Genomic DNA, 42,383 nt, shown 5'->3' on the forward strand with positions numbered 1-42,383 from the left:
AAGCTCCCATCTGTCCGCTCGACTTGCATGTATTAGGCACGCCGCCAGCGTTCGTCCTGAGCCAGGATCAAACTCTCCGATAAAGTAGTTTGACTGACTACGCACATCGCTGTGCGATTTTATAATAAAACTTGAATTAACAGGTACGTTTTGTCTTGTTTAGTTTTCAAAGATCATTCAAGAAATAATGGAGCGGGTGATGAGAATCGAACTCACGACATCAGCTTGGAAGGCTGAGGTTTTACCACTAAACTACACCCGCATGTATATTATATTGGCGCGCCCGAGAGGAGTCGAACCCCTAACCTTTTGATCCGTAGTCAAACGCTCTATCCAATTGAGCTACGGGCGCTTATCGAGCGACTTAACTATCATACTATCAATTGATGTTAAAGTCAAGATGTTTTTTGAATGTTTTTTTCAAATCTTTTTGATTCGACTTTATCTATTATACACATTTTGAAGTGTTTGTAAACACCTTCGAAAAACTTTTTTATTTTTCATTTTGTTCTGTGCTGTTCATCAGCGACGTTTAATAATATACCATGTGTTTTTTTATCGGTCAACACTTTTCTATATTTTTGTTTCATTTTTCTCATTTTCTTTTCAGCTGTTGGTTAGTCCGTATAGTTTATCTGATTGTACAGATGATATAAAAAACAAAATAAATAAGAAAAGAGGCGTGTTATGTTTTACTACAAAGAAGAACTAATCAATATCATTAAACCCGATAAGCCAGATCCGGCCGCAGCTAAAGTACTGCAGGAAATATTAGGCGGACATTACGGAGAAATGCGTACAATGATGCAATATTTCTTTCAAAGCTCCAATTTCAGAGGAAAGCAGAAACAATATCGTGATTTGCTGCGCGGCATCTTTTTAGAAGAAATTGCCCATGTAGAGCTTGTGCAAAATACAATCAATGCCTTGTTGGATGAATCAGGCGGTGCTGGAGTCGGCAGCCAGGGTATAGACCACGCCCCCCTTGATGAAGCAGTTAAACATGCTAACCCTCATCATTACATTATTGGCGCACAGAGTTCACTCCCGGTTGATGCGGGCGGCAATCCTTGGAACGCATCCTGGGTTTATAATCACGGAAACTTAATCACTGACCTGTTGGATAACTTGTTGCTTGAGTCTACTGGCGTTCTCCAAAAAACAAGAATTTATGAAATGAGCTCTAATCAGACGTTCCGGGAAACACTCGCTTTTCTTATTGTTCGTGACAATGCTCATCAAAATGCTTTTGCTAAAGCGCTTGAGACATTGGGTGTTGACTGGGCTAAGCTTTTTCCAGTTCCGAATTACGACATTAATAAATATCCAGAGTGCAGAAAGTATGTTGAATTAGGATACCATAATGTACAGTTTAATTTCAGATTAGATGAAACAAGAATTGCAGAGATCTTTCAAGGGAAATCTCCAAGCAGGAATGGCGGCGAGCTGCAAGTAACTGAACCTCCGGCTGGATTTCCTGTTCCAGTTCTTCCGGAAATGCCGAATGAACATAGTCCCGGCTTAGGGGATATGAACGCCTGATGAGCAAAAGGTTCTCAAGGATATCCTTGAGAACCTTTTCTTAATGTAAAACGTTTTTTATTCAACTATAGGTGTTAATATATTACCGTTCCATACTTCTCCCTTATTTAATGTCCAGCTATCATTGTAGAGAGATGAAGCGCCTTTGTTCACAGCCGGGCTCCATTCATCATTCCAGGCCAGAAAATAAGTGGTTTTAGGATATTTTTGTTTTATCGCACTCATAAACAGGCTGTAATCAAAGCTGCCGTTTGCTGTTTGCGGACCAACTTCTGTGAAGGCAAATGGTTTATTAAGTGCTGTGAGCTGGTCATATCCGCTTATCGAATATGGATCTTGAAAGTATGCATCTAGCCCAACTATATCTACGTATGAAGCTCCAGGGTAAAAATCTGTTTTAAAATCTCGATTAGCGTCGGGAGAGTAAACCCACAATAAATGATCCAATCCTCGTTCGTCAGTCATATAATGATAGATTTTGATGTAGAGCTGTTTATATAAGTAGATTCTTTCATCATCCTTTTGATTATATGACGTAAGCCCCCACCAAAACCACTCGCCGTTCATCTCATGCAGCGGTCTGAACAGAACGGGCACGCCTTGGTTTTCCAGCTCTTGAAGTCCGTCAGCGATTTTGCTGAGCATGGCGTTCAGCCGCTCCCCCTCTGTTGTAGAGGAGTCTAACAGTTTTTTATACTGATCGTTGGTAATCGGTGTTTTATAGTGTCCTGACTGATAAGCAGGATTCGCTAGATGCAGACTGATCTGCGGAATCCCTCCGCTTTTCCAATACGAAATTAAATCACTGTTGCAGCTTACGTCTATAGAATCTTCAATGCTTGAGGTTTCAAGCCACCCCCTCGCGTAATCACAGCCGTAAATGGCAGGTGATTGTCCGGCTGAACTTCGGATTCTTTCTGCTTCGGCCATGGAGAATGTGTCATGACTGTAACCGCCAAACGCACCGGAAAGCACTCTGTTTTCAGAACGATTCGGCAGGTGGGCAAGCCAATTCATCACATCTTTTGTTGTCTGCTGTGCCTTAGGATTAACAGGTGACACAGTATGTGCTTGAATCGGCTCAGCCAAAACGGCAGACGCAAATAAAAATAAGATGAACAAACAGATGCTAGGTTTCTTTAACACAGAAATTCCTCCGTTCTTATTAAGGATGAGATATGATCAGCTCGCAAGTTCCTTCTATTGAAAACTCGCCAAAATGGGCAGGCAAAATAAAGTGTGAGCCTTTATTGCATTCATACTGCGCACCGTTGTTTTCTATTATCCCTGAGCCTTCGACAACACTGCATAGCAAATAGGTTTGAGGAGAAGGAAAAACCGGCTTGCCGCTGACATTCCATTTGTAAACTGAGAAATACTCTGACTGAACATAAGACGTAATCACGGCATCCTTCATTTCTTTCACCGCCGGTATTGGTTCAGAATCCGCATGCGGTATGTTTACGACTTCCATCGCTTTTTCTATATGGAGATCCCTTTTTTGGCCATGGTCATTACAGCGCTCATAATCGTATACTCGATATGTGGTATCAGAATTTTGCTGAATTTCAAGGACGAGGGTGCCCTCACACAATGCATGCAGCGTGCCGCTTGGAACATAAAAGAAATCTCCTGGCTTTATGTTGATGCGCCTAAGCAGCCCGTTCCAGTCACCGCTTTCTATAAGCTGTTTGAATTCTTCCTTCGTGCTTGCGTGATGTCCCAAAATCAGTTCTGCGCCTTCTTTGCAATCAATAATATACCAGCACTCTGTTTTTCCGAGGTCTCCGCTTTCGTGCACCATGGCATAATGATCATCAGGATGCACTTGTACGGAGAGGTCCATGTTGGCATCAAGTACTTTCACCAGTAACGGAAACACGCTTCTTTGCGGAAAGCCGAAAAACTCCTGGCATTCTTGCCACACTTGATCCAGTGTTTTTCCTGCCAACCGGCCATTTTGAACAGTCGATGATCCATTGGCATGGGCCGAGACAGCCCAGCATTCGCCAGTTTTTTCTGAAGGGATGCTGTAGCCGAATCTATCACGAAGCGCTGTGCCGCCCCATATCCTTTCTTTAAAAATCGGCTCTAAAAATAAAGGATGCTTCATGATGGAACCTCCCCGGATGCTTCTTCTGCTTTTAATGCCTGATCGGCTAAAACAAATGTTCCGATGATTCCGGCATTTCTGCCTAAATGGGGAGCTACAATATACTCGTTTATACTTTCTGATAATTCAGAAAAATCAAAGTAGCTGTTCATTATTTTAGGTACATATTGATAGATATAAGGGAACAGCTGACTCTGATTCATGACGCCGCCGCCAAGAATAATTTTTTTTGGTGCCAGGATGAGGATATATTGTGCCAGCGCCTGCGCAATGTAATATCCTTCAAGTTCCCAGACCTCATTAACATGTGATAAATCTGCGGCCTTTTTTCCCCATCGTGCCTCTATAGCAGGACCGGAAGCCAGACCCTCGAAGCAATCCTTATGATAAGGGCACTTTCCTTGATACGTGTCATCCGGATGGCGGCGAATATAGATATGGCCCATTTCAGGATGTGACAATCCTTGCAGAAGCCGCCCTTCTATAATCGCGCCTGCACCAATGCCAGTGCCGACCGTGATATATAAGCAGCTGTCGAAGTCTTTAGCTGCGCCGAAAAGAGATTCACCGAGGGCCGCAGCGTTCACATCCGTACTGAATCCAGCAGGAATATTCATTTCTTCTTTTATCGTTTTCAAAAATGGATAGTGTCTCCAGCCTGGTTTAGGCGTGGCAGTAATGGTTCCGTATGTTTTACTGTTTACATCTGTATCAACGGGACCAAAGGAGCCGATGCCGATTGCCTGTAGCGAGAATTGGCGAAAATATTGAATGACTTTCTCTATCGTTTCATCCGGCATCGCTGTTGGTATCTCTATTCTGTCAATGATCGTTCCATCTTCTGTTCCGACGGCACATACAAATTTTGTGCCGCCTGCTTCAATACCGCCAAGCATGCAGATGGCCTCCTTGTTATCTCCGCGATCAGCGCCTTACATTTACCGAAGTGACGACAAATTTGTCATGCCGATGACGTGAAAAGGAATATTCAAATGGAATTCCGTTATCTAAGAAGCCCACGTGCTCAACTTCAAGAATGGGATCATCCTGTTTGCAGCCCAGATGCTGCTGATCCATCTCATCAGATTTACAGGCTCTGATTTTCCGGTGCGTTCCGGCAATTTTTAGCTGAAGCCCGTTTGTGATGTGATCATAAATAGAATGGTGCAGCACCTCATCATTAATGCCGGGTATTAAGTGTGTCGGCATATATGTTTTTTCCAATACATATGGCTCGCCTTCCACAATCCGCAGCCGTACAACATAATAAACCGGCGTTTTCTGATCGATTGATAAATGGGCAGCCACTTCCTCAGTGGGAAATTGCACCTCGAACTGAATGACCTTGCTTTTGATTTTTTTGTCTTTTAACAAATTGGTCAGACCGAGGATTTCATTGCTGACGACATGGACATGATCATCCTGTATCGCAGACTGGATGATAAAGGTTCCGTGACCGCGTTTTCTGAATAACAGTCCTTCAGCAACTAAATTATCAAGAGCTCTTTTCATCGTCATGCGGCTTGAATTGAACTCTTTTGCAAGAGATACTTCATCGGGAATCGGCTGATCGATGGGATATACGTTATTTTTGATTCGTTTTCTCATTTCATTTGCAATGATTTCGTATTTATTCATTGGTATCCTCCGGCAGCTGTGAAAATTTTGATATCGAATAAGCTTCTTTACGGATATCATAAGTCCTTTTTCCTGTTTCATCAATGTTATGGCTATTTGTTGTCTCTGTTAGGAATCTTGACCGCCGGAAGACCTTTTTGCTATAGCAACCTAAAAACCATTTTTCTCAGCAACCTCTTTGAACCACTTTCCGCTCTTTTTGACAGTTCTTTCTCCGTCTTTCTCCAGATTGACTGAAACAAATCCGTATCGGTTTTTATAAGCATTTGTCCATGACCAATTGTCCATAAACGTCCATAAGTGATAGCCTTTTGCGTTTGAGCCTTCCTGTATAGCGCGGTGAATCCATTTTAAGTGCTCTTTGATAAATTCAATTCGGTAGTCATCTTGAATGATGCCCTGTTCGTCTCTGAAACGCTCTTCCCCTTCAACCCCCATGCCGTTTTCAGAAATAAAGCACTCGATATTGCCGTAATTTTCTTTTAGATTGATCAGGATATCATAAACGCCTTTTTCGTAAATCTCCCAGCCTCGGTGAGGATTCATTTTGCGGCCCGGCATGACGTAAGGATCGAAATACCTGTCAGGCAAAAACGGCGCCTCCGGATTTGGCAGGTGCTCTTTTGCTTTTACACGTCTCGGCTGATAATAGTTCACACCTAATAAGTCAACCGTATGCTGTTTAATGATCTCGAGATCCTCTTTCTCGTATTCAGGCATAAAGCCTTCAGTTTTTAAAATGTGTATGAGTTCCTTTGGAAACTCGCCTTTTACAGAAGGGTCTAAAAAAGATCGGTTAAAGAACGTATCTGCTATTTCTCCCGCTTTTACATCCGCCGGGTGGCTGCTTCTCGGATAGGATGGTGTCAAATTTAAGATGATGCCGATTTTTCCATCCTGCTTCATCTCTCTGTAAGCCTGAATGGCGCGGGCGCTTGATAACAACGTGTGAAACCCGACTTGAACGGCTTCTTTAAAATCTACCTTGTTCGGATAATGAAAATCATATAAGTATCCGCCTTCTACCGGCACGATCGGCTCGTTATGCGTGAACCATTTTTTCACCCGATCGCCAAACAAACGAAAACAAGTTCTTGCATAGTTTTCATAAGCGTCCACCGTTTCTCTGTTTGCCCAGCCGCCGATGTTCTGAAGTTCCATCGGCATATCGAAATGAAACAAATTGACAAAAGGTTCTATTCCGTTAGCCGTGAACTCATCAATGACGCTGTTATAAAAGTCCGCGGCTTTAGGGTTGATCTCGCCTGTTCCGCCCGGTATTAACCGCGACCACGAAATCGACATGCGGAACGAGTTGTGACCAAGCTCCTTCATCAGCCTGATATCGTCTTTATAGTTGTCGTAAAATTGCGATGTGGATGCAGGTCCTACATGATCAAAAAAGCGATGAGGCTCTTTTTCAAACCAGTAATCCCAAATATTCTTCCCTTTTCCGTCTCGATCGGAGGCCCCCTCCGTTTGTGTCGCTGAAGCGGATGATCCCCACCAAAAATCTTTCGGAAAACGATACTGTTCTGTTTGAGTCAAGTTCTCTCTCTCCTTCTGTCACATTTTGATGCTGTTATCATTTTGCTGTGCTGTTTCCTGAACAGCCTGTTCCTTTTCTTTTGCCAAATGTAATTTATCCATTGCTTTCAGGAACGGGAACCATATCACAAAGACAATCATCAGATTGACAAGCTGCATTACGCCGCCCATGATTGAGTTTGTCGCCATGATGCCATTAATAAATAGCGGGACCGTCCATGGGACCGTGACACCTGTTGGAGGCGGAACAAGTCCGGCGGACATAGCCAGATAGGTGACGAGTGTAACAACCATCGGCGCCAAAACCCAAGGCACAAGGATGATCGGATTCATCACAATCGGCAGTCCGAAGATAATCGGTTCGTTTACGTTAAAAATCCCTGGAGCAAGGCCGAGTTTTGATACTTGCTTCATCTGCCTGCTTTTCATGAATATAAGAATCGTAAATACAATCGCCAGCGTCATCCCGGTTCCGCCCATTCCCACTGTATAAATCTCCATAAACGGTTTTGAGATGATGTGCGGCACTTCTTTTCCCGCTGTGTAGGCTGCCAGGTTTTCCACCTGCAGTGTATTCCAAATCGGGTCCATCACAGAGTTGATAATGATTTGCCCATGCAATCCGAAAAACCAAAGAATTTGAATAAAAAATACAGCAATCAGCGTCGGAATGATACCGCTTCCAAGTCCGACAAGTGGAGCCTGAATCGCATGATAAATGACATCATGCATGTTGGTTTTGAAAAGCTGGGTGACCAGAACGTTAATCAGCAAAAACACAGTCAATGTGATAAAAGCCGGAATAAGTGCGGCAAATGATTTTGCTACAGCCGGCGGAACCCCGGCAGGCATTTTGATCGTCAGGTTTTTTTGAACGATTCTTCTGTAGATTTCACCAGAAAGAAATGCCGTGATCATACCCAGAAACATTCCTTTGGCACCGAGGCGGTCTACCGGAATGACTCCGGTTATGGCATCTCCTGTTTCCGGCTGAACGATAAAAGGCGTCAGCAGCAAAAAGGAAACCAAAGCGATCGCACCGCCAAACACAGCTTCGACCTGATAGCTTTTTGAGAGATAATAGCCTATACCAAACACGACGAAGACAGACATAATCCCCATGGTCGCCGTAGACGCAATGCCAAAATTGGACTGAAACGATGTGAGCATTGAAGCATTCATGATTTTATTTAAAAACGGCAGGTTCGTTAACACCACAAAAATGGATCCGAATATCGTAAGCGGGAAGGCCAGCATAAACGCATCGCGCAACACCTGCAAATAACGGTTATTATTTAACCTCCCTGCAATTGGAACAAGGAACTGGCTGATTTTCTCGAACACCCTATCCACCCCGATTTTTATATATTCTTTGTTTTAAAGATGCCAAGCAGCTCTTTTACCAATTCTTTCATGGTCAATGTTGACATCAGATGATCTTCCGCGTGCATAAGCAGCAATGAGAAATTGGCTGCCTCGCCGCCTGATTCTTTCTGTATCATTTGAAAGTGAATGTCATGGGCTGCAGATAGGGCATCCTCAGCCTGGGCAATAAGGGCATCTGCCTCCCCCCTGTTTCCTTCCTTGTAGGCGCGCAGTGATTGAATGATGCAGCTGCGGGCATTGCCGCTGTGGAGAATAAGCTGAAAGCTGATTTGTTCGTCTGTTAAATCGGTGATTTTTATCTGCTCCATCATTGTTGCCCCATTAATGACAAAGCCTGTTCATAAGCTTTTTTGCCATCAGCCATTCCGTAAGCCATCATGTCAATGACCTCAACCCGAATGTTGTATTGGTCGGCTTCTTTTTGCAGTTCGCTTTTCAGAAAGCTCATTTGCGGGCCGATTAAAACCGCATCTGCCTTTTGCATATCTTCTTTCGCTTTATCCTGGCCGACTGCCCAGATCTCCGCTTCCTCACCGATGGATTGCGCGTATTCATTCATTTTTGTCACCAACAAACTGGTGGACATTCCCGAACTGCACGCCAGTAAAATTTTCTTCAATGGATGACCCCCCTCTTTTATTTAAAACGCTTACAAAATTTATTATAGTCATTTAATTTTAATTGTCTATACTTTTATAAAAATAAATATATTCATATTTTTCGGTTCAACTATTTATCAAATTTTTCTATGGAAGATTCGCTCACAATATGTTAAACTCATCCTCGGAAACTACATCAATTAAATAGCTATTTTTACTTGTATAACCTCAATAATATGGATTGAGGGTGTCTACCAGGAACCGTAAAATCCTGATTACAAAAATTGTGTATCACTTTTTTTGTAATCAGGATTTTTTTATTTGTCAAAAAATTTATGTAAAGGAGTTTGTTATGAATTTTAAAGTTTTTCTGCTTGCAGCTTCTACGATTGCAGTCGGATTGGTTGAGTTAATTGTGGGTGGGATTCTTCCTCAAATCGCAAATGATTTACACATTTCCATTGTTTCGGCCGGACAGCTGATCAGTGTGTTTGCGCTGGGATATGCTGTTTCAGGGCCGCTGCTTTTGGCAATGACCGCGAAGGTTGAACGGAAGCGTTTATATTTAATTGCGTTATTTGTTTTCTTTTTAAGTAACCTTGTCGCCTATTTCAGCCCTAACTTTGCGATGCTGATGGTATCAAGGGTATTGGCGGCGATGAGCACAGGGCTGATTGTGGTCCTTTCCTTGACAATTGCGCCGAAAATTGTGGCGCCTGAATACAGAGCCCGCGCAATCGGCATTATTTTTATGGGATTCAGTTCTGCCATCGCATTAGGTGTGCCGCTTGGAATATTGATCAGCAATTCCTTCGGATGGCGCATTTTGTTCCTTGGCATCGGGCTTCTGGCGCTTGTCTCTATGCTGATTATTTCAATCTTTTTTGAGAAGATACCGACGGAGAAAATGATTCCATTCCGGGATCAAATCAAGACAATTGCCAATGCGAAAATCGCCAGCTCGCATCTTGTGACGATGTTTACATTAGCGGGGCACTACACTTTATATGCTTATTTTGCCCCGTTTTTAGAGACGACTCTCCATCTAAGCTCTTTCTGGGTCAGCATTTGCTATTTCCTTTTCGGAATATCTGCCGTGTGCGGAGGTCCTTTTGGAGGAGCGCTTTCTGACCGGCTCGGTTCCTTTAAGAGCATCTTGCTGGTGACCGGTTCCTTTGCCATCATTATGTTCTTATTGCCGCTGTCAACGTCGTCTATGATTTTCTTTTTGCCTGTTATGGTCATTTGGGGATTGCTGAGCTGGAGTCTGGCTCCCGCACAGCAAAGCTATTTAATTGAGATTGCACCGGACACGTCTGACATTCAGCAAAGCTTTAATACGTCTGCGCTGCAAATCGGGATTGCCCTTGGTTCGGCCATTGGCGGTGTTGTATTGGATCAGACGGGGACTGTTGTGTCAACAGCTTGGTGCGGAGGATCGATTGTTGTGATCGCCGTTCTGTTTGCTTTATTTTCTTTAACAAGACCTGTTCATACCGTAAAAAAATCCTCCTTGTAAAGGGAGGATTTTTTCTTTATTTAGCTGAAAGCTCGTCTTCAGTTACCCACTTATGATTTTTTACTTTTTCTCCGCTTGTTGTCGATGTATAGTCCACCATGTATACCGTTGTTTTTTCTGCAGAGTCGATTTCAGCAGTTGCTCCCTTCATGCCTTTCATGTGAGAGGCCTCTAAAATCGCCTGATCTCCGGGATTGAGAGGTTTATCTCCTGCATCTTTTATCTCTTCTTGGATCACCCATTTGTGATGATCAACTCGCTGTCCTCCGGTTGTCGGTGTATAAGAAACAACATATGCCGTTGTGTCGTATGCGCCTGTAACTGTTGCTTCAGCGCCCTTCATACCTTTCATATGAGAAGCATTGATGATGACCTGGCTGCCTATTTTATATTTAGGATGTTTCGATTCCGTTAATCCCTCTGGAACTTCAGCAGATCCGGAATGATCCATTTCTTCGTGTGAGCCGGAGTCCGAATGACTTTCATGAGTGCTTTCTTTTTTGCTGTCGCTATTTCCGCATGCTGATAAAACAAAAATAAGTGACATCAATAAAATTCCAAGTGCCTTTTTCGAAATCTTCATGTTCATTCTCCTTTGCTTCATTTTTTGGTGTGAATTTAATCCGCAGAAACAGAATGGCCTTCACATCTGCCTGTCAAACATGATCTTTTCAATAATACTATACCCCCGGACGGTATGTAAATGCGCTGATATTCTCATAAAATATGCTGCTGTTTGTCCTATTCCCCGTGTTCCGCAGAATAAAACGCGGTTGATAAAAGCCGCGGTTGCGCGGCTTCGGTTAGTTTTCGATTACTTTGACATACACGCCTTTTTTTGCTTTCTGATAAGCGGTCTCTCCCATTTTTCTGATGTTTTGAGATACTGATGAGGATGTGATCCATTCATTATGATGGAAAACAGAAGGGTCGATGAGACGCATTTTCTTTTTTCGATGAAAATCGTAATGAATGTCATCCTCTTTTACTTGTATGTGAGGATGTATTTTTTCAAGCAGTCTCAGTACTTCTTCATTTTCTGATGAATGCAGGATATCTAACACCTCTTGGTCTGTTTTCAGCAAATCTTCGGCGGCGATGACATTGTGCTGCAGCGCAGCCTTCAGCGTTCGCGCTAAGTATTCATACCCATATACATTCACTGGGTTCATAAAGAAATCGATTACTTCCTTGTAATACACTCGCACGAACCATTCGGCTGTTCCGATACCATCTGGAAACACCCTTCCGTTTCTCACAATGAGGCGATCTAAAAAGATTTCTGCTTCGCGGAGCGTGATCTGTCCATATTGATACATGTCACGCAGCGTGTAGTCTATGCGATCAGCACACAGCTCCGGTGCGGGCTGTTCGAGCAGTGTCCATCTTGTATCATTTAATAAAAGATCGTCGGCATCATAACCGTGTTTTTTTAGAATTCCAGGGATCTCGGATTGGCCAATGACTTGTTGAAAAATGTTTTCATGATAATCTTCCGCTTCATTTTCAAATACAAAATCGATTACATGAGAAAATGCTGTGTGCGACACATCGTGGAGAAGACCTGCGATCTGCTCTTCTATGGTTCCCCCCAGTCTTTTGATTAGAAGCATAACGCCAATGGAGTGCTCATACCGGGTCACATTCCACTTTGGATTGACTAAAAAGCTGGCGCCGCCTTGATAAACCCCTTTTAATCTTTGCACGGGTGCGCTTTTTATGAGTTCTTCCAGTACTCCGTCTATTTGATGCCTGCCGTAAAGCACATCGTTTATTTCCATACTGTCACCTCAAAATCTATTTTCTTCTTCGGATGCATTGCAGTGAGAGATTTTATCCCTAGCAAATTGGAAGAATGAAAAAGCTTGTCTGCTTTCTTCTTTATCAAGGGATTGGAGTAATTCTTTCAATTCACATACATCATCACTAGCCGGTCAGATTCGCACATCATATTCACTTTCGCCACTGTCTCTTCACTCCTTATCATCTTGTAAACTCAATCTTTAAAATCGATTAATACTAGCTTAACACTTTAAAAATATAATGGGTTTGTCATTGAGGATCATATTTTTAGGAGGTTATTCAGTTGAAAAAATTCCCGAAGAAGCTGCTGCCTATTGCGGTGTTATCATCTATTGCGCTCAGCAGCCTAGTCAGCGGCAGCGTACCTGAAGCCAGCGCCCAGGAAAAGAAAAAGGGGAATCAAAACGAAATTAAGAATGTCATCGTCCTGATCGGTGATGGGATGGGTGTGTCTTATACGTCCGCTCATCGTTACTTAAAGGATAATAAAAAAACAAAGGTTGTTGAGCCTACAGCTTTTGACCAGTACCTTGTCGGCCAGCAGACGACTTACCCTGAAGACCCTGAACAAAATGTAACGGATTCTGCTTCTGCCGCAACCGCTATGTCAGCTGGGGTTAAAACATATAATAATGCAATTGCAGTGGATAATGACGGTTCAGAGGTCAAAACAGTTCTTGAAGCGGCAAAAGAAAAAGGAAAATCGACCGGCCTTGTCGCCACTTCAGAGATTACTCACGCCACTCCGGCTTCTTTCGGCTCACATGATCACAGCCGGAAAAACATGAATTCTATTGCAGACGACTATTTTGATGAAATGGTGAACGGCAAGCACAAAATTGATGTCCTTCTAGGCGGTGGAAAAAGCAATTTTGACCGCAAGGACCGTAATTTGGTAAAGGAATTCAAAAAAGCGGGATACAGCTATGTGGATAACCGCAAGGACATGCTGAAAAACAAGGACAGCCAAGTTCTCGGCCTATTCGCTGACGGCGGCCTGCCTAAAAAGATCGACCGCACGAAGGATATTCCTTCATTAAAAGACATGACAAACACAGCTCTCAAAAAATTAAGCAAGGACAAAGACGGTTTCTTCCTCATGGTTGAAGGAAGCCAGATTGACTGGGCGGGGCATGACAATGATATTGTCGGCGCCATGAGTGAGATGGAGGACTTTGAACAAGCCTACAAGGCAGCGATCGATTTCGCTAAAAAAGACAAGCATACATTGGTTGTCGCAACGGCTGACCACTCAACCGGCGGGTACTCCATCGGTGCGGACGGCATTTACAACTGGTTCAGTGAGCCAATTAAAGCGGCAAAACGCACGCCTGACTTCATGGCAGAAAAAATCGCCGGCGGCGCAGATGTTGAAAAAACATTAAAAACGTATATTGATCAAAAGAAATTAGCTTTAACTGCATCTGAAATTCAATCTGTTGAAAAAGCGGCAAAATCGAAGGAAGTCCTTGATATCGATAATGCGATTGAGGAGATTTTCAATAAACGCTCTCACACAGGATGGACAACAGGCGGACATACCGGCGAGGATGTTCCTGTCTATGCGTACGGACCGTCCAGTGAGAAGTTTTCCGGCCAAATCGATAATACTGAAATCGCCAAAAATGTTTTCGACGCTTTACAATACAACATTAAGATCAAGGATAAGTAAGAGAATACAAGGTGTCCCGTTGCTTGTTTAAGGAACGGGCTCTTTTCTTAATGGAGGACTCATGATGAAAAAGTTTCTATCGATTTTATTTTTTATCGTCATGCTTGCGGGCTGTTCATCAAACGCCGATTCTGAAAAACAAAATACAGCCGGAGAGCAAACAGCAAAAGCCACACCGCAAAGCACTTCGTCTCAAAAGGACAGTATAGATGAGTATCAGCCTAATGCACAGGTAACAGATGACCGGTCATTGCTGAAGGTAAATCAAACGTTTTCTGATGACAAAGGTGAAGCCGTCTTAAAAGATATCAAACAAGTCAATCAAACTTATAAGATTGGAAACGTAGAGTTAACAGTAAAAGAAATGAAGCTGATCCACTTACGTCCGGATTACAGCATGATTGATTATTTTCATGTATTAACACACGATGAAGAGTTTGATTTCGTCAAAGTTTTCGTTGATATCAAAAACACATCTTCCGAGAAAGTGAATTTTGCCCCGATTGCATTGATGAAAACAAATACAGGTGAAAGCTTTGATTGGAATAAAGATATGTACCTTGAAGAGTTGAATGGTGAATTAGAAGGCGGCGCCGAAAAATCCGGCAATCTCGGCTTTATTGTAAACGCAGCAAGCGGACATGCCCATGATGAACCATCAGCTGAGAAGAAGAAAAAAGAGATCAAGTGGATTGAAATCACAACAAGTGACGTTTTTGACCAAAACCATAAGAAGATCAGTGATTCTCAAAAGATCAAAATTGCATTTTAATATTTGCCTCCTGCACAGCGTACTGGAGGTTTCGTCTACGGATAGATATGAAAAAAACCGCTATTCAACACAGCGGTTTTCTTTATACACTTTTTTCTATTTGGTTTTCTGATGAATCAGCTGATCAATTCGCTCCATCACTTCGTCCATGTCCATACACTCTTGAAAGCTTTGATTGATTTTTTTAATGCCCTCCAAATATTGATCGTTTTGTAAAACTTCCTCTATCCCCTGTTTCAATAACTGCGCATTTACTTCATCCTTAGAGATCGTATAGCCCGCTTGGAGTTCAGAGAGACGCTGCGCTACCATTGGCTGATCCTTGTCATGAGGCATTACAACCAAAGGCACGTTAAAATGAATGCCTTCATTGACGCTATTCATGCCGCCGTGTGTAATGAAAACGTCTGAGTGTTCCAGCACTTCCAGCTGAGGCACATACGGGGCAATGATGAAGTTTTCCGGTGCCTGTTTTAATTTTGTGAGATCTGCTTTTTCTCCCGCTGCAATAACGACTAATCCATCAAAATTAGAAAAAGCATCAATACAAAGGTTGAAGAATTCTTCTGTTTTGTCCAGTACCGTACCCATTGAAATATAGATGACCTTTTCATCTTTTAACTGTTCAACAGGAAAATCCGTTTTGGCTGCTCTTTTTGGAAAACTTGGTCCGATAAACAGGCATTCATCCCCAAAACGATCGCTTTCGGGCTGAAAATATCGGCTTGTGTATACGACATTCAGTTCGCCTTTATTGTTCATGAATTGAACCAAGTTTTTCGGGGATACGCCGTATGTTTCTTTCATCTCTGCCAGCAGATTTTCACACTCTTTATCCAATTGTAAAGGCACTTCTGAATCCGGATGCAGCGGCAATATCTTTAAATGCTCTTCATCGAATAAGAAGGAAGCAGACGAAGAGATGCCCGGGATGTTGAGATAATCTCTGACCAGCTCTCCCGCACCGAATTTATCATAATAAACAAAGTCAAACTGAATGCTTTTTGACAACTCTTTTACGACATGTAAAATGTCCAGTGAGGTTTTGATATGTATTTTCAAGAAATCAAGAATGCCATTTGGCGAAGCGACTTGAATAGGTGTTGTTCTCAGCAAATCCTGATGAAGGTGGACAGTCGCCCCCACCGCTTCTAATCTTTCTTTATATTTTTCAGTGGATATATAGTGGACATCATATCCCCGATCGGCAAAGGCTTTCGTAATGCCTAATGTAGGATTTACATGGCCTTCTGCTGGGAAATTCAGGATCAATACTTTTTTCATTCTGACAACTTCCTCTCACTCATATTCCGTAAGCGTTCATAAGATGATATGCAATTTGTGCCTGATTAGACTGATGATAGTTCTCACTATCGATCATAATGGGGGAGACTGACGCCATGCAAGTGACAAATGATCGAATTATTCTGCCGCTTTAGGCTGATGCGGTTTTACGGCTATCAATCCGTTACGATAAAGGATATCACCAGCGCTTCCAGCCAGTGAACTGACAATTTTCTAGGAACTCAGGGCTGCTCGAAGCACCGCATTCAAAAAAGATGCCTATATCCTCCTTTGTGTGAGAATGGCATTTATCTGCTTCTTATTTATAACACCGTGAACAATTTCATCTGGTTTTAACGAAGCAGCTTAGAGATAATGCACGATGCGAGAAACAACGCAAGGCAGGCTGAGACGGTAAAATCATTCAGCAGCCGCTTAAAACATCACTAAAAAGACACCGTGCCCGGTGCCCTTAAACCTTTCTGATCGTAAAAAATTTCCGCAGAAGCCACGGAGCTGGTGTGAATCCGAGTGTTAACTGCCAGGCGCCTATTGCTTGTAATCCATATTCGCGGACGATCAGCATCTTTTGGCTCATGCTCCTGACATCTTCAAACCATACCTCATGCGTCCGTCCCTGCTCATCTCTGTAGCGAAAAAACGGCGATTGATATTCGTTTGAATATTGAATAGGGGCTTGGTACCTCATCGCTGTTTCAATTGATTTTTGATTTGAGATAGCTGAAGCCACTGTTCCCGGCTGGTAAGGGATAATCCAATTGTAGCCGTAGAGCGGGACTCCGATGATGATTTTTCTCCGCGGCACCTGGGCAATCGCAAATTCAATTGTTCTTCTTATTTCAGTAATCGGCGCAACAGGCCCCGGCTCGCTTCCCGCATGATGCCAGTCATACGCCATGATAAACATATAATTGACAACCGCTCCGATCCCTCCATAATCATAGCCCCTAAGCCACGAAATATCATCGCTTGTTTTTGCCGGAACCGCTATGGTCAGCACATACCCTCCCGGCTGCAGACGATCTCTCAGCTGACGCAAAAATCCTGTGAACAGATCCCGATCTGCGGCGCTCACTTGTTCAAAATCGATCGTCACGCCGCCATATCCCCTTGTGGATACCAAGTTATAAATATTGTTAACCAGATTGGTTCTGGCAGTTGGATTGTTTAACACTTGGTGTACGAGTTCCGTGCTGAAGCCTGCTGAGGTTAGATTTGTTATTGTAGCAAGCGGCGTCACCCGTCTTCTCCATGTGGTTTCAATAGCGGCTGCGTCATTCAATTGGTTTGCAATGTCGCCATTAGGCGCAATATGGTATTCGAAAATGGAAATCGAAGACGAATATGGGGCGTAATCATTGATTAAATCGCGATCTAGATCCGGATTGCGGAGCACGTAAAAGCTTAGCGTTCCCGCAATATAGTTTGAGATATTAGGAATCGTCAGTCTCATTCCTGCTTGCAAGGCATTTGGATTTATAGCGGGATTTGCGGCTCTTAGCCGTTCTGCCGGAACAAACGCTTTTGCTGCAATAGCTCCGAGCGTGTCTCCCGGCTGTACTGTATATACATAAAGAGGGATGAGCAGAGCCTGCCCCGGCACAATATTCGTTTCTTCTAAACCATTCACACCCCGTATTTGATCAACAGAAGCACCGTATCTTCTGCCTATGGAAAACAAAGAATCACCCGGCCGGACGATATGGATAAACATGTCTAACCCCCATTATTCGTTAGTCAATCATCATAGAATCTTATTAATGGGCTTCCTTATATATGATTTACGATTTATTAAAGGGATGAGAGCAATAAAAAATACCAAGGACTCATCCTCGGTATCTGTACATGTCATTTAATTTTCTTTTCCTTCTTCAAGCACACGCTTCAAATGTTCTGAATCATGATTGAAATGAGCCATCATATATTCTTTGGCTGCTTCTTTGTTTCTCTTTTTTACTTCTTCAAATATGCTGCGGTGTTCACGCAGGATCGTTTCAGGGCGGTTGTCCCCTTTATAATTAAGGATTCTGCAAAAGTGAATCAGATCGTTTACATGCTCAAGCAAGTTTTTTAAATGTCTGTTATGGCTAAAATCGACAAGCAGCTGGTGAAACTTTTGGTTTAAGCTGATCATTTCAGTTTCTTCCGCTCCGTTACGAATAGCGTTTTCTGTTTCTTCAAGCTGTTTTTCAAGCGTTTGAAGCTCTTCGTCATTCGCTTCGTCTATGACCAATTCGACAGCAAGCAGTTCGAGAGGAATTCTGATTTTATAAATTTCATCTACATCTTTAGCCGTTAAAGAAGCGATTGAAAATCCATTCCGGTCATCTGCTCTTAACAAGCCGTCTTTCTCAAGCAGCCGCATAGCTTCCCGTATCGGAGAGCGGCTGACACCGAAACTTTTAGCCAGCTGTGTTTCATTGATCCGTTCCCCCGGCTTAAAAGTCCCGTTAAAAATCATTTTTTTCAGCTGGAAATAAAATTGCAGGTAATAAGGAGTCGGCTTGTCTAATTTAAAATCATCCATATAAATAATACCTCTTTTGAATAGATTCAGGGGCTGTTCTTCATCAAAATCATATAACAGATGATAAAGGGAAGCAACAAACTGCCTTGTCAAATTCCAAAATTTGCGGTACGATATTTTTGCTAAACGACGGTCGACGGACTACTGTAAACCAGTGAGATGATCCTCTCATCGGCTGCCGGACACTTCGCCTCAGCTACAATCACTCAGATTCATTACATTTACAGCTCAGAATACAATGGAGGAAAAAATATGCTCATTATTCTTGTTATGTTTCTTCTCGGAATCATTTTAGGCTTTATTGGTGCCGGGGGAGCCGGCTTTGTTATTGCTCTTTTAACCCTTGTTTTTCATATTCCGATTCATACAGCTTTAGGCACTTCCCTCGCCGGTATGGCTTTCACCAGCTTATCAGGGGCCTACAGCCATTACCGGGAAGGCAACATCCAATTAAAAATCGGTTTAACGGTCGGATGCTTTGCTGCCGTCGGGTCATTTTTCGGGGCAAAGCTGACATCATTTATTCCCGCCGATTTGCTTCATTATTTGACAGCAGGAATGTTATTTTTATCAGCGATTCTCATTTTAATCAGATTATTTATTTTAAAAGAAAAACCTCAAGGGAATCAGAGCAATGTATCTATGTATACAAAAGCCGTGATTTTAGGAATCGTATCAGGCATACTTTCCGGCACATTTGGCATCGGTTCTGCTCCCTTTATCCAAATCGGTTTAATGATTATGCTGAACCTTTCCATCCGTCATTCTGTCGGAACGACGATGCTTGTCATTATCCCTCTTGCTGTAGGCGGAGGCATAGGGTATATCACGGAAGGATTTGTTGATTATGTGTTGCTGATCAAAGTCTTGATCGGAACCATGTGCGGTGCGTATGTTGGCGCGAAATTCACCAATCTCATGCCAAAGGCCGTCTTGAAATCAGCAATCTTTTTGACTCCGGCCATCGCCGGCCTGCTTTTGCTATTTTAATAAGATCAAAAAAACCTGACATGCCGTCAGGTTTTTTTTGATTAATTCTGCTTCACGCTCTCTTTAGTTAATCTAAAAAAGGCGAGCGAACCGATAACTGCTGTAACAAACATGATCGCTCCCATCGGAACAGCTGTCGTCTCATCAATGCCCACAAGCGGCGAAACGATGGAGCCAAGGAGCAGCGGGAGCATTCCCAGCAGCGCACTTGCACTTCCGGCGCGGTGCCCCTGTTTTTCCATGGCCAGCGTAAATGTGCTCGTCAGAACCATGCCGATCGTAATCATATAGACAAAAATAGAGATGACCAATGCAGCGAGAGGACCGTGAATCATCGTCATCGTTAAAAGCACGGCAGTCGCAATCATAGCTGTAATGACCGCCATGCGGAGCAGGCTTTTTTCATGAATGATTCCGCCAAAGCGCCCGATAATAAAGCTTCCCGTAATAATCGCCAGGCCGTTAATGCCGAATAAAATACTAAACACCTGCGGCGACACCCCGTAAATATCCTGGTACACAAAAGGCGTACCGGATACATAAGCAAAGCTTCCTCCGTGAACAAATCCGACAGTTAACGCGTAGCCCATAAAAGAACGATCCTTCAGCAGGCTCCCCATTGTTCTGACAGATGTTCCAATTGAGCTTGGAATCCGCTTTTCTGGCGGCAATGTTTCTTTTAACCTCAGCGCAATAATCAGTACAAGTACAAATCCGATGATCGTTAAAAAGTGAAAAATCGTATGCCACGTTGCAAACGGCAGCAATAAAAGAGCACCGCCTGTCATTGGCGCAATCATTGGCGCGACTGCGGTAATCACCATTAACAGTGAGAAAAATTTAGAAAGCTCTCTCCCTGTGAACACATCCCGCACGATTGCCCGAGACAGCACAAGTCCTGCAGAGGCCGTAATCCCCTGTAAAAAACGGGCTGCCACTAGTGTTGTAATGTTTGGTGAAAGCGCACAGAACAGAGAAGATAACGCAAATAAGAAAATACAGATTAATAGCGGTTTCCGTCTTCCCTGCGCATCACTGACCGGCCCGACAATCACCTGGCCGATGGTAAGCCCGATCAGACAGGCTGTTAAACTTAACTGTACAAGCGAGGCACTGGCCGATAAATCATCGGCAATGTCAGGAAAACTAGGCAAATACATATCTATATTAAGCGGGCCCAATATAGCAAGCATGCCGAGCAGAAATGCCAATGCCAAACGCTCTTTTCCAGTTGGATTTTGCAGCATTCTATCAAAACCTTCCCTTCAATCTATTATTTATCTGAAACAGATGTCACTCCAACAATTGATTGAAGCTGTAAAACATTTGTATATTGTACCATAACTTTCAGTCAGTGAAAGCCGCTTAATGATTGAATCAGAGACACAAAAAATACCAGGGTCTGCTTCCCCCTGATATCGTGAGTTTTGATGTAAGCAGCTGTTTTATACCCATAAGCGCAAGCCGGCCATAAGAACAACACCGCTGATGACTGTCATAGACAAACTTTTTGTTTTCAGTGCAATCAATAGAGTAGGAATCAATACAACAGCTGCCTGCCAATTCAATTTCAGAGAATCATTGGATTGAATCATGCAATCCTTCACAACAAGTGCCGTCAATATACAAACCGGCACATAGGAGAGCCATTTCAGCACAGGCTCCGGCAAGGAAATATTCCGTACAACTAAAAATGGAATCACGCGGGGAATCATTGTGACCAGCGCGCAGCCGATAATCACCATCAGGATGTATGTATTTATGCTCATTTATCTGTCACCACCCCGATTGTCGCTACGATGATCGTTGACATGATCACAGCGAGATGTGACGGCATAAAGAAAGAGAAAACAATCATCGCAATCACCATATAAATAATGAGAGATACATAGTGTTTAATCTTTGCAGGCACAACATGTTCCATCTGCAAAATCAGCAGTGCTAAAAACATAGCCGTCACCGCAAAGTCGAGTCCGAACGTTTCCGGATTGGTAATCCATTTACCAAAGACCGCCCCTGCCACACAAGAGAGCACCCAGCACGCATATGCAGTGAGATTTAATCCGAACATCCATCGATCACTAATTGGTTCTTTTTTTACAATCTTATTTGAAGCAACACCGAATGATTCATCTGTCACCATCATGCCGATCCCCACATTTTTCACTAGCGAATACTTTGAAAAATGAGGAGCAAGCGCGGCACTTAATAGAAAATTGCGTAAATTCACGATAAACGTTGTCAGGATAATAGCGGACATCGGACTGTTCGCTGCTAACAAAGCACAGATAACGAACTGGGAGCCGCCGGCAAAAACCAAACCTGACAACAGCGTAATCTCAAGGACGCTTAAATGCGAGGCAATCCCCACGATTCCGGCAGCCAAACCTATACTGATGTAGCCGATCAGCGTCGGGACACAATCTTTAAACCCTTGTAAGAACGATGGCTCGCAAGTTGGGGCATGAGTGATTTCCTTCTCTGATATCATTCTGATTCTCCTCCTCGTCTAACATATTATACACATATATGTTATAGCTTACAACTGTATGTAATAGCTGATTTTAATATGTTATAATAAAGTGAATATGACGTAAGGAGATACATGTATGGATGATATCCAAGCCATTATCGCAAAGAATCTTGTCAAACTCAGAAAAAGCAGAAACCTGACTCTTGATCAAGTTTCTGAGTTAACGGGCGTCAGCAAAGCGATGCTCGGACAAATTGAGAAAGAAAAATCGACCCCGACTGTCACCACTCTCTGGAAGATCGCAAATGGGCTGCAAGTATCTTTTTCTGTTTTTCTGAAAGAAGACAAGCCGAAAGTAAGAAAAATTAATCTTAAAGATATTGAACCTGTTACAGATAATGAAGAAAACTACATTGTTTACCCCTTTTTTCCCTACAATCCTGAAACAAAGTTTGAAATTTATGTTGTCGATCTGAAACCGGGATGCATACATGAAGCAAAAACACATTTAGGAGAAGAATACATTTTAATCAAAGAAGGCGAGTTAACCGTCAATCTGCAGGATCAGGAGCATTCGCTGGTATCAGGAGACGCCATGCAGTTTACGGGATCCACGCCGCACAGCTACATCAATTCATCACAGAAAACGGCCAGCTTTTTTCTGCTGATGTTTTATCCTGAGCCGCAAGGATAACAAGAACCTCCCAACTTATATGTTGGGAGGTTTTTCAAATGTGCAAATGGCTTGCAAATTGAAATCAATCGTTGTATATTAATTGACGAGTCAATCATTGATATATCAATTATTTTTTGACAAGAAAGAAGGGATGGGTTTTGGCATCATTTTGTTCTGAGGAAGCCGAGATTTTATATCAGCTGCAAGGCGTGAACAAAGTGATTGGCGTGAAGTTCGAGGCATGCACGGGCATCAGCCAATCTCGTTTGGAATTGCTGACATTGCTTTATCATGCGGATGAGATCAGTCAAAGCGACCTTCAAAAGAAAGTCAATATCGACAGCGCGGCCGTGACAAGACACCTAAAACAGCTTGAAGCCAAAGGCATGGTATCAAGACGGCGCAAGCCCGAAGACAACCGGATTACCCTTGTGCGGTTAACAGATCAAGGAAGAAAACGAATCGAGTCTTCTAAGAAAGAAAAGGAGCGTTTCATGAAGGAAATGCTCGCAAATGTAAGTGCTGAAGAGCGCCGCGTGCTTATTAATGTGCTTGGGCGCATGCGAAACAATATAGATAATATCGAAGCTTAAAAGGAGTGTATCAACATGATCAAAACAAACGATTTTATGGAAATTATGAAAGGACGCCGTTCCATTCGCAATTATGATCCGACAGTGAAAATCAGCAAAGAAGAGATGACAGAAATCCTAGAGGAAGCTACAACTGCGCCATCCTCTGTCAACGCGCAGCCATGGCGTTTTCTCGTCATCGACAGCCCGGAAGGAAAAGAGAAGCTCGCGCCGCTAGCAAGCTTTAACCAAACACAGGTCACAACTTCCTCTGCCGTCATCGCTGTTTTTGCAGACATGAACAATGCAGACTACTTAGAAGACATTTATTCAAAAGCCGTGGAGCTCGGTTACATGCCGCAGGAGGTAAAAGACAGACAAATCGCTGCCCTGACTGCTCATTTTGAAAAGCTTCCGGCACAGGTAAACCGTGAAACGATCCTGATTGACGGCGGCCTTGTTTCTATGCAGCTTATGCTGACTGCACGCGCGCACGGCTATGACACAAACCCGATCGGCGGCTACGATAAAGAAAACATCGCGGAAGCCTTCGGATTAGACAAAGAGCGTTATGTGCCTGTTATGCTTCTTTCCATCGGAAAAGCTGCAGACGAAGGATACGCTTCCTACCGTCTGCCGATTGATACTATTGCAGAATGGAAATAAAACAAAGCTCCCAAGAATGACTCTTGGGAGCTTTTTCATTTTAAATAAATCCGCCGTTCACCCGGATCGTCTGGCCTGTGATCCATTGGGATTGTTCGCTAGTTAAAAATTCAATCACATTTGCGATATCTTCCGGTACCGCATTAATGGTGATTTGTTTCACGGCTAATTATTTGGCGAGCTGACGGGTAAATTGCTCAACCGCGCCTTTTGTTCCCGCATATACGCTGTATGTCGGAAACATTTGACCGACAACAGATGTAGAAAAGTTGATGATTCTCCCCTTTTCCTCCATTGCTTGCTGACAGGTGAAAAACGTGCCTTTTACATTTACAAAAAAGAGTGATGAACAAATGAATTGTCATCACTCTTTTTTTCTATTCTTTATTTTTCTTTCTGCCAAACGGCCACCAGTTTCCTTCTCCAAAGGTCGCAATGATTGCCGGCATGAAGAGCGGAAGAATGACTAGGCCGTAAAGCAAGAGACCGATAATGATGACACTTGCCACCTGCATCAGCGTATTGACGCCTGAAGGCATCATCGCCGCGAACGTGCCGGTCAAAATAATGGCCGCTGTAATTATAACGGATCCCATTTTGCTCATTGATCTGACGACACCCTGCTCAATGCCAAGGTGCACCTCTTCCTTAAATCGGTCCAGCAAGAAGATCGAATAATCTACGCCTAACGCGATCAAGATGACAAAGCTGAAGAACGGTACTGCCCAGCTGACGCCGGCGTTTCCTAAGCCGTTTACAAAAATTAATTCTGTTATGGATATTGACGTATAGTACGTCAGCAGCAGTGACGCGATCATATAAATCGGCATGATCATTGAGCGGAACAAAATGGTTAACACGATAAACAGGCCTATAATCATGATCACCATTGTTCTGGAGAAGTCCGTTGTGGACAGCTCTTTTAAGTCCGCATTCATACTCGTAACCCCGCCGTACACGATCTGAGTATCCTCCAGAGAAGTGCCGTCAACTTCGTTTGCGACAGCTTTTTTGATCTGGTTTATTGTCGTAATGGCTTGTTCTGAGTAAGGATTGGAATCCAGGACGACGTTTAATTGCACGCCTTTGCCGTCTGCAAAGGAATATTGGTCAATTGACTTCTTGAAGTCTTTATCCTTCATGACTTGGTCAGGAAGGAATATGCCTGTATCTCTTACAGTCGGACTTTTGCTCATGTCTTCTAACATATCACTGGAAGCTGTAATACCGTCAGAAACTTTCGTCAGGCCATCATTTGCACTCTGCACGCCTTCGGACAGCTTCTTCAGGCTTTCGGTCAGCGTTCCCGCTTGAGCCTGCTGGCTTGAAAGCTGCTGATTCGCTTGTTCAAGGCCGGTTTGTATCTGACCTAGCTGTCCGCTGATTGCTGTAAGCTGCTGCACGGTCTGAGCAGTATTGCCGGTTTGGGACATCTGTTTGCTGACTAGCTGCAGCTGCTGATTGATTTTGCCCAAGCCGTCAGCCGCATCGCCAAGTGAACCGCCGGAGCCGCTATTTGAGGCTGAACCGGTTTGCCCTGCCATTTGATTCAGTCCGTTTTCTATATCCGTTAAACCGCTTTGGACATCAGCAATTCCTTTTACCGTCTTATCCAGCCCGTCTGACACCGAGCCTAGCTGTTTATCAATATATAAATCTTTGATTTTTTCACCTGTCGGCTGCGTGATGGTCATAACAGAGTCAACATGATCGACTTTCTCGATCGCTTTGCTGATATTTCCGAGATATGGGATTGTATCAGCTGTTGTGAGGTCTTTGTCACCTTTCACGACAACATTGATCGGGAATGCTTTCCCTTCACCGAATCCATCCTTAATGGCCTCGAGCGCTTTGATTGATTGATAATCGCTGCTGATTTCCGCAGTCGAATCGAATGAAATCTGGTCATCATAGGTCAAAATGAACGGAAGCGTGATCATGACCGTGATAACAATAAACAGAAACGGACGCGCGACGGAATGTCTGCCGAGAAACGCCCATAATTTATTGTCACTGTGTGACAGCACTTTCTTAGAAGGCCAGAATAATTTTTCACCCAGCGTCACCATAAATAATGGCAGCAATGTGTAGAGGATGATCATTAGAATTCCGACTCCCACTGCAACTCCCACTGCGGATTGGAAAATCGCAAACTTCGCAAATCCTAAGGCGGAAAATCCGATCAATACCGCAAATCCGCTGATAAATAAGGTTTTCCCCCCTGTACGGTAGGCGATAAGCGCCGCTTCTTTTTTGTCATGACCGTTTGCCAATTCTTCACGGAATCGGGTCAGAAGCAGAATGCAGTAATCTGTTCCGATACCAAACAGGATCGCGACTAAGAAGGTTTGGGTAAACGTCGAGATTGGAAAATCAACATTGTACACAAGGATGCCAAGTATGGATTGACTGATCAGATACGAGAAACCGACAACCACAATCGGGATAAAAGGTGTCACAACAGATCGGAACATGATCAGCAGTAAACCGATGATCAGGCAGACTGTGATCACTTCCGTTTTCTTAAGCCCTTCCTCTGAGCTGTGGATGAAATCCTGATTGATGAGAGAAGCTCCCGTAATATATGCCGTCAAATCTTCCGGAACCATTTTATAAATCTCATCCGCGATTTTTTCCGCCTTTTGATCAGAACCTGTAATTTTGACAGGAATGAGGATGGTTTTTTTATCTTTTGACATCAATTGGTCTTTGACTTCTTTTTCCGCTGTCAGAGGAGACGTTACCTCTTCTACACCGTCGATCTGTTTGATTTGGTCGATCATTGTGCGGAGCTGATCCTCTGTTACTTTCTTCAAAGCATGGTCTAATGGAAAGACTATACTGATTGAGTTATTGTCTTCTCCCGCTTGTTTTAAAATGGCATCTGCCCTTTCTGAAACAGCATCAGCAGGAAGCTGGACCTGCCCCTTTTGATTTGCCAGTTCCGTCAAGTTCGGAGAAAACAAACTCAATACGACGGTAAGTGCCAATATAATGGCTGCAATTGCCCACTTGAATTTGATGATGGCTCTCATTCTGCAGAATCTCCTCCTTTAAATTTGCTTTTTATAATGGTGAATATCTCTATGGTAGAATTCAAATGTTCCTCATCTATATCACCGATCAGTCCTTTGACAGCGTTAAAGATGGCTGCCTCTAATTCTTCCAGTATGTGTTCACCGCTGGTTGTGATGTTAATAAGCTTAGAGCGTTTATCACTTTTTGCCGGACAGTCATTCCATTCAACCAATCCCTTATCGAGAAGCTTTTTCAGTCTGTTTGATATCGCGCTCTTATGTACATTTTGATACATGGCCAGACTGCCGGGAGAGGTTGGGCCTTTGACTTTTAAAATTTTTAACAGGTCTGCCTGTTCCTTTGAGATATTGAAGATATCCTGATTGATTTCACGATGCAGAAACTCTGTCCCTTCAAGCAACACTTCCACAAACAGGTTTATCGCCTGACATAGCTTTTGTTCATTCAACATCTTTCCCTCCTCATTGTAGTTTACCCCTCTAAACTTTATGAACACTGTTAATTAGTTTATCCACCTAAACTATATCTGTCAACATATTTTATGAACGAACATCTCCTCAAGAATGTTTGTTCGCGTATAATAAAAGTTATAAACGCGAAAGGGGAAAATTCACATGTCTGATCTAGCATTACAATTGTATGAATATAACGTATGGGCTCATCAGCAAATGTTTAATCGATTAAAAGAGCTTCCACAGGAGGTTTATCGTCAGGAGATCCAAAGTGTGTTCCCGTCAATATCCCATGTATTGTCCCATGTTTATCTTTCGGATCTCGGCTGGGTGGAAGTGTTTTCCGGAAAAAGTATGAACCATGCTTTGGCATTAGCTGAACAGCTTAAAGACCAGACAGTGGCGAAGGAACTAGCGGAAATGGAAGCCCTGTTTCTAAAATTGTCCGAGCGATATACAGCTTTTTTCAAGCAAAAGGAACAGATCCATAAACCCCTTCAGATTGAAAATCCCGCCGGCGGAATCATGAAAACGACTGCTTCTGAACTGGTGCCGCATGTTGTAAATCACGGGACATATCACCGCGGCAACATAACAGCGATGCTGCGTCAGATAGGGTACGCATCTGCTCCGACTGATTATGGGCTTTATCTGTATATGAAAAAATCATAAAATGGCGTAAACAAAAGCGGCTCCCACGATTGAGCCGCTTTTTTCGTATCTTGTGATGAATCGATAAACCTTAAAATTTCCTTCCATATTTCCTGTATAGTAAAAAAGATAGAAATTTTAGTGTTATAATAGTATCTAAAAACATGTTTAAACAATTTTCAATGGAGGAACACACAAAGTGACAGACGACAAGACGCAAGATCCTAATATAAATCAGCAGAAACTGTCGAGAGGCCTGAAAAACAGGCACATCCAGCTTATTGCGATCGGCGGAGCCATTGGGACAGGGCTGTTTCTCGGCTCAGGAAAATCGATACACTTTGCAGGACCGTCAATTTTATTTGCTTACATGATCACGGGGATCATTTGCTTTTTAATTATGAGATCGCTTGGAGAACTGCTGTTGTCTAATCTGAACTATCACTCTTTTGTTGATTTTGTTCAGGATTATTTAGGCGATATGGCCGCATTTATCACAGGCTGGACCTACTGGTTCTGCTGGATTTCAATCGCGATGGCCGATTTAACTGCGGTCGGGCTATATACACAGTATTGGCTTCCCGGTGTGCCGCAATGGGTTCCGGGCTTAATCGCTCTTATTATTTTACTGATTATGAACCTGGCTACCGTCAAGCTGTTTGGAGAATTGGAATTCTGGTTTGCATTAATTAAAGTTATTGCCATCTTGGCGCTGATTGTGATCGGTCTTTTTATGATTTTCAAAGGCTTTTCCACAAGTTCAGGTGTTTCCAGTTTCTCAAATCTCTGGAGCCACGGAGGCATGTTCCCGAATGGAATACACGGATTTATCCTCTCGTTCCAGATGGTTGTGTTTGCCTTTGTCGGCATTGAACTCGTCGGGCTTACAGCGGGTGAAACAGAAAACCCTGAAAAAGTCATCCCTAAGGCGATCAACAATATCCCTGTAAGGGTGCTGCTTTTCTATATTGGGGCGCTTCTTGTGATTATGAGCATCTATCCATGGGATGTCATCAATCCTAGCGAAAGCCCATTCGTACAGGTCTTTGTTGCAGTCGGCATCGTCGGGGCGGCAAGCATTATCAACTTTGTTGTATTAACGTCAGCTGCCTCAGCCTGCAACAGCGCTGTATTCAGTACAAGCCGCATGGTCTATTCACTGGCGAAAGACAAAAATGCGCCAGAATCAATGGCGAAACTGACACCGCGCAAGGTACCAAGAAATGCATTGTTCTTTTCAGCTATCGTGATTTTAATCGGTGTCACATTGAACTACATCATGCCGGAAGGCGTATTCACCTTGATCACAAGTATTTCCACCGTATGTTTTATCTATATTTGGGGAATTACTGTTATCTGCCATATGAAATACCGTAAAACAAGACCTGAATTGGCGAAAGCAAACAAATTTAAGCTGCCGCTTTATCCATTTACGAATTACTTAATTTTGGCGTTCCTGGCGTTTGTCCTTGTTGTACTGGCATTAGCACAGGATACTCGGGTTTCCTTATTTGTTACACCGGTTTGGTTTATTTTGCTGATTGTGATTTATAAAGTAAGAAAATTAAAGCAGCAATAACCCTTTTAAGCTCCTGCCTCAGAAATGAGAGCAGGAGCTTTTTTGATGAAAATGACCTTTGCTTTCGAATTGAAAAATATGCTATATTGTTTGTAATAAATTGAGAAGGGATGATGGGTGGACAATGATTAACTAATCTTATTTTTAACGTTTGAAATCGCATATTTCAAATCATAAAAAATAGGATTAGTCTGCCCATTTTCTAAATACGTACGCGCTATTTCTAAAGAATAGCTTATTTAATCATGGCAAAGGCACGGCTAATCCTTCCAAAACATTTGGGAGGATTTTTTTGTTCTCCCTTAAAGCGAGGGATATAGATGAAAGAACAATTAAAACTAATAAACGTCAGCTATGAAGTGAAGGATCTTACCGTTTTTAAAAACATAAATGCCAGCGTTCAGCAAGGCGATATCATTGGGATTATCGGCAAAAACGGGGCTGGAAAATCGACGCTGCTTCACCTGATCAACAAGGACTTAATTCCGTCACAGGGACAAATCCAATGGATGCAGCACGGCTTAAAAACGGTGCTGGTTGAACAGGAGACTGAATCGTATTCCTTTGAGAATCAGACACCTGCCGAAGTGAAACTGCTGGAGAAATGGAACGTGCCAGCCCGTGATTTCAGCCAGTTAAGCGGCGGAGAAAAACTGAAAGCACGGCTGGCAAAAGGGCTATCAGAGGATGCAGACCTTTTCATGCTGGATGAACCGACAAACCATCTTGATGACATAAGCTTGCAATTTCTCATTCAGCAGCTGAAAAATATTAGCGGCACTGTCATTCTCGTTTCGCACGATCGGTATTTCTTAGATGAAGCTGCCACGAAAATATGGTCAATCGAGGACCATACGCTTACTGAATACAAAGGGAATTACTCTGGTTACATGAAGTTCCGGAAAGAAAAAAGACTGACACAGCAGCGCGAATATGAAAAACAGCAGAAAATGATTGAACGGATTGAAGCACAAATGACAGAACTCACTTCATGGTCAAAAAAAGCCCACGCACAATCGACGAAAAAGGAAGGGTTTAAAGAATACCATCGTGTAAAAGCAAAGCGCACAGATGCCCAGATCAAATCGAAACAAAAGCGGCTTGAAAAAGAACTCGAAAAGACAAAGGCTGAGCCTGTCGATCCGGAATATACTGTTCGTTTTTCAATTGATACAACTCATAAAACAGGAAAACGGTTTTTGGAGGTTCAACACCTGACGAAGTCATTTGGCGAAAAGACACTGTTTCAAAACGCCCGCTTTACGATTCAGCACGGAGAAAAGGTTGCCATTACAGGCCCAAACGGCAGCGGAAAAACAACCTTATTGAAAGTCATTCTTGGACAGGAAACGGCTGAGGGAAAAGTGTGGATATCACCATCAGCAAAAATCGGTTATTTAACACAGGAAGTATTTGATTTGCCTTTAGAACAAACACCGGAGGAGTTATTTTATCAAGACACGTTCGAGGCGAGAGGAAATGTCCAGAATATCATGACGCGATTGGGATTTACCGCTTCTCAATGGACAGAACCAATTCAACATATGAGTATGGGCGAGCGTGTAAAGTGCAAGCTGATGGCTTATATCTTAGAGGAAAAAGACGTGCTGATATTAGATGAACCGACCAATCACCTCGACCTGCCGTCACGCGAACAGCTGGAAGAAACACTGTCACAATACAGCGGCACACTGATTGTGGTATCACACGACCGTTATTTTCTCGAGAAAACAACGAACAGCAAACTCGTTATTTCAAACAATGGTATCGAAAAGCAATTGAATGACGTTCCTTCAGAAAGAAATGACCGGGAGGAGCTTCGTTTAAAGCTTGAGACAGAAAGACAAGAAGTGCTGGGAAAGCTCAGTTTTATGACGCCAAATGATAAAGGGTACAAGGAGCTTGATCAGGCATTCAATGAGCTTACGAAACGGATGAAAGAGCTTGATCATCAAGATAAAAAAAACTGAGCGGGAATGTTCAAGCGGCATTAAAAAGGACAACAGCCGTTGTCCTTTTTTCTTTATATTTTCAAGCCTTCCCATGACCTTAATGTCTCTAATGATGACTTATAATACCCTGCCACTACTTCCAAATAGGCATTTCCTTTCATCGAAGTAAACGGATCCGGTCCAGCCGCCACCATCTCCATAATTATCGGGCCTTTATAACCGATAAAATTAAGCGCTTCGATTTGCTCTTTGAGATTCGCATGGCCGTTTCCGATCGCCTGGCGATTTGAATCAGCCACGTGATAGACTCCGAGTTTCTGCCCTGCCAATTTAATGGCCTTTACAGGATCAGCTTCTTCTATATTCATATGATACGCATCGAGAAGTACTTCTAGATTGGGGCTGCTGACATCACGTATTAATTGTAACGCTTCTTTGCCAGTCACCACTTGATGATTTTCGTACCGGTTTAATACTTCGAATACGACCTGAATCTGTAATTCCTCCGCTTTGGCCATGATTTTTTTAGCGCCTTCGACCAATAAACTCCAATCCCGCGCATCATCACCGCTCCCTCTCACTTTACCGACATCGCCGTGAAGACAGATACGGGGGGCGCCTGCATCCGCAGCCCAATCCAGTAAATCCAAAAAATACTGTACAGCCTTTGACCGAACTTCTTCATTCACACTTGAAATATCCACATTCCTTGGCGTTACTGATAAAACCTTTACTTGATGAGCAGCCAATGTGTCGGCAATGTCTTTCGGATTCAGCGAAATATCTCCTTCGACCTCAACTCCATCTACTCCGATTTCTGCAGCCAGGCGGCATTTTTGTTCGAATGGAATGCTGCCGAAAGTCCATAAGCATAACCCATATACTCTTCCCATATTGAAATCCCCCTTTTAGAAAGATGAAACTGTATTCTTTGACATAATTTCTCCTTCAATCTGTTCCAATGATTTGCCTTTTGTCTCCGGCACATATTGATAAACAAAGAGAAAGGCAAGTACACCAATGGCGCCGTACATGAGAAATAAAGCACCTGTACCTATCAGATCTAAAAGCAGCGGGAAGGACAGCGACACTGCAATATTTGCCAGCCACAGACAGGTACTGGTAATTCCCAGCGCCGTTCCCCTGACCTGCAACGGGAAAATTTCAGCCAGCACAACCCAAACGACCATTCCCCAGCTCGCTGAATACGCTACCATAAACAAGCATAAGCAGGATAACAGCAGCCAATCGGGTGCATGAAAGAACAGCGTACTGATGCCCAAAATACCAAGTGCCAAAGACATTCCGACATTGCCGATCAGCATGAGCTTTCTTCGCCCTATCATATCAATCAGCAGCAAGCCGATAATCGTAAATAAGACATTGATAATGCCGATGCCTATGGTTCCTGCAATGGCACTGGAAGCGCCGAACCCCGCATTTTCTAAGATGGTCGGTGTATAATAAATAATCGTATTCGTGCCTATTACTTGCTGAAAGATGGCGACCCCAATACCTATAAATAAGATCGGCCTGATTGCCGGGGATAATAATGTTGATATGGAAACACGTTCCTTCGTCTTAATCTCCTTCATACTGCGGATCTCAGCATCGATTGTTTTCGGATCTCTCGTCAGAAGCAAAATATGGCGTGCTTCATCCTCACTTCTTTTCTGCAGCACCCATCGCGGGCTTTCAGGCATAAAAAACATGCCGGCCATGAGAATGAAGGAGGGAATCACTGCTAATAGGAGCATCAGATCCCACCTGCCCGAAGATGAAAAAACAAAGTTTACAATATACGCCATGAGAATCCCGAAAGAATTCATCAATGTATTCAATGAAGCGATTCTGCCTCTGATCGCGGCAGGCGCCATTTCTGACAGATACAAAGGAACAATTGCCGAAGCTCCTCCAACTGCTACACCTAATTCTATTCTGAATAGTAATAATATTCCGAAATTATGAGCTAAGCCTGTTCCAATGGCTCCAATTGTAAAAAGCACACCGAGCCAGATGATTGTTTTTTTTCTGCCATAGCGGTCGGAAAATCTTCCGCAAAAGGCTGCCCCGGCTAAAGCGCCAATCAGTACTCCGCTGACAACCAATCCTTCTAAAAATGGAGTCAGCTCCATGTCTTCTCTAATAAACAGAAGCGCGCCGGATATTACACCCGTATCGTACCCGAACAGCAAACCTCCTAATGCCCCGAAAAAATAAATAAGACTGATATAGGCCTTTTTGGATGTCATCAAGACACCTCCGACTGATTGTATTTAACGTTTAAGAGGGGAGATCTTCGTTTAAGAGAAAGATCCCCCAAAATACAGGGTCATAACAGTGACGCCGTTGAATTCCGCACGATTAATGAAGGAGATAGCATCACACGCTGTATCACTTTCTTTTGTTTTGAATCGGCCATGCCGTCCATCAGCAGTTCAATTGCCTTTTCACCCATTTCTTCAGTCGGCTGTGCGATAGTCGTCAATTGGGGATCACTTATCTTTGCAAGGATGCTGTTGTCAAACCCAACTAGAGAAAGAGATGAAGGAATAGAAATGTGAAGCTGCCTAGCAGCCTGTAAAACGCCTAAAGCAAGCAGCTCAGTCGTCACAAAGACAGCCGTCGGCCTATATTTTTGATTAAGCAGCTTTAAACTGATGTCTTTACTGGCTGACAAGTCATATGGACAGTCCAGAATAGCTGATTCATCGATTTGGATTCCTGAAACCTGCAGTCCTTCTTTAAAGCCGATGACACGATTTTTAATGGATGTATTGTTAATCTTTTCTGCTATGACAGCAATGTTTGTATGCCCTAAATGGGCTAAATGGACAGCTGCCTCGTATCCCCCTTTAAAATCATCCGCCACTACAGTGTCTACAGGCAGATGCGGTATATCTCTCGACAGCATGACAACCGGCATGTCGCTTTCAATCAGCTCGCGTATCGCCTGACTGTTTTTGAGACCCGTCGCCACAATAATGCCGTCTACATGCTTTTGCTTCAGCATGGTGATATATTCTTCTTCTCTCAGCGAATTATTGTCCGTACTGCATATGATGACACTGAAGTCCTTTTTACGGCCGCTGTCCTCCACGGCTCTGGCCAGTTCGGCCATAAACGGATTGGCGATGTCAGGAATGAGCAGCCCGATGGTCTTCATCATTTTTCTCGCTGAAGTCACAACACTTGGCTGATATTGAAGCTCCTCAATCACTTTCCAAATTCTATTTTTCGTTTTTTCACTTATATTGCCGGTGTTATTAAGAACCTTTGAAACCGTAGAGATTGAAACGTTTGCTTCCTTAGCAACATCATAAATGGTTGTTTTCATAAGAAGGCCACCTTTATAAAATAGATCCTCTCTAGTATAAACGAATGCTTACCAGAATTTCTTTTTAAAAAGGAGCTTCTTCTATCAAAAACTCAAACCGTTTGCGGCACTCCGTTTTTTAGTGTAACAGGCCGCTTCGTTTTGCAAGATTCTATACAAGCTGCGGCAATGGCAAGTGCTGCACGCGCATCTTCGCCTGTAACTAAGGTTGGCTTATGATTTCGAACGGCATCCACAAATGATTGTAACTCATCAACATAAGCATCAAATAATAAGTCCTGATCGTAGCGAATCGTGTTGTAGCTGACTCCGTCTTTGTTATACCTTGTCATGTTTGTATGGCGGATATCTCCGATGGTCAGCATGCCTTCAGATCCGAACACTTCTCCGCGGACATCATATCCATAAACGGCTTGGAAATTCGCTTCCGCCGTTGCAATCGCTCCGTTATCAAATTTTATCGTGACAACTGCAGTATCCAAAAATCCTTTGTCTTTAAAATCAGGTCTGACAAGCGCATCAGCCGCGGCATAGACTTCAATTGGCTTTGCATTTGGATTGAGAAAGAGTAAGGTATCAAAATCATGAATCAGCGTCTCTAAAAATATCGTCCATTGAGGAATTGAAGTCGGATCGCCGAGTGCCGGATCTCGCGTGATGGAACGCATTAACTGTGGTGTGCCGATTTTTCCTGCACGGATTTCTTCATATGCACTGCGAAAGCCTTTAGCGAAACGTCTGTTAAAACCGACCTGGAGCGGAACAGATTCTTCATTTACTGCTCTGATGACCTCATCCGCTTCTTCCAGCGTAACAGCCATCGGTTTCTCGCAAAATACAGCTTTCCCCTTCTTTGCCGCTGCAATAATGTTTGCGGCATGCGTCCTTGCTGGCGACGCAATGATGACCGCATCAATATCCGGATGCTCCAGCATGTCTAACGGATCCGTAAACGCTTTAATATTTGAGCCGAGCTTTTTTGCAAATGCTTCTGCATTCCCCGGAACCGGATCTGCAACCGCATACAAATCTGCTCCTTTCACACGGAACGCAATACTTTCTCCGTGAAAAGCTCCCATCCGTCCCGCACCTAATAGCCCAACCTGTACATTTCCCATCAGTACCACTCCCATTCTGCGAAAATAAGGAAAGACTTTCTCTTTAAATATCATTATATAATAAAAATTAACCCTAAAATATTTCTAAATACATTTAATATAGGGAAAGTCTTTCCTAATTGGTTTCAATTGTAACCCCTTACATTTTTGAGGTCAATCTTTTTTTGCTGTGTGTAAAGCAGACCTCTCCTTTAGCCCGTCGATCAAGCCAGCAATGACTAAGGGTTCAGGGGCAAAAAAATACCAAGGGTGTGCGGCCCCTGATCGTTCAGATGGAAACTTCTCGTAAATGCAACAAAGTGAGGATGGATCATATGACTGAAGACTTTTACTGTGATGACGGTATTTAGCGGCAAAACGAAGCAAATAAGGCATTAGAGGCAGATAACGTATTGGCTTACTGTCATACAAACCCTTTTTATCCAGTCCATATTGTGGCTGTCCCGAAGAAACATATCTCCTCATGATTACCCTGGATGAAAAAGGTGCATGCCGTATGATCACCACCTTAGGAGCTAACCAGGACTCTAAACATCTGCATTGGCATATTGTGTTTGGGAAACCGCTTAAGTAAGCAGCTATTATCAGCACAGCTGTTTCCGCATACGTATATTGGTCATGGCATATCCCATCTTCTGATAAAGATAGACGGCTGTCTCGTTATGCGCAAACACATGGAGAGCAAGTCTTTCCGCACCAAGCTCTCTTGCTCTTCCATCCAGACTTTGAAGCGCCAATTGAGCCAGCCCTTTACCGCGGAAGGCTTCATACAATCCAAAGGAATAGATAAACGCTTCCTTTTGCGGATGAAGCGAATCTGCATACAGCCAGAGCCAGCCCATCCTTTCCCCTTCTTCATTTGTGATGTTCCAAAAGAAATGATTGCTGCTGTTTCGTCCATTCGGAATCATTTTCTCATATGCCTGTTCCGATTTCTCAAGCGCCTCTTTTTCCGTCCAAGTTCCCGCTTGTATGTTTTGTTTCGCATAATTTTGCACGGACATCCCGCGAAATGCTTCGAACTCCTCCACAGTCATGTCTTCCAAAGTTAACGCCATCCTGTATTCCTCCTTTATGAAAAAAAGTCCAGCTGGTGCCGGACGAATAACGTACAAATGAAGATCTATTTCTATTATTCGATAAGAGAAGGAGGTCTCCTGCAAATTGGTTTGTTAAGTGAATAGCTTATGTGGACTCCCAAATGATTATAATGATAGAAACAATCAAACAGATTATTGCAGGGATCGTCATGAGTACTGATTGGCGCGCTCGAACAATGTGTGCATGAACCGCTCCCGCCATGAGAACGACAAACAGGACGCCTGCTCCAAATGCTGCATACCGATTCCAAATTCCCGCTGTCATAGCAAATGCCCCCGCTATTTCAAGAATACCAGTAACAGTGAGAAACCATAACGGATATTGATAATGCCGCCAATGCTTTACTTGAAAGGGCAGCGCGGAACACCTTTATGATGCCTCCCGCGAGCATAAAAGCTGCCAAACTGGCTTTCATGATCATAGATATCATCTTGCGTCACTCCCTTTTGGAAGCATCCCGTATATTAAGAGATTGACAACCTGCTCGGCGAGACTTGCCGGATCTTTGATTCCGGTTAACAAATATGAATCGGTCAAATGTTCAATCATGCCGATCAAGCATTCCGCCACGGTTTCCATTTCCAATTCGGAACGAAAATAGCCAAGGCGCTGTTCTGCTTCTAAGTTGTCTTTCAAAACCATCGCCACATCTTGTTTCAATTGTTTCGCTTCTGGGTTGAGAAAAAAACCGATCCTTGTTAAATCCTTGTCCTCCGCCAGAAACTGAAAAACAGCTTCCACAGCAGAGAGCACTCCGTTTGTTACATCGTTCGCATGTAATCCGGTTTCCAAGAGAAGTGATTCTGTCAGCTTTCTTAAGCGAGAGTGAAAATCGTTGATTAACTCCTCAAAGATGGCTTCTTTACTTTGAAAGTACAGATAAAAGGAAGGCTGCGTCAGCCCGGCTCTTTTCACTATGGCACTTACCTTCGTTTCATGAAATCCCCGAATCGAAAATTCATGTGCAGCAGCTTTGAGCAATCGTTTCCGGCTCTCCTCCCCTTTACGTCCTTTTCTGCTTTTCACATCGGATCAGCCTCCACAAAAAGATACTCTTTAGTAATATTACTCATGAGTATTATTTCATGAATTTGAATTTTATGTCAATGAATTTCATATTCAGCTGCTTCCTTCATAAAAACATAACGAACATGACTTGATGCCATGTTCGTTTAGCTGCACATTTTATTCCTCATATAATTGATAAACTCTTTTTAATTTCTGTTCCAGCTGTTCAAAATGCACGAAACGCGCTTCTCTCAGAAATTCAGTACCCTCAATAAATAAAAGAAGAACAGGTACGGTGAAGACCGAAAATCTGCCGGCAACCTCTTCCACCCTGAATGCATTTACGTGTCCTAGTTTGATATGCGGAAACTGTTCCAGCAATTCTCTAAGCTGCGGCAAAACTGCGTGGCATACTGTACAGCTCGGTCTTGATATATAGATAAAATTTAACTGGTGACGGTTTATAAAATTCTCTATTGCATTCAGTGATAGTAATTCAGTAACCTCTTTCATCCCATTCCTCCTGCTGATTGGTATTTACCTGCCTGAAATATACTGGACCAGCCTTGAGAATGTCCATATATCTGCTTTATTTTTATACAACCTGTCCAAAATTGTAAGACTAATCTTTTCACCTGCTCTAAGCCGCTTGGAACGCGAACCGCTGTAAGGCAACTTTATCGCTGTTTATTCTCATGCGGGCAGGGCAGCTTGGCAACATACAAAGTCATTCATCATGCTGAATGAACAACCAGGCTTTCGGATATATTAACGTTCAAATGGTCAAAGACGCTCTGCAGTTAGCCTCCGGCGTTATAATCCTTTACATTACTGGTCAGGTGGTAGGATGAGTTTTACTTGGGAAGCATTTGTCCTCATAATATCTGGTGTGATTTTGCTTAGAATTTCAGGAAGAAAATCAATTGCGCAAATGACCTCAGCACAAACGGTTGTCATGATTTCGATCGGAACCATCATTGTTCAGCCGATCATCGAAAACAGCCTATTAAAAACACTAGTTGCAGCTGTCATTTTTACGCTCTCACTCCTTTTTATGGAATGGATTCAGCTAAAGTCTAATTTGATTGAAAAGCTGTTAACCGGGAAAGCGACAATTATCATTGAAGATGGCCAATTACATTTAGACAATTTAAAGAGAATGAGACTGACGTTAGATCAGCTGGAAATGCAATTGAGGCTGCACGGCGTTTCCACTTTACAGGATGTCAAAAAGGCGACGTTAGAAGCCAACGGCCTATTAGGCTTAGAATTAATTGATGAAGCCAAGCCTTTAACAGTCAGGGATTTAAAAAAGATCATTCACCCCGACTTTATCAAAGAAGATGTTCAGCCATCCCATTCAAAGAACCGAAATTTATTTGATGAAATCGATCATGAAAATGTAAATCCCAGTCCTAAAAAGCTGCATTAAAAAAGGCGTCTGTGATTGGACATCTTTGTGTGCCTTTTTTCATCAATTGTCGGCCATTCAGTTGAACAGCTGGTGCAGCGCCTTCCTGTTCCAAAGAACCCCACAGATCCAGATGATATTCGTAATTTGTTAATCACTAATTGGAATAAGAATGGATTCCAATTGCGGATGATTCGCCACAGTCTGATTAAATGTCTTCATCACTTCAGTATCCTTCCGCCTTATAACAAAAACCAAAGGCTGACACCCTTGGTTTTTTTAGCATTTATATATTCTTACTTTATGCATTTTTATTGTTGCATGTTATTAATAATAATAGACAATTTATAGTTTACATGCTGATTTAAGCCTACCAAAAATTCATCCAGCAATTCGTTAGAGGGAAATCTGCATTCCAGAAGATAACAGCCATCCCCGCTGATTTTATAATTATTGATGACGTATGTCTCTTGCGTTTTGATAAAGGAAAGATAAGGCTGATGATGCGTGCTTTTTGTATAGATATTAATCAAGGCATGGATAGAATATCCCAATTTGTCTTGATTCACTTTAATGGTATAACCCTCAATCACTCCGTTATCTTCTAATTTGGCAACCCTGGATGCAGCGGCTTGGCCCGTCAAATGAACTTTCTCCCCTAATTCTTTCATTGTAATACGGCTGTTTTTAGATAACTCTTCTATGATTTGCATATCCGTGTGATCCAACATCATATCCTATCCTTTCAAAAACAAATGAAAACATCGTATGCGCTAAGGAAATTGGCACCTATGTCCGAGTTCCAAAAACACATTCACTTTTTTAAAACCCGCGTACGATTTTGGTTGTCTCCTGCATTCTCTTCAATCAGGATGCACTCTAGCCCGTTCGATGTTCATGTGTAATAGGTTCTTTCAACATTCAAGTAAAACGGCAAAAAGACTTGATTTCATCCATGTATTTGGCGATTGGTCATAGTATAAGCTATACGTATATCAAAGAAAAGGAGTTTTAATATGAACATTCAACAAATTCGTAATGCCACACTTGTTGTCGAATATGCAGGCAAAACGTTTTTAATAGATCCAATGTTAGCAGAAAAGGGCACTTATCCTCCATTTCCAAATTCACCACGACAAGATCAAAAAAATCCTTTAGTCAGCTTGCCGACATCAGCGGATCATATCATCAACAATCTTGATGCAGTCATTGTCACTCATTTGCATTTGGATCACTTTGATGATGCAGCCAAAGACATGTTGCCAAAAGACATAAAAATGTTTGTACAAAATGAAGAAGATGCGAAAGAAGTCAGAAACGCCGGTTTTCAACATGTCGAGATTCTCACAACCGACACAGACTTTGAAGGTATTCAATTAATCAAAACCAAAGGCGAACACGGCAGAGGAGACATTTTAAAACTTGCCGGTCTTGTATGCGGTGTCGTGTTCAAACACCAAAGCGAGAAAACGTTATATGTAGCCGGAGATACGGTTTGGTATGATGCGATCCAAGAAGAGATCGATACACACCAGCCAGAAATCATTGTAGTGAACGGAGGAAACAATCAATTCTTTGAGGGCGGCTCTCTTGTCATGGGGAAAGAAGATATCCATGAAACGCATCAAGCTGCCCCTCATGCAAAAATAATCGTGAGCCACATGGAAGCGGTCAACCATTGGGCATTATCCAGAGAAGAATTAAAAGGCTTTATTCATGAAAAAGGCATGTCATCTCATGTACTAGTGCCGGATGATGGCGAATCATATTCATTTTAAATGGCGAAAAGAGTTCATGTGAATAAGCTTGATATTCTCCGTCAGCTTGGTGCTCAAGAAAAGGCCCTTCCTTAGAAGGGTCTTTTTTAACCTGATTTTTTAAAAAAGATGGAGTATTTGGTTGATATCTCAAATCCTAGTTTTTTTGCTAAATGAATAGATGATTTGTTGCTGACATTACAATCCCAGCTAGGGCTGACGCCGTTTTCGAGACAATCATTTATAAACTTACTCCCAGCAATATAAGCGAACCCCATTCCTCTATATTCTTCGCGTGTATAGATATCCATTTCTGCACGATCGCCGCCTAGAAATATGGAAGTGCACTCACTGACAACATAATTGTCATACATAACAGCAAATCCAAATCCGTTTTTTAAAAAATTCGAGACTGAACCCCAATACTCCTCATAATAAGCTTTTTGAAATTCAGTGCTGCTTGAAATGATATCTTCATTTATTCTTTTTAATGTAAACCCCTTTGGAAGCTGAAAAGCCTTTTTGGCAGAAATTTGTTGAGAAAACGCATATCGCATCATTTGATTCAATTCATCATGCAGTACAGTTTTTACTACGCTGTCCCATGAGCGATTGGGAGAAAACAGAGTAAATCTTTTTTTGGATTTAACTCTCTTTTTGTATAATTCAACGATAAATTCATTTACATTTTGATTCCTTTCATCCCCTGCAACATAATAAATTCCTGAGCTGGTTCCTATCAGAAACGATTGATCATCTGCATAAACAACTCCCGGAACTGTTTGTTCTAATATTGAATAAACAAATGTCGGGCAACATGTTTCTTTATGATGTATCAATGTTTTGGCATCACTATATTGTTCTTTTTTTATCTCCTGCAAACTGTACCCTCCTATCACTTTCTCTCTTTTATTCTACCCGTAAAAGAATTCCCCTCTTTTAAGGACACTTCTGTTTTTTAGAACAGCCAGTATGATAAAGAGATACCTACTCCTCTGCATATTCATCTTATAATTTCTAAGAACGTATAAAAATAAAAACATACCAACATTGGGGACTGACCCCATAAGATGAGACAAATAAAAAACACCTTCAAGTTTGAAAACGGATGATTGTTAGCCGAAATTAGACTTGGAGGTGTTTTTTCTATGGGGACAAGAGTGAGTTATCCGGTTGA

39 protein-coding genes, 2 tRNA genes, 1 rRNA gene, 5 pseudogenes and 1 riboswitch are annotated in these 42,383 nt (G+C 42.7%); of the genes and pseudogenes, 14 read left to right on the forward strand and 33 right to left on the reverse strand.

The genetic code is table 11. The features are described from left to right. From WA325_RS20065 to WA325_RS20075, 3 genes are all read right to left on the reverse strand, one after another. Window positions 1-83: ribosomal RNA gene (locus tag WA325_RS20065) — 16S ribosomal RNA — on the reverse strand; the annotation flags it as partial. 105 nt (window positions 84-188) lie between these two features. After that, a tRNA-Gly gene (locus tag WA325_RS20070) sits at window positions 189-262 on the reverse strand. Window positions 263-275: 13 nt separating this feature from the next. Further along, window positions 276-352 (reverse strand) — tRNA-Arg (locus WA325_RS20075). Between the two features lie 335 nt (window positions 353-687). On the opposite strand from WA325_RS20075, the gene WA325_RS20080 reads away from it, so the two are divergent. Then, window positions 688-1,542: a manganese catalase family protein gene (locus WA325_RS20080; protein ID WP_024120402.1), complete on the forward strand. Its 855-nt coding sequence runs from the start codon at window positions 688-690 to the stop codon at window positions 1,540-1,542. Window positions 1,543-1,599: 57 nt separating this feature from the next. Here the strand turns inward: WA325_RS20080 and WA325_RS20085 are convergent, their stop codons facing one another. The 8 genes from WA325_RS20085 to WA325_RS20120 all read right to left on the reverse strand — a co-directional run bounded on the left by WA325_RS20085 (window position 1,600) and on the right by WA325_RS20120 (window position 8,846). After that, window positions 1,600-2,688, reverse strand: coding sequence for a glycoside hydrolase family 26 protein (locus WA325_RS20085; RefSeq protein WP_336184114.1), 1,089 nt, complete (start codon window positions 2,686-2,688; stop codon window positions 1,600-1,602). Between the two features lie 19 nt (window positions 2,689-2,707). Next, on the reverse strand, window positions 2,708-3,655 hold the full coding sequence (manA, locus tag WA325_RS20090; protein ID WP_336184115.1) for a mannose-6-phosphate isomerase, class I: 948 nt from the start codon (window positions 3,653-3,655) through the stop codon (window positions 2,708-2,710). Next, window positions 3,652-4,551, reverse strand: a complete 900-nt coding sequence (locus tag WA325_RS20095; RefSeq protein WP_336184116.1) for an ROK family protein — start codon at window positions 4,549-4,551, stop codon at window positions 3,652-3,654. The genes manA and WA325_RS20095 overlap by 4 nt, the downstream gene beginning before the upstream one ends. 28 nt (window positions 4,552-4,579) lie before the next feature. Then, window positions 4,580-5,293 (reverse strand): transcriptional regulator GmuR, encoded by a 714-nt coding sequence (gmuR, locus tag WA325_RS20100; protein WP_202853881.1) that lies wholly within the window; start codon window positions 5,291-5,293, stop codon window positions 4,580-4,582. Between the two features lie 150 nt (window positions 5,294-5,443). Further along, window positions 5,444-6,841 (reverse strand): glycoside hydrolase family 1 protein, encoded by a 1,398-nt coding sequence (locus WA325_RS20105; protein ID WP_336184117.1) that lies wholly within the window; start codon window positions 6,839-6,841, stop codon window positions 5,444-5,446. A gap of 18 nt (window positions 6,842-6,859) precedes the next feature. Then, entirely contained in the window at window positions 6,860-8,185 is a 1,326-nt protein-coding gene (gene celB / locus WA325_RS20110) for a PTS cellobiose transporter subunit IIC (protein WP_202853879.1), read from the reverse strand. 17 nt (window positions 8,186-8,202) lie between these two features. Next, window positions 8,203-8,535, reverse strand: a complete 333-nt coding sequence (locus WA325_RS20115; RefSeq protein WP_105955091.1) for a PTS lactose/cellobiose transporter subunit IIA — start codon at window positions 8,533-8,535, stop codon at window positions 8,203-8,205. Further along, on the reverse strand, window positions 8,535-8,846 hold the full coding sequence (locus WA325_RS20120) for a PTS sugar transporter subunit IIB (protein ID WP_336184118.1): 312 nt from the start codon (window positions 8,844-8,846) through the stop codon (window positions 8,535-8,537). Before WA325_RS20120 ends, WA325_RS20115 begins: the two co-directional genes overlap by 1 nt. A 178-nt stretch (window positions 8,847-9,024) precedes the next feature. After that, window positions 9,025-9,124: riboswitch (purine riboswitch) on the forward strand. A 54-nt stretch (window positions 9,125-9,178) separates the two neighbouring features. Here WA325_RS20120 and pbuE point away from each other — a divergent pair. Then, window positions 9,179-10,345, forward strand: a complete 1,167-nt coding sequence (gene pbuE, locus WA325_RS20125) for a purine transporter PbuE (RefSeq protein ID WP_105955092.1) — start codon at window positions 9,179-9,181, stop codon at window positions 10,343-10,345. Between the two features lie 16 nt (window positions 10,346-10,361). Here pbuE and WA325_RS20130 read toward each other — a convergent pair whose 3' ends face one another. After that, complete coding sequence (locus tag WA325_RS20130) at window positions 10,362-10,928, reverse strand: YdhK family protein (RefSeq protein ID WP_044161583.1); 567 nt, start codon at window positions 10,926-10,928, stop codon at window positions 10,362-10,364. A 220-nt stretch (window positions 10,929-11,148) separates the two neighbouring features. Then, a complete protein-coding gene (locus WA325_RS20135) occupies window positions 11,149-12,126 on the reverse strand; it encodes an HD domain-containing protein (protein ID WP_248339891.1) in 978 nt (325 codons plus the stop codon). A 305-nt stretch (window positions 12,127-12,431) separates the two neighbouring features. On the opposite strand from WA325_RS20135, the gene phoB reads away from it, so the two are divergent. Beyond that, complete coding sequence (gene phoB, locus WA325_RS20140) at window positions 12,432-13,820, forward strand: alkaline phosphatase (protein ID WP_248339892.1); 1,389 nt, start codon at window positions 12,432-12,434, stop codon at window positions 13,818-13,820. Window positions 13,821-13,884: 64 nt separating this feature from the next. Beyond that, a complete protein-coding gene (locus WA325_RS20145) occupies window positions 13,885-14,592 on the forward strand; it encodes a membrane lipoprotein lipid attachment site-containing protein (RefSeq protein WP_336184119.1) in 708 nt (235 codons plus the stop codon). Between the two features lie 96 nt (window positions 14,593-14,688). Here WA325_RS20145 and WA325_RS20150 read toward each other — a convergent pair whose 3' ends face one another. From WA325_RS20150 to WA325_RS20160, 3 genes are all read right to left on the reverse strand, one after another. Next, on the reverse strand, window positions 14,689-15,876 hold the full coding sequence (locus WA325_RS20150) for a macrolide family glycosyltransferase (protein ID WP_105955096.1): 1,188 nt from the start codon (window positions 15,874-15,876) through the stop codon (window positions 14,689-14,691). Between the two features lie 472 nt (window positions 15,877-16,348). Further along, entirely contained in the window at window positions 16,349-17,611 is a 1,263-nt protein-coding gene (locus tag WA325_RS20155; RefSeq protein ID WP_336184120.1) for a glycoside hydrolase family 18 protein, read from the reverse strand. Between the two features lie 138 nt (window positions 17,612-17,749). Beyond that, entirely contained in the window at window positions 17,750-18,424 is a 675-nt protein-coding gene (locus tag WA325_RS20160) for a GntR family transcriptional regulator (RefSeq protein ID WP_024120383.1), read from the reverse strand. Window positions 18,425-18,676: 252 nt separating this feature from the next. Between WA325_RS20160 and WA325_RS20165 the strand changes: the two genes are divergently transcribed. Further along, a complete protein-coding gene (locus WA325_RS20165) occupies window positions 18,677-19,414 on the forward strand; it encodes a sulfite exporter TauE/SafE family protein (RefSeq protein WP_105955097.1) in 738 nt (245 codons plus the stop codon). Between the two features lie 41 nt (window positions 19,415-19,455). Here the strand turns inward: WA325_RS20165 and WA325_RS20170 are convergent, their stop codons facing one another. The 3 genes from WA325_RS20170 to WA325_RS20180 form a co-directional block, all read right to left on the reverse strand. Further along, window positions 19,456-20,661, reverse strand: coding sequence for a Bcr/CflA family efflux MFS transporter (locus tag WA325_RS20170; protein ID WP_024120381.1), 1,206 nt, complete (start codon window positions 20,659-20,661; stop codon window positions 19,456-19,458). Between the two features lie 198 nt (window positions 20,662-20,859). Beyond that, on the reverse strand, window positions 20,860-21,183 hold the full coding sequence (locus WA325_RS20175) for an AzlD domain-containing protein (RefSeq protein WP_059291864.1): 324 nt from the start codon (window positions 21,181-21,183) through the stop codon (window positions 20,860-20,862). Beyond that, a complete protein-coding gene (locus WA325_RS20180; protein WP_322013320.1) occupies window positions 21,180-21,905 on the reverse strand; it encodes an AzlC family ABC transporter permease in 726 nt (241 codons plus the stop codon). Before WA325_RS20180 ends, WA325_RS20175 begins: the two co-directional genes overlap by 4 nt. 118 nt (window positions 21,906-22,023) lie before the next feature. Between WA325_RS20180 and WA325_RS20185 the strand changes: the two genes are divergently transcribed. From WA325_RS20185 to WA325_RS20195, 3 genes and pseudogenes are all read left to right on the forward strand, one after another. After that, window positions 22,024-22,581, forward strand: coding sequence for a helix-turn-helix domain-containing protein (locus WA325_RS20185; protein ID WP_227598929.1), 558 nt, complete (start codon window positions 22,024-22,026; stop codon window positions 22,579-22,581). Window positions 22,582-22,663: 82 nt separating this feature from the next. After that, window positions 22,664-23,156 (forward strand): annotated as a pseudogene (locus WA325_RS20190) (MarR family transcriptional regulator). A 15-nt stretch (window positions 23,157-23,171) separates the two neighbouring features. Beyond that, on the forward strand, window positions 23,172-23,801 hold the full coding sequence (locus WA325_RS20195) for a nitroreductase family protein (protein ID WP_229150107.1): 630 nt from the start codon (window positions 23,172-23,174) through the stop codon (window positions 23,799-23,801). Window positions 23,802-23,841: 40 nt separating this feature from the next. Here the strand turns inward: WA325_RS20195 and WA325_RS20200 are convergent. From WA325_RS20200 to WA325_RS20210, 3 genes and pseudogenes are all read right to left on the reverse strand, one after another. Next, window positions 23,842-24,141 (reverse strand): annotated as a pseudogene (locus WA325_RS20200) (SDR family oxidoreductase); the annotation flags it as partial. A 37-nt stretch (window positions 24,142-24,178) separates the two neighbouring features. Continuing rightward, window positions 24,179-26,836, reverse strand: coding sequence for an MMPL family transporter (locus WA325_RS20205; RefSeq protein WP_202853513.1), 2,658 nt, complete (start codon window positions 26,834-26,836; stop codon window positions 24,179-24,181). After that, a complete protein-coding gene (locus tag WA325_RS20210) occupies window positions 26,833-27,288 on the reverse strand; it encodes a MarR family transcriptional regulator (protein WP_105955228.1) in 456 nt (151 codons plus the stop codon). The genes WA325_RS20205 and WA325_RS20210 overlap by 4 nt, the downstream gene beginning before the upstream one ends. Window positions 27,289-27,454: 166 nt before the next feature. Between WA325_RS20210 and WA325_RS20215 the strand changes: the two genes are divergently transcribed. The 3 genes from WA325_RS20215 (at window position 27,455) to abc-f (ending at window position 31,492) form a co-directional block, all read left to right on the forward strand. After that, window positions 27,455-27,964 (forward strand): DinB family protein, encoded by a 510-nt coding sequence (locus tag WA325_RS20215; protein ID WP_105955105.1) that lies wholly within the window; start codon window positions 27,455-27,457, stop codon window positions 27,962-27,964. A 178-nt stretch (window positions 27,965-28,142) separates the two neighbouring features. Next, on the forward strand, window positions 28,143-29,522 hold the full coding sequence (locus WA325_RS20220) for an amino acid permease (protein WP_105955106.1): 1,380 nt from the start codon (window positions 28,143-28,145) through the stop codon (window positions 29,520-29,522). A 320-nt stretch (window positions 29,523-29,842) separates the two neighbouring features. Further along, a complete protein-coding gene (gene abc-f / locus WA325_RS20225) occupies window positions 29,843-31,492 on the forward strand; it encodes a ribosomal protection-like ABC-F family protein (RefSeq protein WP_336184121.1) in 1,650 nt (549 codons plus the stop codon). Between the two features lie 53 nt (window positions 31,493-31,545). Here the strand turns inward: abc-f and WA325_RS20230 are convergent, their stop codons facing one another. The 4 genes from WA325_RS20230 to WA325_RS20245 all read right to left on the reverse strand — a co-directional run bounded on the left by WA325_RS20230 (window position 31,546) and on the right by WA325_RS20245 (window position 35,929). Further along, window positions 31,546-32,367: a sugar phosphate isomerase/epimerase family protein gene (locus WA325_RS20230; RefSeq protein ID WP_336184122.1), complete on the reverse strand. Its 822-nt coding sequence runs from the start codon at window positions 32,365-32,367 to the stop codon at window positions 31,546-31,548. 15 nt (window positions 32,368-32,382) lie between these two features. Next, complete coding sequence (locus tag WA325_RS20235) at window positions 32,383-33,726, reverse strand: sugar porter family MFS transporter (RefSeq protein ID WP_336184123.1); 1,344 nt, start codon at window positions 33,724-33,726, stop codon at window positions 32,383-32,385. A gap of 80 nt (window positions 33,727-33,806) precedes the next feature. Then, complete coding sequence (locus WA325_RS20240; protein WP_336184124.1) at window positions 33,807-34,811, reverse strand: LacI family DNA-binding transcriptional regulator; 1,005 nt, start codon at window positions 34,809-34,811, stop codon at window positions 33,807-33,809. A gap of 92 nt (window positions 34,812-34,903) precedes the next feature. Continuing rightward, window positions 34,904-35,929, reverse strand: a complete 1,026-nt coding sequence (locus tag WA325_RS20245) for a Gfo/Idh/MocA family oxidoreductase (protein WP_284560251.1) — start codon at window positions 35,927-35,929, stop codon at window positions 34,904-34,906. Window positions 35,930-36,201: 272 nt separating this feature from the next. Between WA325_RS20245 and WA325_RS20250 the strand changes: the two are divergent. Next, window positions 36,202-36,503, forward strand: a pseudogene (locus WA325_RS20250) (HIT domain-containing protein). Between the two features lie 10 nt (window positions 36,504-36,513). Here WA325_RS20250 and WA325_RS20255 read toward each other — a convergent pair. The 4 genes and pseudogenes from WA325_RS20255 to WA325_RS20270 form a co-directional block, all read right to left on the reverse strand. Next, a complete protein-coding gene (locus tag WA325_RS20255) occupies window positions 36,514-36,987 on the reverse strand; it encodes a GNAT family N-acetyltransferase (protein ID WP_336184125.1) in 474 nt (157 codons plus the stop codon). Between the two features lie 127 nt (window positions 36,988-37,114). Then, window positions 37,115-37,460 (reverse strand): annotated as a pseudogene (locus WA325_RS20260) (DoxX family protein). Beyond that, window positions 37,457-38,056 carry a TetR/AcrR family transcriptional regulator gene (locus WA325_RS20265; RefSeq protein WP_059291874.1) on the reverse strand — a complete coding sequence of 200 codons (600 nt, stop codon included), beginning with the start codon at window positions 38,054-38,056 and terminating at the stop codon, window positions 37,457-37,459. The pseudogene WA325_RS20260 and the gene WA325_RS20265 overlap by 4 nt, the downstream one beginning before the upstream one ends. Before the next feature lie 159 nt (window positions 38,057-38,215). Beyond that, the gene (locus WA325_RS20270) at window positions 38,216-38,551 is read right to left on the reverse strand and encodes a thioredoxin family protein (protein WP_336184126.1); all 336 of its coding nucleotides are present in this window, start codon (window positions 38,549-38,551) and stop codon (window positions 38,216-38,218) included. A 334-nt stretch (window positions 38,552-38,885) separates the two neighbouring features. Here WA325_RS20270 and WA325_RS20275 point away from each other — a divergent pair, with 334 nt between their 5' ends. Beyond that, window positions 38,886-39,470, forward strand: coding sequence for a DUF421 domain-containing protein (locus WA325_RS20275; protein WP_059291876.1), 585 nt, complete (start codon window positions 38,886-38,888; stop codon window positions 39,468-39,470). A gap of 129 nt (window positions 39,471-39,599) precedes the next feature. Here the strand turns inward: WA325_RS20275 and WA325_RS20280 are convergent. After that, window positions 39,600-39,686: pseudogene (locus tag WA325_RS20280) on the reverse strand (methyltransferase); the annotation flags it as partial. A gap of 74 nt (window positions 39,687-39,760) precedes the next feature. Further along, on the reverse strand, window positions 39,761-40,180 hold the full coding sequence (locus tag WA325_RS20285) for an Lrp/AsnC family transcriptional regulator (protein WP_024120359.1): 420 nt from the start codon (window positions 40,178-40,180) through the stop codon (window positions 39,761-39,763). A 285-nt stretch (window positions 40,181-40,465) separates the two neighbouring features. Between WA325_RS20285 and WA325_RS20290 the strand changes: the two genes are divergently transcribed. Next, window positions 40,466-41,227: an MBL fold metallo-hydrolase gene (locus WA325_RS20290; protein WP_336184127.1), complete on the forward strand. Its 762-nt coding sequence runs from the start codon at window positions 40,466-40,468 to the stop codon at window positions 41,225-41,227. An 86-nt stretch (window positions 41,228-41,313) separates the two neighbouring features. On the opposite strand, the gene WA325_RS20295 is transcribed toward WA325_RS20290, so the two are convergent. Beyond that, a complete protein-coding gene (locus WA325_RS20295; protein WP_336184128.1) occupies window positions 41,314-42,087 on the reverse strand; it encodes a GNAT family N-acetyltransferase in 774 nt (257 codons plus the stop codon). Between the last annotated feature and the right edge of the window lie 296 nt (window positions 42,088-42,383).

The organism is Bacillus sp. 205(2023) (assembly GCF_037027485.1).
In the GTDB taxonomy this organism is placed as follows: domain Bacteria; phylum Bacillota; class Bacilli; order Bacillales; family Bacillaceae; genus Bacillus; species Bacillus halotolerans.

Coding starts and splice junctions, on each gene's coding strand:
- WA325_RS20150 (WP_105955096.1), bottom strand. CDS start 15,876: ATGAAAAAAGTATTGATCCTGAATTTCCCAGCAGAAGGCCATGTAAAT.
- WA325_RS20195 (WP_229150107.1), top strand. CDS start 23,172: ATGATCAAAACAAACGATTTTATGGAAATTATGAAAGGACGCCGTTCC.
- WA325_RS20275 (WP_059291876.1), top strand. CDS start 38,886: ATGAGTTTTACTTGGGAAGCATTTGTCCTCATAATATCTGGTGTGATT.
- WA325_RS20245 (WP_284560251.1), bottom strand. CDS start 35,929: ATGGGAAATGTACAGGTTGGGCTATTAGGTGCGGGACGGATGGGAGCT.
- WA325_RS20170 (WP_024120381.1), bottom strand. CDS start 20,661: ATGCTGCAAAATCCAACTGGAAAAGAGCGTTTGGCATTGGCATTTCTG.
- WA325_RS20080 (WP_024120402.1), top strand. CDS start 688: ATGTTTTACTACAAAGAAGAACTAATCAATATCATTAAACCCGATAAG.
- gmuR (WP_202853881.1), bottom strand. CDS start 5,293: ATGAATAAATACGAAATCATTGCAAATGAAATGAGAAAACGAATCAAA.
- WA325_RS20175 (WP_059291864.1), bottom strand. CDS start 21,183: ATGAGCATAAATACATACATCCTGATGGTGATTATCGGCTGCGCGCTG.
- WA325_RS20185 (WP_227598929.1), top strand. CDS start 22,024: ATGGATGATATCCAAGCCATTATCGCAAAGAATCTTGTCAAACTCAGA.
- WA325_RS20240 (WP_336184124.1), bottom strand. CDS start 34,811: ATGAAAACAACCATTTATGATGTTGCTAAGGAAGCAAACGTTTCAATC.
- WA325_RS20180 (WP_322013320.1), bottom strand. CDS start 21,905: ATGATATCAGAGAAGGAAATCACTCATGCCCCAACTTGCGAGCCATCG.
- manA (WP_336184115.1), bottom strand. CDS start 3,655: ATGAAGCATCCTTTATTTTTAGAGCCGATTTTTAAAGAAAGGATATGG.
- WA325_RS20255 (WP_336184125.1), bottom strand. CDS start 36,987: ATGGCGTTAACTTTGGAAGACATGACTGTGGAGGAGTTCGAAGCATTT.
- WA325_RS20145 (WP_336184119.1), top strand. CDS start 13,885: ATGAAAAAGTTTCTATCGATTTTATTTTTTATCGTCATGCTTGCGGGC.
- WA325_RS20115 (WP_105955091.1), bottom strand. CDS start 8,535: ATGGAGCAGATAAAAATCACCGATTTAACAGACGAACAAATCAGCTTT.
- WA325_RS20270 (WP_336184126.1), bottom strand. CDS start 38,551: ATGAAAGAGGTTACTGAATTACTATCACTGAATGCAATAGAGAATTTT.
- abc-f (WP_336184121.1), top strand. CDS start 29,843: ATGAAAGAACAATTAAAACTAATAAACGTCAGCTATGAAGTGAAGGAT.
- WA325_RS20290 (WP_336184127.1), top strand. CDS start 40,466: ATGAACATTCAACAAATTCGTAATGCCACACTTGTTGTCGAATATGCA.
- WA325_RS20235 (WP_336184123.1), bottom strand. CDS start 33,726: ATGACATCCAAAAAGGCCTATATCAGTCTTATTTATTTTTTCGGGGCA.
- WA325_RS20215 (WP_105955105.1), top strand. CDS start 27,455: ATGTCTGATCTAGCATTACAATTGTATGAATATAACGTATGGGCTCAT.
- WA325_RS20130 (WP_044161583.1), bottom strand. CDS start 10,928: ATGAAGATTTCGAAAAAGGCACTTGGAATTTTATTGATGTCACTTATT.
- WA325_RS20230 (WP_336184122.1), bottom strand. CDS start 32,367: ATGGGAAGAGTATATGGGTTATGCTTATGGACTTTCGGCAGCATTCCA.
- WA325_RS20155 (WP_336184120.1), bottom strand. CDS start 17,611: ATGTTTATCCATATCGTCCGGCCGGGTGATTCTTTGTTTTCCATAGGC.
- WA325_RS20165 (WP_105955097.1), top strand. CDS start 18,677: ATGCTCATTATTCTTGTTATGTTTCTTCTCGGAATCATTTTAGGCTTT.
- WA325_RS20205 (WP_202853513.1), bottom strand. CDS start 26,836: ATGAGAGCCATCATCAAATTCAAGTGGGCAATTGCAGCCATTATATTG.
- WA325_RS20135 (WP_248339891.1), bottom strand. CDS start 12,126: ATGGAAATAAACGATGTGCTTTACGGCAGGCATCAAATAGACGGAGTA.
- WA325_RS20160 (WP_024120383.1), bottom strand. CDS start 18,424: ATGGATGATTTTAAATTAGACAAGCCGACTCCTTATTACCTGCAATTT.
- WA325_RS20095 (WP_336184116.1), bottom strand. CDS start 4,551: ATGCTTGGCGGTATTGAAGCAGGCGGCACAAAATTTGTATGTGCCGTC.
- pbuE (WP_105955092.1), top strand. CDS start 9,179: ATGAATTTTAAAGTTTTTCTGCTTGCAGCTTCTACGATTGCAGTCGGA.
- WA325_RS20285 (WP_024120359.1), bottom strand. CDS start 40,180: ATGTTGGATCACACGGATATGCAAATCATAGAAGAGTTATCTAAAAAC.